The sequence below is a fragment of the Pseudomonas sp. B707 genome, assembly GCF_022496685.1.
GTDB classification, from domain to species: Bacteria; Pseudomonadota; Gammaproteobacteria; order Pseudomonadales; family Pseudomonadaceae; genus Aquipseudomonas; species Aquipseudomonas paraglycinae.
Genome location: NZ_WTVE01000033.1, coordinates 460,686 through 516,320 on the forward strand (window position 1 = coordinate 460,686; position 55,635 = coordinate 516,320).

Consider the following 55,635-nt stretch of genomic DNA (forward strand, 5'->3'; position numbering starts at 1 on the left):
AAAACCCGAGGACTGTTCGAAGTCTTCGGCAAAGTGGGCGCCGTACACCAACAGTTTTTTCGGTACGCAACCGACGTTGACGCAAGTACCACCCAGATAACGGCTCTCGGCCACCGCCACTTTCGCACCAAACCCGGCAGCAAAACGCGCAGCCCGCACACCGCCGGAACCGGCACCAATCACATAAAGGTCAAAATCGTAGGCCATTTCTATCTCCTCGGCAGGCGATCAGCATACCCGCCGTCGTCCGTTGGGCAAGCACTCCTGCCGATATAGGGGCGGAAAATGAAAAAGCCACCCGAAGGTGGCTTTTTCGTACAGGCAGATCAGGCTTTATCAGTAAGCCTTGCCAGTCTTGTAGAAGTTCTCGAAGCAGAAGTTGGTTGCTTCGATGTAGCCTTCAGCACCACCGCAGTCGAAACGCTTGCCCTTGAACTTGTAGGCCATTACGCAGCCGTTCTGGGCTTGTTTCATCAGGGCGTCGGTGATCTGGATTTCACCGCCCTTGCCTGGCTCGGTCTGTTCGATCAGGTCGAAGATGTCCGGGGTCAGGATGTAGCGGCCGATGATCGCCAGGTTCGACGGCGCGTCTTCCGGCTTTGGCTTCTCGACCATGCTGTGTACGCGATAGATGTCGTCACGGATCATTTCGCCAGCGATCACGCCGTACTTGCTGGTTTCCTGCGGATCGACTTCCTGGATGGCAATGATCGAGCAGCGGAACTGCTTGTACAGCTTGACCATCTGGGTCAATACGCCGTCGCCTTCGAGGTTGACGCAAAGGTCGTCCGCCAGCACCACAGCGAACGGTTCGTCACCGATCAATGGGCGACCGGTCAGGATCGCGTGACCCAGGCCTTTCATTTCGGTCTGACGAGTGTAGGAAAACGAGCACTCGTCCAACAACTTGCGGATACCGACCAGGTATTTTTCCTTGTCGGTGCCCTTGATCTGGTTTTCCAGCTCGTAGCTGATGTCGAAGTGGTCTTCCAGGGCGCGCTTGCCACGGCCGGTCACGATGGAGATTTCAGTCAGACCAGCGTCCAGAGCTTCTTCGACGCCGTACTGGATCAGTGGCTTGTTTACCACCGGCAGCATTTCTTTGGGCATGGCCTTCGTCGCTGGGAGGAAGCGAGTACCGTAACCGGCTGCTGGGAACAAGCATTTCTTGATCATATAAGTCCTTGAAAGGGCTGTGTGTACGAGTTTCGGCGCAGTCTAATCAGGCGGCGTGCACCTTACAATGCCCCGCACTGGCTAACCGATGTCAACATAGAGAAATAATCTGGCAGATAGTTCAATCCGCACACGGAGGCTGCGCATTCAGCGTAGCCCAAAGATGCCGGAACACCGCATCGACCTGCGCCCGTTCGCCGATTTACCGTTATCATGACGCCTTTGAACCAGCCAACGAGGCCGCTAGATGTCCGCAGCAAAAATCATCAATGGGTACACCGTCGCCAAGGCGAAAGATGGCCAGTGGCATATCACCGCCGCCAACGGCGAAGATGTGTCCGGTCCGTTGCCCACTGAAGCGATGGCGATTGAAGTGGCCGCGGTGCTTGATTACACGCCTCCTTCACCGAAGCGTCGCGGCAAGGATCAAGACTGATCGACGACTGCAAATCACGGCCCTGCCTTCGCGCAGGGCTTTTTTTTTGGGCTTCGCACAAAGAACTGGCCAATCGCTATAACCTTTTCATGTCGGCGCTGTCATAGCGTCTAGCCCTCTCCCTCTCGAAGACGACATCGCCATGATCAACCGCCCCTGCATCAACTTCCTGCCCTTGATTGCGCTCGTGGCTCTGGCCGGTTGCGCTACCTCGCAGACCACCTACCTGAACAACGGCGAACAAGGGTTGAGCATCGACTGTTCCGGTGAAGCCAATTCCTGGGCCACCTGCTATGAAAAGGCTGACGCGTCCTGCGCCGGAACCGGCTACCGCATCGTCGGGACCGACGGCACACCGGCGCCCAAGGAAGACGACAAGACACTGGGCGTCGACGTCGGCAACTACAAAAACCGCAGCGTGGTGGTCGTGTGTAAATAGCCTTACATATGAATTTCGGCGAACTTGATCCCCAGCCCGCGCACGACCTCGATCAGGTCGTCGAGCCGGTTGAAGGACTCGACTTCGTCGTTATCGTCGACCAGGAAGTAACTGCGGCCGGCGCTCTTCTTGAAAAACACAATCCACTCCCCCGGATTCGCCGGGTTCTGGATCACATGGGTCGCCGCAATGAGCCCTTCCTTGTGTCGCTCCCGCACCTGCTCTCTCTTCATTCACCTCTCCAGAAATGACAATGCCGCCACAGCAACGCTGTGACGGCATCAATGCTGACTGCTGACAGTCTATCAGCCGGAAATACAGGCCGTGGCGGCTTTGCGCACATCCCAGGGGCGCAGCGGCACATTGGACATTCGCTCATGCAGCTTGATGCTGCTGCCGCCGGAGCGATCCTCGATGTCAAACACCGCGGCCGGACCCGATCCCAGCTTGCCTGGAACGATGACCCGAACCTCATCCTTGTGTCGCTCGACCTGCAAGGCACCCCGGCTGTCGGACAGCTTTTCGGCCAGGCACTCAGCATATTCATGGGGTTTCTTGCCGGAAATGACGTTCATGGTTGGCAGCGTTTCATTGATTTCCGAAACGCTTGCGCAACCACCCATTGCCAATGCCAACGGCAGAATCACCACACCCCATTTCATACAAAACCTCCAATAAAGACCCTCCGACAGCACGAATGCCGTTTTTCTCCGAGGCTCACTGCATTTAACCCACATCAAATCGTGAATATCTGTTTTTAATTGTCAAAGCGGCGCCCGACGGCCGGATAATAACCCGTCCGGGCTGATAAACTGCGCCAATCGACAATGCTATCGTTTTGATTTTGTAGAAAAAGCCCTTCTGGAGGCGCCCATGAAATTCATTCACCAGCGCGAGCACCTCAACGAAGACGACATCGTCGTCATCCAATGCTCGCAAACCTGCAACATCCGCTTGATGAACGACGCCAACTTCCGCAGCTTCAAAAATGGCGGCCGTCACACCTATCACGGCGGCGCTTTCGACACGTTCCCGGCCCGTATCACCGCGCCGAGCACCGGTTTCTGGAACATCACCATCGACACCGTCAACCGCCGCGCGATCAGCGTGACTCGCAAACCGACCTTGACGCACTCGATCAAGATCATTCGCCGCTCGAGCTCCAAACTCAGCTGAGCGGTTCCGCCAACGCAGACAGGTAAGCATCAACGTGGCCCAAACGACCAAATACGTGATCAAGTACAAACTCAACGGTGAGCGCCGTTTCGAGTTCGCCCAGCTGGAAAATGGCACGCCGGAAGAAGCCAAAGCTGCACTGGATGCTCTGCACGGCCAGAGCGACGATGTGATCAGCGAGATCCGCGTCAGCAAGGCCCTGTAAGACCCGGACGAAATTCGACCGCAAGCGGCGGAGTGTTGCGGCCGGGTGGACGACCCAGACTGATACCTGAATGTACGCCAAGGAATCAGCATGTCACCCTCACCCGCCTCCCCGCTCGATGCGCTCGACTGGATCGCCCTGGAGCAGCAACTGGATCAGGACGGTTGTGCTGTCATCCGCACGCTGCTGCGCCCGGACACCTGTGATCGGTTGAGTGCGCTTTACCCGCACAGCGAACCGTTTCGGTCCCAGGTCATCATGGCTCGCCACGGTTTCGGGCGCGGGGAATACAAATACCTGCGCTATCCGCTTCCGCCCGCTGTGGAACGCCTACGCAGCGCGCTTTACCCGCGACTCGTGCCACTGGCCAACCGCTGGCATGAACGAATGGGCCTGCCAGCGCGCTTTCCAGAGCAACACCGCGAGTTTCTCGAGCGCTGCCACGCCGCCGGTCAACTGCGACCCACCCCGCTCTTGCTGCAATACGGCCCGCAGGACTACAACTGTCTGCATCAGGACCTGTACGGCGAACATGTCTTTCCGCTGCAAGTGGCGATTCTTCTGTCAGAACCTGGCGAAGACTTCACCGGCGGTGAGTTCGTCATGACCGAACAGCGTCCGAGAATGCAGTCCCGGCCGCTGGTAATGGACCTGAGAAAAGGCGATGCGCTGATCTTTGCCGTCAACCAGCGCCCGGTCAAAGGCGTGCGCGGCGACTATCGGGTGACCATGCGCCACGGTGTCAGCCGACTGCACAGCGGAACACGGCATACTCTGGGCATCATCTTCCACGACGCGACCTGACGATCATGCAAACCACCTTCGATCTGTTCGCCGACACAGAATCCGAGCAACCCCGGCGCGCCGAACAGATCGGCGAGCAGTCCTGGGTGCTGCGCGGGTTTGCCCTGCCGCAAATCGAGCAATTGTTGCCGGCCCTGGAATCGATCATCGCCTGCGCCCCGTTGCGCCACATGATGACGCCCGGGGGCTTCAGCATGTCGGTGGCCACCAGCAGTTGCGGCTTACTGGGCTGGATCACCGATCGGAGCGGCTACCGCTATTCATCCGAAGATCCCGTGAGCCACCAACCCTGGCCAGCCATGCCCGAAGTGTTTCGCGAGCTGGCCCAGGCCGCAGCGAAACGCGCCGGATTTGCCGACTTCATGCCGGATTCCTGCCTGATCAATCGTTATGTCCCAGGCGCGAAGATGTCGTTGCATCAGGACAAAGACGAAAACGCCTACGAAGCGCCGATCGTTTCTCTGTCATTGGGCTTGCCCGCGACATTCCTGTTCGGCGGTTTCGCACGCGGCGACAGGAGCCAGAAAATCTCGCTGCTGCACGGCGACATGCTGATCTGGGGCGGCGTAGACCGGCTGCGCTATCACGGCATCCTGCCGATCAAACCCGGCCGGCACCCGCGCCTGGGCGAACAGCGTTTCAACCTGACGTTTCGCACCGCCGGATAATCCTGCAAAGTTTGACCGCAAGGGTCGGAGTGTTCCGGCCGGTGCCACTGGTTAACCTGAAATTCAACAGGTCAACGGACTCTCCATCATGAAAACGCTTTCCACCTCGCTGAACACTGAAGACGATCCACGCTGGGCCGCTGTCGTCGCACGCGACCCTCGGGCGGACGGCCAGTTTGTCTATGCCGTGAAAACCACCGGCATCTATTGCCGCCCCAGCAGCCTGGCGCGCTTGCCGAAACCGCAGAACGTCGAGTTCTTCGATACCGCCGAGGACGCCGAAGCCGCGGGCTATCGCCCCAGCAAACGGGCGAGCAAGGATCAGACCGAAGTCGCCGCGCAGCATACCGCCACTGTCGCGGCAGCCTGTCGCCAGATCGAGGCTTCGGACAGCCTGCCGGCGCTCAACGATCTTGCCGAAACCGCCGGTCTGAGCGCCTTTCACTTTCATCGTGTCTTCAAGGCCGCAACCGGCCTGACGCCAAAGGGCTATGCCGCCGCGCATCGCTCGCGCCGGGTTCGTCAGCGTCTGGCCGACGGCGGCTCGGTGACCGAAGCGCTGTATGACGCCGGCTTCAATTCCAACAGCCGTTTCTACGAGGCGGCCGATCAGGTGCTGGGCATGAAACCCGGCGACTTCCGGGCTGCCGGCCAGAACAACGACATCCGCTTCGCTGTCGGCCAGTGCTCGCTCGGCGCCATTCTGGTGGCACAGAGCGAGCGCGGGATCTGCGCGATTCTGCTGGGCGACGATCCGCACCAATTGGTGTGCGACCTGCAGGACCAGTTTCGCCGGGCAAATCTGATCGGCGCCGATGCCGAGTTCGAGCAACTGATCGCGCGCGTCGTCGGCTTCATCGAGGCGCCTGCCATCGGACTGGATTTGCCGCTGGATGTGCGCGGCACAGCATTTCAGGAACGGGTGTGGCAGGCGCTGTGCGAAATACCGGTCGGCAGCACCGCCAGCTACGCGGACATCGCCCTGCGAATCGGTTCACCAAAAGCCGTGCGCGCAGTGGCCCAAGCTTGCGGCGCCAACAGCCTCGCGGTGGCCATTCCGTGCCACCGCGTGGTGCGCAGCGACGGCAATCTGTCGGGCTACCGCTGGGGCGTGGAGCGCAAGCGCGAATTGCTCGAGCGTGAAGGCAAACCCCGACAGTAATCAGCGATTCACATCAACGACAACCCGCCCCCGGAGTTGCCCTGCCAGCAACTTCGGTGCCGCGTCGATAGCTTCGCCAAGGCCGATTTCATGGCTGATCAGCGGCAACAGGGTAAAATCCAGATCCTTCGCCAAGCGATCCCAAGCCTCGATGCGGCGCGCCTTGGGTTGGGTCACGCTGTTGATCCCGGCCAGCGTCACGCCACGCAAAATGAACGGCGCCACGGATGCGGGGAAATCCATGCCCTGAGCCAGACCGCACGCAGCCACGGTGCCTTCGGCCCGGGTACTGGCACAGGCATTGGCGAGCGTGTGGCTGCCGACCGAATCGATAACGCCCGCCCAGCGCTCCTTGGCCAGCGGCTTGCCGGGTTCGGACAGGGTGGCGCGATCAATGATTTCGCCCGCGCCCAGTTGTTTCAGGTATTCGTGTTCCGACACCCGACCGGTCGAAGCGACCACGCGGTAGCCCAGCTTGCTCAACAATGCGATGGCAAAACTACCGACGCCACCGTTGGCGCCGGTCACCAGCACTTCGCCCTGTTGTGGTGTCACGCCGTTGCGTTCCAGCGCCATGATGCACAGCATCGCCGTATAACCCGCCGTGCCGATGGCCATGGCTTGCGCAGCGGTGAATGCCTTGGGCAGCGGAATCAGCCAGTCACCGTTCAGTCGCGCCTTCTGCGCCAGGCCACCCCAGTGGCTTTCGCCGACGCCCCAGCCATTGAGCAGCACCGCGTCGCCAACCTTGTAGTCCGGGTGTGAGCTGACTTCGACGGTGCCCGCCAGATCGATCCCCGGCACCATCGGAAACTTGCGCACCACCGGGCTGCTGCCGGTGATCGCCAGGCCGTCCTTGAAGTTCAGCGTGCTGTAAGCGACATCCACTGTCACATCGCCCTCCGGCAACTGCTCGTCGCTGATTTCCTGCAGGTTGGCGCGATAACCGCTGTCGTCTTTATCGATCAGAATGCCTTTGAACATGACTGCCTCTTATCGGTGAAGTTAAGGATGTCGAGGCATTGGAATAGCACACTGAAACATTTTACCCTACTCGACCTTTAGCCAATCGGGCCCGAACGCCGAGCCAGCGCCGGCTGTTCAAGCTACAAATCTGTGCTGGTCATGGGGGGTGGCTTTGCGTTAAAAAACCGGCTGCTACCGTCCCTGCCCTGTTTCGTCGTCGGAGAAGCTATTCCATGAGCCAATGGCCTGATACCCGCATTCTTGACCTGTTCGGCATCGAACTGCCGATCATCCAGGGCCCCATGGCCGGTGCCACCAACTCATCCATGGTCATCGCAGCGTGCAACGCCGGTGGCCTGGGTTCGATGCCGGCCGCGATGCTGACCATCGAGCAACTGCGCGAAGAGCTGAAGACCATTCGCCAGGGCACGAACAAGCCGTTCAACGTCAACTTCTTCTGCCATCAACCGCCGGCCGCCGATGAGCAAAAGGCCCGTGACTGGAAAAACCTGCTGGAACCTTACTATCGCGAACTGGGGGTCGATTTCGATGCACCGACGCCGGTGTCCAACCGTGCGCCCTTCGATGCGGCCGCCTGCGAAGTGCTGGAAGAGTTTCGCCCTGAAGTGGTGAGCTTCCACTTCGGCCTGCCGGAAAAATCCCTGCTGGATCGGGTCAAGGCCACCGGTGCGAAAATCATCTCGTCGGCAACCACCGTCGACGAAGCGATCTGGCTGGAGCAGAACGGTTGCGACGCGATCATCGCCATGGGTTACGAGGCCGGTGGCCATCGCGGGATGTTCCTCAGCGCTGACCTGAGCAGTCAGGTCGGTACGTTTGCGCTGGTGCCGCAAGTGGTCGACGCGGTGAGTGTGCCGGTAATCGCTGCCGGTGCGATTGCCGATGCGCGCGGCGTGGCGGCAGCGTTCCTGCTCGGAGCTTCGGCGGTTCAGGTCGGCACGGCGTATCTGTTTACCCCGGAAGCGAAAGTCAGTGCCTCTCACCACAAAGCTTTGCGCACCGCCAAGGAAAGCGAAACAGCGGTGACCAATCTGTTTACCGGGCGCCCGGCGCGGGGGATTCTCAATCGGGTGATGCGCGAGCTGGGCCCGATGTCGGACAAGGCCCCCGCCTTTCCGCTGGCCGGCGGTGCCTTGATGCCGTTGCGCACGAAGGGTGAAGCCGAATTCAGTAACCTTTGGGCCGGCCAGGCCTTCACACTTGGTAAGGACCTCGGCACCGCCGAACTGACCCGGCAACTGGCGGAAGGCGCACTGGCGAAACTGACGCGATGATGAACCCAAACGGGTGAGGAGCGTGGCGCTCTCACCCGGTTTAAAAGCAGTGCTTCCTGTTTGGCGGCATTTCGCTATATATTTCTCTATATAGCGTTTCACCCCCTCGCATCGGCGCAGTCTACCTTCCAATAACAACTGCCCACTGCACTTGCCATCCACGGAGCCGTTACATGATCAATCGTGCCTCACGTTTTGCCCCTGCCCTGCTCGCGGTATTCGCCATCGGCGCCGCGCAGGCCGACGAAGTGCAAGTCGCTGTCGCGGCCAACTTCACCGCGCCGATCCAGGCGATTGCCGCCGATTTCGAAAAAGACACCGGGCACAAACTGGTCGCTGCGTACGGCGCCACCGGCCAGTTCTACACCCAGATCAAAAACGGTGCGCCGTTCGAAGTGTTCCTCTCGGCGGACGACACCACCCCTGAAAAACTCGAAAAAGAAGGCGATACCGTCAAGGGTTCGCGCTTCACCTACGCCATCGGCACCCTGGCGCTGTGGTCGGCCAAGGAAGGTTACGTCGATGCCAAAGGCGACGTCCTGAAGAAAAACGAGTACCAACACCTGTCCATCGCCAACCCGAAAGCCGCCCCTTACGGTCTGGCTGCCACTCAGGTGCTGGAAAAACTGAAACTGACTGAAGCTACCAAAGCCAAAATCGTCGAAGGCCAGAACATCACTCAGGCCTACCAGTTCGTGTCCACCGGCAACGCTGAACTGGGCTTCGTCGCCCTGTCGCAGATCTACAAGGACGGCAAGGTCAGCAGCGGTTCGGCGTGGATCGTTCCGGCGAGCATGCACGACCCGATCAAGCAAGACGCAGTGATCCTCAACAAAGGCAAAGACAACGCCGCTGCCAAGGCGCTGGTTGATTACCTCAAAAGCCCGAAAGCCGCTGCGGTCATCAAGTCCTACGGTTACCACCTGTAAATGTCGCTCACGAGTGCCGATTTCGCGGCGATCTGGCTGACCCTGAAACTGGCGTCCCTGACCACCGCGATCCTGCTGGTCGTCGGCACGCCGATCGCCCTGTGGTTGTCGCGCAGCCGTTCCTGGCTGCGCGGCCCCATCGGCGCGATCGTCGCGCTGCCGTTGGTGCTGCCACCGACGGTCATCGGTTTCTATCTGCTGCTGGCCCTCGGCCCCAATGGCTTCATTGGCCATTTCACCCAGTGGCTGGGGCTTGGTACCTTGACGTTCAGCTTCACCGGCCTTGTGATCGGCTCGGTGCTCTATTCCATGCCGTTCGTGGTGCAGCCGTTGCAAAACGCTTTCTCCGCGATCGGCACTCGCCCACTGGAAGTGGCCGCGACCTTGCGCGCCAATCCTTGGGACACCTTTTTCAGCGTGATTCTGCCCCTGGCGCGTCCCGGTTTCATCACTGCAGCGATCCTCGGCTTCGCCCATACCGTCGGCGAATTCGGCGTGGTGCTGATGATCGGCGGGAATATTCCTGACAAGACCCGGGTGGTTTCCGTACAAATCTACGACCACGTCGAAGCCATGGAGTACGCGCAGGCGCACTGGCTGGCCGGGGCGATGCTGGTATTTTCGTTTCTGGTGTTGCTGGCGCTGTATTCCAGCCGCAAGACCCGCGCGGGCTGGAGCTGATCGATGATTGATGCACGTCTGAAACTGGCTTGGTCGGGCTTCAGCCTCGATGTCGATCTGCAGATGCCCGGTCGCGGTGTGACGGCGCTGTTCGGTCAGTCCGGCTCGGGCAAGACCACATGCCTGCGCTGCATCGCCGGGCTCGAACGCGCGCCACAGGCCTTTATCCGCATCAATGACGAGGTCTGGCAGGACAGCGAGAAAGGCATTTTCGTGCCGCCGCACAAACGCGCGCTCGGCTATGTCTTTCAGGAAGCCAGCCTGTTTCCGCATCTGTCGGTACTGGCCAATCTGCAATTCGGCCTCAAGCGCATTGCCAAGGCACAGCGCCGGGTCGACATGACCCAAGCCACAGAACTGCTAGGGATCGGCCACTTGCTCGATCGTCATCCGCAGCACTTGTCCGGCGGTGAGCGCCAGCGTGTCGGCATCGCCCGCGCGCTGTTGACGAGCCCCAGACTGCTGCTGATGGACGAGCCTTTGGCGGCCCTCGACAGTCAGCGCAAAAGCGAAATCCTGCCCTACCTGCAACGCCTGCACGACGAACTGGAAATCCCGGTGCTGTATGTCAGTCATGCTCAGGACGAAGTGGCCAGGCTCGCCGATCACTTGGTGTTGCTCAGCGACGGCAAAGCGCTGGCCAGCGGTCCGATTGGCGAAACCCTGGCGCGACTCGACCTGCCCCTGGCCATGGACAATGACGCCGGGGTGATCATCGAAGGCCAGGTCAGCGGCTACGATACCGACTATCAATTGCTTACCCTGCGATTGCCGGACTCGTCACTGAACATTCGCGTGACCCACGCGCCGATGACGACGGGCCAGAGACTGCGATGTAAGGTTCACGCGCGAGACATCAGCCTGACCCTGCAAAACAGTGAGTTCAGCAGCATCCTCAATCGCCTGCCGGTCACGGTCGTCAGCGAACAACCGGCCGACAACGCCGCGCACGTGCTCATTCGCCTCGATGCCGGCGGGACACCGTTGCTGGCGCGCATCACTCGCTACTCGCGGGATCAGCTTGGCGTGCATCCGGGCCAGTCATTGTGGGCCCAGATCAAGGCCGTCGCGGTGTTGGCGTAAATCCGCGGGCACGACCGTCATGGCGTGCGGTCAATGGCTTTAACAGCCTGATTTGACGCGAAGGAAGTCCGCCATGCCCGATACTGCGCTCACCGAAGTGTTGCCTTCGGATCTGCATTACGTCGATGACACACAGCCCGGTATCACCCGAAAAAAACTGCGCGGAAAATTCGCCTATTTCGACCCCGCAGGCCAGCGCATCACAGATCCTGACGAGATCAAACGCATCAACGCACTGGCTGTTCCGCCGGCCTACGTCGACGTGTGGATCTGCGCCGACCCGCGCGGCCATCTGCAAGCCACCGGCCGGGACGCACGTGGGCGCAAGCAATATCGCTATCACGCTCGCTGGCGCGAAGTGCGCGACGCGGACAAGTATTCGCGTCTGCGTGAGTTCGGTCTGGCGCTGCCCAAACTGCGCAAACAGCTGGAGGCGCTGCTGGCCTCGCCGGGCTTCAGCCGCGACAAAGTCATGGCGACGGTCATCACGCTGCTCGACGCCACGCTGATCCGCGTCGGCAACACGCAATACGCGCGGGACAATCGCTCCTACGGCCTGACAACCCTGCGCAGCCGGCATGTCGAGGTCAACGGCAGCGCGATCCTGTTCCAGTTTCGCGGCAAGAGCGGCATCGAACATCAGATCACGGTGAAGGACCGGCGACTGGCGCGGATCATCAAGCGCTGCCTGGAAATTCCGGGGCAGAACCTGTTTCAGTATCTGGATGAAAATGGCGAGCGGCATACCGTCAGCTCTTCTGACGTCAACACCTACCTGCAAACCCTGACCGGCGCGGATTTCACCGCCAAGGACTACCGAACCTGGGCCGGCAGCGCCCTCGCTTTGGCGGTTCTGCGGGAGCTGCAATGGGAATCCGAGACCGAGGCCAAGCGGCATGTGGTCGAGATGGTGAAGGGCGTCGCCCGCCAACTGGGCAACACGCCGGCGGTCTGTAGAAAGTGCTACATCCACCCGGCGGTGGTCGAGCATTTCATGCTCGGCGCCTTGGCCGAGCTGCCGAAGCCGCGCATCCGCAAAGGCCTGCGCAAGGAAGAAGTCGCATTGGCGCTATTCCTTGAGCGGATGGTCGAGCAGGCAGGCACGCCTTGAAGCCTTCGGCCGTCTCGACTAGGCTACGCCCTCCTACCTCCCCGGGACGACCGCAGAAGTGAACAACTAAGCCTTCAAAAATGTAATCGCGACACGCCATTCATGGCGCGTGTCAGTGTTCACGACATTTTCTGGAGGTGCCGATGACTCACGTCTCGCGTACGCCTGCTCTCGTCTCCCTGAATCAACTGGGTTTTCAGTTCGCCAATGGCGAGACGATTTTCACTGCACTCAATCTGAAATTCGATCACACCCCGACCGCCATCGTCGGGCGCAATGGCGTTGGCAAAAGCGTACTGGCGCGCCTGATCGCCGGAGAATGGCAACCCACCAGCGGCAGCGTGACGCGCACCGTGGCGACAACCTACGTGGCGCAGAGCTTTGTCGCTGCACCCGGCGAGACGGTCGCCGAGTCCACCGGCAGCGCCGCGATTCTTCAGGCTCTGGACCGAATGAACCGGGGCTGCGGATCAGTCGAGGATTTCGATCTCATTGGCGAACAATGGGATCTGGCGGACCGTCTGCGCCGCCTGCTCGATGACGCCGGCCTGGCCGAAGTCGCCTTCACCGACGAGACCGGAAACCTCAGTGGTGGCCAGCAAGCGCGCATCGCACTGATTGGCGCGTTTTTGAGTCAGGCTCCGCTGCTGGTTCTCGATGAGCCGACCAACCATCTGGATGCACCAGGACGACAATGGCTGATGAACTTACTGGAACGCTGGCACACTGGTTTGATCGTCGTCAGCCATGATCGGCAGCTGCTCGACCGGATGCTGCGGATTGTCGAGTTGAGCGCGTCGGGGGCTATCGAATTCGGTGGCAATTACTCGGCATTCCGCGAGCATCAGCGGATCCATCAAGCCGCGGCGCAGGCACGCCTCGACCACGCCAGAAGCGAACGCCAGCGAGAGCGGATTCGGCTACGGCGCGAACACGACACGATACAGCGCCACGCCGCCAACTCGCGGCGCAACGCCGAAACCGCCAACATTGCCAGTTTCGAATACGTGGCGATCAAGGGCGCCGCGCGAGAGATCATGGGGCATGTACGTCAGGGTCATCAGGCCCGCAAGTCAGAGCTCGATGCCCAGGTGCGCGAGGCTTACGCCAAGGTGCAACCCGAGGACAGCGTGCTGATCAACCTGCCCGGGAGCGCGGTGCCGAACAACCGCCAGATCTGCTCGCTGGTTGACGCTCGGCTGCCCTGGCTGTCAAACGGCGCACTGAGCCTTACGATCCACGGCCCGATGCGCATCGCTGTCAGCGGTCCCAACGGCTGTGGCAAATCAACCCTGTTGAAAGCGCTCGCCGGGGAACTGACACCCGTCGATGGAACCGCCACGACTCACGTGCCATTCGCATTCCTGGATCAGCAACTGGCGCAACTGGACGATCAGCGTTCCATCACCGAACAGCTGATGATGCAAGGAACTGCACTGACCGAGGGCACCCTGCGCAGCTATCTCGCACACTTGCAGCTGGATGCAAGCCGCGCCACGGCTCCCTGCGTTTCGTTGAGCGGTGGCGAGCGCCTGAAAGCCGCACTGGCGCTGGCCTTGTGGCGAACGGATCCTGCGCAGCTGTTGCTGCTGGATGAGCCGACCAACCATCTGGATCTGCCGTCGGTGGAAGCGTTCGAACGGGCGTTGCAGTCATTTCCGGGTGCCATTGTCGCCGTTTCCCACGATCAGGACTTCCTCGAGGCGTTGAATCCGACTCACCATCTGCGCTGGCACCCATTAGGCTGGCAACTGCACCCGACGAACTGACTTGGCTATTTTTTGCACGATTGCTCAGGGCTTCTATAGTTGATCTGGTACGAATCAGCCGCGGTGACGCCATGGAAGACATATTCGTCGTGAAGCGCTGCAACAAGATCGTCATCCACGGCCGGCGCGCCGGAGAGACTCTCCATGAGCCCGCAGAAGCCCTGGGCTGGTATCGCATCTGCGACACGCGAACCGGCGGTTTCATCGGCGATGGCTACGATCGGGAAGAAGACGCCCGCAAGGAATGTCATCGGCTCAACGCCGCCAGCTCGCGAGTGACCGCCCCCGAGTCGTCGGGCTGATAGCTGTCATTTACGGGTCTATACTCAAACCAGCTGAAGGAGCAGCGCCCCAACGGCAGAAAGCTCGCCCTTCGCGGGCTTTTTGCTGCCACCGAGCGGATTAATGAACGGAGGTGTTCCATGTCCGAAAGAGAGTCCATCACCACTCTCCTCACCTTGCTCGATGCCCGCGAAGCACGCCTGGCCGCGGCCTGCAAAGAGATCGCCGACTGGGTCGACCATCAAGGCGGGCACCCCACCGCCCTGCGCATCCGCGACCGGCTGAACGATATCGAAAAGGATACCCCGCTGATTCGCAGCACCCTGTCATCGCTCAAACCGATCGACCGGCCGTTGCCACGCTTCAGGTAAGCCATCGATTCACGGTGCGCGAATAAAGAACGTCCTTGGTCGTTAGAGGTCAATACCTTTACACGTCACCAAGGAGACGTCTTATGGTCATTCATTTCAAAGTCGACGGGCACCTGGCCTGCGGGCACAAGGGCAACAACCTCTCCTCCAGCAGCGAACTCAATCGTGTGAAGTGCCGCAGCTGCCGCAATACCGACGCATACAAGGATGCGCGCAAAGACCAGCGCAATGCGGCGCGGCGCGCGGCTCGCCATTCCAGGGCTGCACACTCCGCGTCCGACTGGCGTTCGGAGTGGATCGAGCGGTTGACCGCGATGGCCGGACTTCAGCGCTTGCCTAGAGGGTTTACTGGGCAAACTTTTGTCTGAGCAAAAAAAATGGGCCGATTAAATCGGCCCATTTTTTTGTTTGCTCAACGCCCCGCTGATCATTGCTTATTAATGGAACAACCCGAATTACTTTGTTTCCTTCACCTGACAAACCCCATTGGCTTTGTTCTTGCCCGTGTAAGAAACATCAGGTGAGCCGTCGGGCATGATTGTCAGCGAGATGGTCACGCCACTGCCTTTGGCTTCGAAGGCGTTATCGTTGAATTTCTTCAGTTTCCCTTCTTTACCGTTGATATAGATCGGGCCGCCCTTGTCAGCATGGACCTCGATATTGCCCGGGCATGTTGCGTTCAACAGCGGGATGCCGGCTTGAGCAAAGCCTGAAGACATCAGCAAAACGCTCAATAGCAGTCGCTTCATCATCATTGTCCTGTGTTCGGTTGAGCCAGAAAGAAACACTAGCTCACTTCGCTCGCAATGACCGAAAAGTACACCTGGGATAGGAAAGGGAAAAAGGTGGTGGCTTTTCAAAACAGCGTTCAGACAAGAATCATGCGCATAAAAAGCCCGGCTCGGTGGCCGGGTTTTGGATGTTTTCAAACTCAGTATCGTTCTAACTGCCTTGTCTCGGTCTTGTTACACCGGATGCACGAAAGCGTTTTATGCGTATCGTTACGGGAGACCTCAGTCATGTAGTGGTCCTCCTTCTTCACCTGAGTGAAGCCGCATCTGATGCATTTTTCCTTCACCTTGCAAAAATCATCTGTGCCCATCTCGACGAAATCTTCATGCTTCACCTTTGAATCTTCGTGTTCGCAATGTACGCAGTTGCGAATCATCGTACAGGTATGATGGTTCTTGTAGGTAAACTCACCAAACTCATGCTTGTGTTTGGTCAAATGCTCAAAACAGTCAGGGCATGTTTTTTCCAGCAAACACGCCGGGCCACTAACAGCCTTGACATAGTCTCCGGCGTGAATGCCGACTCCGCATTTAGCTTTGAGAGCCAGCTCCTTGACCTTGTCGAAAAATCCCATTTTTTCCTCCGGCGTATTGTTCTTAACACCACTATGTCGTCTGCAAAGCTGAAATCTTTAATACAAACCCCGACGCTAGGCCGAGTTAAAGAAAGCCGTGCGCGTTTCGCGATACTTGTGCGCTATGGAAAACAAGGAGCAGCTCGGGCACACCACAGAAGTGTCGACGGAGAATGACACCCGGAAAGGATCGGCAAGAAAGTCACCCCGACCAAGTGAGTTGCGGAGCAGGCTCCGAAATTGCGGAGCGCAAATGATAAGGGCCTGCATGAGTAAACTCACGCAAGCCCTTGATATTCATGGTGCCCGAAGCCGGAATCGAACCGGCACGCCCTTACGAGCGGGGGATTTTAAGTCCCATGCGTCTACCAGTTTCGCCATTCGGGCGGTAGCGCGGTGTTGCTTGGTTCTGATGACGATTCACAGTCCTGACAGGAACTGCATGTCGGCGGCAGAGGGGGAAATATATACATCACTTCCCGGTGAAGCAAGTTTGCAGTTGCGGTTTCAAAGACTAAATCTTTCAGTGCAACGCAAATAAAAAAGCTCCGTAAATCATGGATCTACGGAGCTTGTTTATAGTGGAGGCCGAGGTCGGAATCGAACCGGCGTAGGCGGATTTGCAATCCGCTGCATAACCATTTTGCTACTCGGCCTCAAAACATTTGCTGTCAGTAGCGCAACAACAAACGTTGTACAAACTTGGAGCGGGAAACGAGACTCGAACTCGCGACCCCGACCTTGGCAAGGTCGTGCTCTACCAACTGAGCTATTCCCGCTTGGTGTGGCGCATTCTATAGATTCCAGATGCCCCGTCAACCCTTTGATTCAAAAAAGTTTTATTTCTTTTCAACATCGGTCTTCAGATGTGGCCAGGCAGCGCGGAGGTATTGAACCATCGACCACAGGGTCAGGCCTGCAGAGACCATCAGCAACGCATAACCGACCAGAACCCAAAAGCTGAAATCTTTTGGATTGGCCAGCAGGATCACCAGCGCGAGCATCTGTGCAGCAGTTTTCCACTTGCCCAGATTCGACACGGCCACATGGGCCCGCGCACCAAGCTCGGCCATCCACTCACGCAATGCCGAAACTACGATCTCGCGACCGATGATGACAGCCGCCGGAAGTGTGAGCCAAAGATTGCCGTGTTCTTGCACCAGTAGCACCAGGGCAACGGCAACCATCAGTTTGTCTGCGACAGGATCCAGAAACGCACCAAACGGCGTGCTCTGCTCCAGGCGTCGCGCGAGATAGCCGTCCAGCCAGTCCGTTGCCGCCGCAAAGGCGAAAACCGAACTTGAGGCCAGATAGCTCCATTGGTAAGGCAGATAGAACAACAGAATGAAGATCGGGATGAGCAGGACGCGGAGAACGGTAATCAGATTAGGGATATTCATCGGCACAACTGGCTACGAGGTGAATGGGCATTCTACTCACTATGCAGGTTTGCATAAATCGACTCTGCTAGCTTTTTGCTGATCCCCGGTGCTTTGGCGATCTCTTCGATGCTTGCACGAGACAGCTCCTGCAATCCACCAAAATGTTTCAACAAGTCCCGACGCCGGGTTGGCCCGACGCCTGCTACGCCTTCGAGCGTTGACGTGCGGCGGGTCTTGCCGCGGCGTGCGCGGTGGCCAGTGATTGCAAAGCGATGGGCTTCGTCACGAATCTGCTGGATCAGATGCAGCGCCGGCGAATCACCCCGCAAGGTGAACTCGTGCGCCGCATCATTCAGATACAAAGTCTCGAATCCCGCCTTGCGCGTGGCACCCTTGGCGACCCCCAGCAAGATCAGATCCGGGACAGCCAGCTCGTTGAGCACATCACGCGCCATCGACAGCTGCCCCTTGCCGCCGTCCACCAACAGGATGTCCGGCAATTTGCCCTCGCCTTCCTTCAACTTGCTGAAGCGTCGGGTCAGGGCCTGATGCATGGCGGCGTAATCGTCGCCGGCGGTCACGCCTTCGATGTTGTACCGACGGTAATCCGACTTGATCGCCCCTTCCGGGCCGAACACTACGCAGGAAGCCACCGTGGCTTCACCGCTGGAGTGGCTGATGTCATAGCACTCCAGCCGTTGCGGCGGCTCATCGAGGTTCAACACTTCTGCCAATGCCTCGAAACGCGCGGCAACGTGCTGACGGTTGGCCAGCCGGGCGCCCAGCGCCTGTTCGGCATTGGTCACAGCCAGTTGCTGCCAGCGCGCCCGTGTGCCGCGTACCCGATGGCTGATAGTCAGCTCACGTCCGCGCAGCGCCTGAATGGCCTCGATCAGCGCAGGGAAGTCTTCGTGCACGACGTTGACGATCAGTTCGCTCGGCAAATCGCGTTCAGGGCTGCTGATGAAGTATTGCCCGAGGAAAGCGGCCATGACCTCGGCCACTTCTTCTTCAATCCCGACTTGTGGGAAGAAGTTCTTGCTGCCAAGCACCCGCCCTCCCCGCACGCTGATCAGGTGGACACAGGCACCGCCCGGATTGACGAACGCAGCGATCACATCGATGTCGCCGGTACCGCCCTCCATGCTCTGTTGATCCTGCACCCGACGCAGCAAGGCAATCTGGTCGCGCAGTTCGGCGGCGCGTTCGAATTCGAGGTTGATTGCTGCCTCTTCCATCGCCGTCGACAGCTCATTGGTCAACGCATGACTGCGCCCTTCGAGGAACATCACCGAGTGACGCACGTCCTCGGCGTAAACCTCAGGCTCGACCAATCCGACGCAGGGCGCCTTGCAACGCTTGATCTGATATTGCAGGCACGGCCGGGTCCGGTTCTTGTAGTAGCTGTCCTCGCACTGACGCACGAAGAACGTTTTCTGCAGAAGACTGAGACTTTCGCGAATCGCCCCGGCACTCGGATAGGGACCGAAATACTTGCCCTTGGCCTTTTTAGCCCCGCGATGAATGCTCAGGCGCGGGAATTGCCCGTCAGACAAAAAGACATAGGGATAGGATTTATCGTCGCGCAGCAGGATGTTGTACGGCGGCCGCCACTCCTTGATCAGGGTTTGCTCGAGCAGCAACGCCTCTGTCTCGTTGGACGTGATGGTGGTTTCGACCTGGGCGATACGCCCGACCAGTGCCGCGGTTTTCGGCGCCAGGCCTGTCTTGCGAAAGTAACTGGCCAGACGTTTCTTGAGGTTCTTCGCCTTGCCGACGTACAGCAGACGCGCATCGCTGTCGAACATGCGGTACACGCCGGGGCGCCCACTGACGGTCGAAAGAAAGGCGCCCGAATCGAATGCTTCAGTCATGGTCAGAGGCTGGCATCAACCATGCCGTGTCGAACCGCCAACAGCGTCAGTTCGACATCGCTGCTGATCGAGAGCTTCTCGAAAATGCGGTAGCGGTAGGTGTTAACGGTTTTCGGCGAAAGGCACAATTTGTCGGAAATGATCTGAACCTTCTGACAGCCGACAATCATCAGCGCAATCTGGATTTCCCGTTCAGACAACGCATCGAACGGTGAATCGTTGGTCGGCTGAAAGGATTTGATTGCCAGTTGCTGGGCAATTTGCGGGCTGATGTAGCGCTGGCCGGCAAATACCAGGCGAATGGCCTGAACCATTTCCGGCAATCCGGCGCCCTTGGTCAGATACCCCGCCGCACCGGCCTGCAACAACCGTGTGGGAAACGGATCTTCCTCGCACACAGTGACCGCGACCACTTTGATGTCGGGATGACTTCGCAACAGTTTGCGCGTGGCTTCGAGACCGCCGATGCCTGGCATCTTGACGTCCATCAGCACCACGTCGGGCTTCAACTCACGAGCCTTGATGAGGGATTCTTCCCCGGACTCGGCCTGGCCTACCACCTGCAGGCCATCGATATCGGCCAGCATCCGTGTAATGCCTGTACGAACGAGATCATGGTCGTCGACCACTAGCACCCTAATCAAGCAGACACCTCGCGATATGGTCTTATTGGGATGCCGGACACCTTAGCAAAAAGTGCCGGGCAGACCTAGCGGCAAGCAACATATAAAAAGTTTCAACTTTTCATCGAGAGCTTGCCAGCCGTGGGTTTCAGAGCACAGGTGTACTGAAATCGAGCTGCATTCGCAGGAAACACTCGTCCTCGCCCTGCACAATCATTCCTTTTCTTCGATACAGGTTTTGCGCCGGATTATTTTTGAAAACTGTCAGGCGCAAGGCCGGGCGGCTCTCACGCCGAGCCATCGCAACAACCTGATCGATCGCCCAGGATCCCGCGCCCTGGCCTTGAGCGCTTTCGACGATCTGCAATTCTCGGATGTACACAGCCCGCGCATCTCGACTCAGACTGAAATACCCCGTCAATTCGCCATCACGAAGGATCAACCAGCTTTCGCGGCCAGCCCAAGCGACATCAAACGCCTCGTCCTGCCACAGCAAGTCATAGTGAATGTAGTAGCGGAGCATGTTTCGGCAAGTCAGCTCTCGTACAAACGACAGGTCGGCGGACGTTGCCTGGCGCAACTCAAAACTCATTCCTGCCTCGATCTTAGTCAAGTTCATGCACCTTCCTTGAGCGCAAGTTCAGAAAGCAGAGTGTGTCACACCTTTGCAGGCGCTCAACCCATAGAGGCCCTCTTACGCGTTCAATAGCATTTTCTGATTGCTGACGCGCAGCAGCCTCTAGTAAGCTCGGCGCATTCTTTGGAGACAGTTCATGTTCAACGCCCTTTCACAGCTTCGTACTGCCAGCGCCTCGCGTTCGGTTGCGGCTGCCCGGGCGAATGGCGTCTGCGCTGCTCCTGCAAGCTTTTATTTTGGGTATTGGTTTAGCCACTGGCGCGCCTGATACCCAACCGGCGCCCATTTGAACGGGTCGCCTACCAGAGATTTCTCAACCCCCGGTCGGCCTCCCGACCGGGGGTTTTGTTTTTTCAGGCCCTAATTTTTTCAGCAACACACCAGACACTTTGAGGATTCAACCAATGAACTACGCCACTTATTACCGTTACGACAGTTTTACCGCCTGGCGATTTACCAGCCTCCGCTCGGGACAGCCTGCCGCCTCCGATCGGTCACCCATAGGTGGCAAGCCAACACACGTAGCCAATCCGGCCAATTGTCGAACACCCCAGTAGGGCCGAGTGAGCGGGAAGCACCCGCCGTCCGCCCAGGAAGACCGAATATGAACTCGTCCGTTTCTGCTCTGCCACTGTCCACCCTTAACCCTGCCAACGAAGCATTGACCCTGCGTCTGCCGAGTTCGCTGCAACTCAAACAGCAATTGCCCCTGAGCAATGCGCTGAACCAGCAAGTCGTCGCCCACCGCCAGGCGGTCCGCGCAATTCTCGATGGCCATGACCCGCGTTTGCTGGTAGTCGTCGGCCCCTGCTCGATTCACGACCCCGAGTCCGCGCTTGAATACGCCAGCAAACTTTCGCGCCTGGCCGAAGAAGTCCGTGATGACATGCTGCTCGTGATGCGTGCCTACGTCGAAAAACCTCGCACCACCGTCGGCTGGAAAGGCCTTGCCTACGACCCTCATCTGAATGGCAGCGACGACATGGCTGCCGGCCTCACGCTGTCGCGCGAACTGATGCTGGAAATGATCCGCCTCGGGCTCCCGATTGCCACCGAACTGCTGCAGCCCATGGCTGCCGGGTACTTCGATGACTTGCTGAGCTGGGTCGCCATTGGTGCCCGCACAACCGAGTCACAGATCCACCGGGAAATGGCAAGCGGACTGAGCATGCCGGTCGGCTTCAAGAACGGCACCGATGGCGGTGTGACCGTCGCCGTTGACGCAATGCGTTCGGCAGCCCATGCCCATCGCCATTTCGGCGTAGACAGCCAGGGCCACCCGGCAATCATCCAGACCCCGGGCAACCCGGACACCCACCTGGTGCTGCGTGGAGGTCACCAAGGGCCGAACTACGACCGCGAAAGCGTTGCCGTCATCAATACCGAGTTGAACCGCCTGAAAATTCCGAGCCGGATCATGGTCGATTGCAGCCATGCCAACAGTGGCAAGGACCCGCTCCGCCAGCCGGGCGTGTTCAACGATGTGCTGGAGCAGCGACTGCAAGGTAACCGCTCGTTGATCGGCATGATGCTCGAGTCGCACCTGTTCGAGGGATGCCAGCCCCTGAGCGAGTCGCTTCGTTATGGCGTTTCGGTGACCGATGGCTGTCTCGGGTTCGATGCAACAGAACGCTTGTTGCTGGATGCCGCGCAACGCCTTCGACAACAGGCCTGACAGCCAAGCCGCCCTCCGGTGTGTCATTCACCCGGAGGGCCAGCCGCTGCTCAATGTCGACACATCAACCCTTTACTCGCAGCAGTTTCACACCGGACATTTGACTCACATCATCAAGCCTCTCGACCGAATAGGACACTTGCACAAGGGTGTCCACATGTTCGCGCCAGAATCGATACGGCACGATAAAAACCAACGGCTGCATCGCCATTCCGTTGATTATTTCGCGATCATCGCGGTGGAAAAATGACTCACCGTCGCATTTGAGATAAACCAGCTCACCCTCTTCCACCCGCGCATCGCTGATCAGCACACTCACGCCGTCGATTGCATCCTCCACGTTGAGCACTCCGTCATCGGCTTCGAGTACCTGGGGCGCCGCCAATACACCTCTTTCAAGAGGAGCGATGCTGATTCGAGTCTCACCTGATTCTCGAATCGCGCCGCTCTGCTGTTCGACACAGTATCGGACCACCACCTCCCCGCCGAGATGCGGCGTGATGAATTCGGGCGCGATCCCCAGCACCAGAGGCCGACCGACAGCAAAGGACTCGACGATCAGCGTGTCTCGAAGTGATGCTCCCTGCACGGGCCCCTCCCAGATCAACCGCACCCGGTCGCCAGCACTCATACCCGCATAAGGCTGAAGCGTGACCGATGTCCCATCGATCACACGTGCGGGGTCGAGGCTGCCCCCAACGGCATCCTCGAGAGTGGCCGGCAGCAGGCTGCACCGAACGTCTCCGACATCCAGTTGCCTGCGCAAGGAAATCACTGGTTCCGGCCGCGCGGCACTGGTCAATGTCCAGAACATCTCCAGCGAACCTCCGTCCAGCGCTGCCACGTGTGCGCCCCGGACGACCAGAACGATCGCCCTTCCCAGTTGGGCTTCGCTGATAAATCGCGGTATTTCATGGTGATAAGGCAGACCTTCGATATCGTGGCCACGCCAGCTCAACACGATCCGGTCCCCGCATGCCATACCCGGATAGGGAGCAATCCGCACGACAACCCGACTCAGTGAGGGATCAAGGACAGCACCTTCCAACGAATCGATTGAGGGTACGGGCAGTGATAAAGACTGCTCGCGTGCATGACAATGCTCGAACGCCCCGACTCTTTCAGCATCCATCCCATTGGCTCGCTCCCGCGAAGCTGTTGCCTGTGCATCCGTCATGTTCATTAGCTGCTCCATTCCCTGGAAGTGACACGCCGCCGAAGAGCAGCGTGAAAGAGCCTCTATTTAACGCGCTTCATCGATCACCCGATGTCAGCCCCACACCCGGCGGGACAGGGTTAACTGCACTGAAGCGAGTAGGCAAAAAAAAGGAAAAACACGCTGGATAAGGCGAGAACCCTCCAAATATTCAGAACGGGACCTCATTCAAAAGTGAAATTTCATACACACACTGATCCAGATTCCAACGCATTAGGAGGATTCTTCAGGCATCGCAAGCGCAGCGACTGTTTTAGAGTGGCACGCAGACAACTTCGATGAATCTCTGCGATCAAGGACGAAAAATGCAACGAAATGCAACGACTCTTTATCCCGTTCTGCTGGTGCATGGTCTGTTCGGATTCGAGCGCATCGGCCCTTTCGAACTGTTCCATGACGTCAAACAGGCACTCAAGGCTGCCGGAGTACAGGTATTCGTGCCGCACTTGTCGGCCGTCCATGACAACGAAATGCGAGGCGAGCAACTGTTATCGCAAATCGAATGTGTGCTAAGAGGCACAGGTGCCACCAAAGTCAACCTGGTCGGGCACAGCCAGGGTGCACTGTCTGCTCGATATGCTGCAGCGCTTGCCCCACACAAGGTCGCGTCCGTGACTTCGGTCAGCGGCCCCAACCACGGCTCGGAGCTGGCAGACTTCCTGCGCAAGGCGTTGATCCCCGGACGACTGCCGGAGGCCGTTGCCCAGAACGTTGCCACGCTGTTTGCCGACTTTCTGTCATTGGTCAGCGGGCAAGAAAAACTGCCTCGCAATGCGCTGGCTGCACTCAACGCGCTGACGACAGAGGGCGTTGGCAAATTCAATGACAAATACCCGCAGGGCCTTCCCGAAACCTGGGGTGGCCAGGGTGCCGAGCGGGTCGATGGCGTTCGCTATTATTCGTGGAGTGGCGTTGTGCCGGAATTGACCGTGCAGTCCCTCGACCCGGTGCAAGGCATCTGCCTGGCCCTGTCGGAATATTTCATTACAGAACCCGCACAGAACGACGGTTTTGTCGGCCGTTTCAGCTCTCACCTCGGCACCGTGATCCGCTCCGATTATCCGCTCGACCATTTGCGCAGCCTGCGTCGGGGCATCGGCCAGCGCACCACAGAAAACGATCCCGTCGAGCTCTACATCGAACACGCCCTGCGCCTGCAAGCAGCTAATCTCTAGGGGCCGGTATCAGACGAGCGAATGGAACTTTGGCGAGAAATCGGCCACTGAATCCGGTAGGCTCCCCCCTTTACTGATTTGATTGGAGAGTTTCCCCATGGCTAAAGCCACTGCCCGCCACATCCTGGTTTCCAGCGAAGCCAAGTGCAACGAACTCAAGGCCCAGATCGAAGGTGGCGCTGATTTCGCCGAAGTGGCCAAGGCCAACTCCACTTGCCCGTCCAGCCGTCAGGGCGGCGACCTGGGTTCGTTCGGTCCTGGCCAGATGGTCAAGGAATTCGACACCGTGGTATTCAGCGCACCGATCAACGTCGTGCAAGGCCCGGTGAAGACCCAGTTCGGCTACCACCTGCTGGAAGTCACCAGCCGCCAGGACTGATTTCAGCCCGACCTGCTGTGCAACGGCCCGCCTGATGGCGGGCCGTTTTGTTTTGGTTACACCACACCGCTGGCGAACGGCGCGCCGCTCGCGTACAAATTGCGCTTATCGATTACCCGGCTTTAAGGCTGACAATGCGACTGGCTTTCCCGACTTTGATGTTCACTGCCGTGACCCTGCTGCTCGGGATCACCGGTGTGGACGCCGCACCGCAGCATGCGATGACCGTCTATGGCGAACCGGCAAAATACCCGCCCGGTTTCAGTCACTTCGATTACACCAACGTCCGGGCGCCCAAGGGCGGGACGATGCGCCGCTCGGCCATCGAGATCGGCCACTTCGACCATGTCCTGCCGTACATCGACAAAGGCATCGGCGTCAGCCAGATCGACGGCCTGCTGTATTCCCCGTTGGCCCAGCGCTCGCTCGACGAGCCCTACACCGTATACGGCCTCGTGGCGCAGAAAATGGAACGCTCGGATGACGGCCTGTCGTTGCGCTTCTTTATCAATCCCAAGGCCCGCTTCGCCGATGGCAAGCCGATTACCGCCGAAGACGTGCGCTACACCTATGATTTGCTGATGACCCAGGGCAGCCTGCGTTATCGCACCCAGTTCGCCGACGTCAAAGGCGTCGAAGTCGAAGCCCCGCTCACCGTACGTTTCGATTTCAAGAGCAACGAAAACCGCACCCTGCCCCTGGACATCGCGACCCTGCCGGTATTTCCCGAGCATTGGTGGAAGACCCGTGATTTCGCCGGCGGTGGCGGCTATGAACCGCCGCTGGGCAGCGGCCCGTATCGGGTAGGCAAGGTCGACTCCGGGCGCAGCATCACCTTTGAACGCAATCCCGACTGGTGGGGCAAGGACCTGCCGGTCAGCCGTGGCCTGTACAACTTCGATCACTTCAGCATCGAGTACTTCGGCGACACCGACGTCGCCCGCCAGGTCCTGCGCGGCGGCGCCTACGACTACAACCGTGAGTTCTCCGCCACCGGCTACTCCATCGGCTACGAGAGCCCGGCCCTGAGCGACGGTCGTCTGCAAAAGGCTCATCTTGCCACCGAAGCACCGCAGTCGGCACAGGGCTTCGTGTTCAACCTGCAAAAGCCGATATTCCAGGATCGTCGCGTTCGTCAGGCACTGGCCATGCTCTGGGATTTCGAATGGAGCAACCGGCAGATGATGCGCAACATGTACATCCGCCAGCAGAGTTACTTTTCCAATACTGATCTGGCCGCCCGCCAGTTGCCGGATGCCGCCGAACTGAAGATTCTCGAACCCTTGCGCGGACAGATTCCCGACGAAGTGTTCACTCAGGTCTTCGAAGCACCGAAGACCGATGGCAGCGGCATTATTCGCGACAAACAACTGCAAGCGCTGGAGCTACTGGAACAGGCCGGCTGGAAACCCGATGGCGACCAGTTGGTCAACGACCGCGGCGAGCCGTTGAGCTTTACTTTTCTGGTCAGCCAGAACGGGATGGACCGTCTGCTGCTGCCTTACAAGCGCACGCTGAAACAGATCGGCATCAACCTCGACATCCGTCGCATCGACTCCTCGCAGTACGTCAATCGCCTGATGAGCCGCGACTACGACATGATCGTCACCGGTTACCCGGTCACCACCTCCCCCGGCGGCGAACTGTTGAACTACTTCGGTTCGGCATCGGCCAACGATCCCGGCGCCAACAATTACATGGTGCTGAAGAACCCGGCGGTCGACACCTTGATCAACGGCCTGATCCGCGCCTCGACCCAGGCCGACATGCTGCGTTATGCCCATGCGCTGGACCGGGTGCTGCAATGGAACTACTACTGGATTCCCAACTATTACCCGCCGGGCACGTCGACCGTGTGGTGGAACCGCTTCGGCATTCCCACCGTGCAGGCGAGCAATGACGAAGCGATCGAGAGCTGGTGGGAAATCAGCAGCACGCCGCTGACCAACCAGCAGATGACGGCCGAGAAAATCAGCCGTGGCAGACCCGGAGGGCCGCACTGATGTGGGCTTACATACTGCGACGCCTGCTGCTGATCATTCCAACGCTGGTGATCATTCTGCTGGTGAATTTTGTGATCATCCAGGCCGCGCCGGGTGGTCCGGTCGAACAGGCCATCGCCCACCTGCAAGGCATCGGCGGCGCCAGTGTCGGCGGCGGTGCGAGCGAGACCATGAGCGGCACGTCCCGCGCCAGTCGCGGCCTCGATCCGCAGCTGATCAAGGACATCGAAAAACAGTACGGCTTCGACAAACCCGCCCATGAACGCCTGTGGCTGATGCTCAAGAACTACGCGCAGCTGGATTTCGGCAAGAGCTTCTTCCGCGGCGCCACGGTCACCGACCTGATCCTGCAGAAAATGCCGGTGACCATTTCCCTCGGCCTGTGGGCGACGCTGATCACTTATCTGGTGTCGATCCCGCTGGGTATCCGCAAAGCCGTGCACCACGGCAGTCATTTCGATATCTGGAGCAGCACGGCAATCATCATCGGCTACGCCATGCCGGCATTCCTGTTCGCGATGTTCCTGATCGTGGTGTTCGCCGGTGGCACCTCGCTGAACTGGTTTCCGGTGCGCGGTCTGGTGTCCGATAACTTCGAATCCCTGTCGACGCTGGGCAAGATCACCGACTACTTCTGGCATCTGGTATTGCCGGTCACGGCGCTGGTGATCGGCGGCTTCGCCACCCTGACCATCCTCACCAAGAACTCCTTCCTCAATGAGATCACCCGCCAATACGTGGTCACCGCTCGCGCCAAAGGCCTGAGCGAAAACCGGGTGCTGTACGGGCATGTGTTCCGCAACGCGATGCTGCTGGTGGTGTCGGGCATTCCCCAGGCGTTCATCAGCGTGTTCTTTGCCGGTTCGTTGCTGATCGAAGTGATCTTCTCGCTCGACGGCCTCGGGCGCATGAGTTACGAAGCAGCCGTGTCCCGTGACTATCCGGTGGTGTTTGGCTCGCTGTTCATCTTCACCCTGTTCGGCCTGCTGATAAAACTGATCGGCGACCTGTGCTACACGCTGGTCGACCCGCGCATCGACTTCGCCGCGAGGAACGCCTGATGTTCAAGCTCTCGCCTCTGGGCCGTCGCCGCTTCGAACGCTTCAAGAAAAACCGCCGGGGCTGGTGGTCGCTGTGGCTGTTTATCGGCCTGTTTCTGCTTAGCCTCGGCGGCGAACTGATAGCCAACGACAAGCCATTGGTCGTCAGTTATCAGGGCCAATGGTACTTCCCGGTATTCAAGCGACACACCGAACAGGAGTTCGGCGGACAACTGCCGTTCCAGGCCGACTACCGCAGCGACTACGTGCAGAAGCTGATCCGCAAGGACGGTGGCTGGCTATTGTTTCCGCCGATTCCATTCAGTGACGACACCCCGAACTACGACCTCAACAAACCGGCACCGAGCCCGCCGACTTCGGTCAACTGGCTGGGCACCGACGATCAGGCGCGTGACGTACTGGCTCGGGTGATCTTCGGCGCGCGGGTGTCGATCCTGTTCGCCCTGATGCTGACCTTCGTCAGCGCCCTGATCGGCATCGCGGCCGGCGCCCTGCAGGGCTATTACGGCGGCTGGGTCGATCTGCTCGGCCAGCGATTGCTGGAGGTCTGGTCAGGACTGCCGGTGCTTTACCTGCTGATCATTCTTTCGGGATTCGTCGAGCCGAACTTCTGGTGGCTGCTGGGGATCATGGCGCTGTTCTCCTGGCTGGCGCTGGTGGACGTGGTACGCGCCGAGTTTCTGCGCGGTCGTAATCTCGAGTACGTCAAGGCTGCCCGAGCCTTGGGCTTGAGCGATCGCAAGGTGATTGTCCGGCACATCCTGCCCAACGCGATGAACGCAACCCTGAGCTATCTGCCCTTTATTCTGACCGGGGCGATTTCGACCCTGACCGCGCTGGATTTCCTCGGCTTCGGCATGCCCGCCGGCAGCGCTTCACTGGGCGAGCTGATCAGTCAGGGCAAGCAGAACCTGCAAGCGCCGTGGCTCGGGTTGACCGCATTTTTCACCCTGGCGCTGATTCTTTCCCTGTTGGTATTCATCGGCGAAGCGCTGCGCGATGCCTTTGACCCGCGCTCATGAACGGATATTTGATATGACTGACAACCTGATCGAAATCCGTGACCTCAGCGTCGCCTTCCATGGCCAGACCGTGGTGCGCAACCTGTGCCTGGACATCCGCCCCGGCGAGTGCCTGGCACTGGTCGGCGAATCGGGCTCGGGCAAATCGGTGACGGCCCACTCGATCCTGCAACTGCTCCCCGAATGCGATGCCCGGACCACCGGCAGCATCCGTTATCGTGGGCAGGAACTGGTCGGCGCCGATCCCAAGACCCTGCGCGACCTGCGGGGCAACCGCATCGCCATGATTTTCCAGGAGCCGATGATCTCGCTCAATCCGTTGCACACGATTGAAAAGCAGATCGGCGAAACCCTGTTGCTGCACCGTGGCCTCGGTGGCAAGGAAGCTCAGGCGCGAATCCTCGAACTGCTCGAACTGGTGGGCATCCAGAAACCGAAAGAACGGCTGAAGGCTTATCCGCATCAACTGTCCGGCGGCCAGCGCCAACGGGTGATGATCGCGATGGCCCTGGCCTGCGAACCTGAATTACTGATCGCCGACGAGCCGACCACCGCCCTCGACGTGACCGTACAGCGCAAGATCCTGTTGCTGCTAAAGTCCCTGCAACGGCGCCTGGGCATGTCGCTGCTGCTGATCAGCCATGACCTCAATCTGGTGCGCAGCATCGCCCAACGGGTGTGCGTGATGAAGGCCGGGGAAATCGTCGAGCAGGCGCCGTGCGAAACCCTGTTCACCGAACCGAAACACCCTTACAGCTGCGTGTTGCTCAACGCTGAACCGGAAGGCGAAGCACTGCCCCGGGACGAACGCGAAAACGTTCTGGAAGTCGATGACCTTCGGGTTGATTTCACGGTCGGCGGCGGGTTGTTCCAGCGCAAGCAATACCTGCGCGCGGTGGACGGTATCAGTCTGAACATCCAGCGTGGCAAGACGCTGGGCATCGTCGGCGAGTCCGGTTCGGGCAAGTCGACCCTCGGCCAGGCGATTCTACGGCTGCTCGACTCCAAGGGCAGCATCCGCTTCCAGGGCACGGCCCTCGACGGCCTCGACCAGAAACAGATGCGGCCGTGGCGCCGGCAGATGCAGGTGGTGTTCCAGGATCCGTTCGGGAGCCTCAGCCCGCGCATGTCGGTGGCGCAGATCATCAGCGAAGGGCTGGAAGTGCATTGCCAGTCCACTGCCGACGAGTGCGACGACCAGGTGATCCGCGTGCTCAAGGAAGTAGGGCTCGATCCCGAAAGCCGTCATCGCTATCCCCATGAGTTCTCCGGTGGCCAGCGTCAGCGCATTGCCATCGCCCGGGCATTGGTACTCAAACCCGCGCTGATCCTGCTCGACGAACCGACCTCGGCACTGGATCGCACCGTGCAGAAACAGGTGGTCGCCCTGCTCCGCCAGCTTCAGGAAAAACATGGCCTGACGTATCTGTTCATCAGCCACGATCTGGCCGTGGTGCGGGCGTTGGCCCACGACATGATCGTGATCAAGGACGGCAAGGTGGTCGAAAGCGGCGCCAGCCATGACGTGTTCGACTCACCGCAGCATCCCTATACCAAAGAGCTGTTGGCGGCGGCGCATCCGGGATAGGCATAATCGCGCCACCTGACTTCCGCCAATGGACGCCGCCATGAACACCACCGAAAGCCTTAAGGATTACCAACGGGTTCGCACGCTGGCGATCCGTTCGTTGTTCGAGATCATCGAGCAATCCAGTGAAGGCACGGTGATTGTCGACCGCGACGCGAACATCGTCTGGATGAACGAGCGCTATGCGCGGCGCTTCGGGCTCGACTCCGCCGCCGGGGCCATCGGCAAGCCTTGCGAAAGCGTGATCCCCGGCAGCCTGCTGCGCGAAGTGGTGCGCACCGGGCGGCCAATTCTGTTGGACATGCAGGACACCCCGAAAGAACCGCTGGTGGTGATGCGCCTGCCGATTCATGACGACGCCGGCGCGGTGATCGGCGCCATCGGTTTTGCCCTGTTCGACGAACTGCGCACGCTGTCGCCGATGCTCAAGCGCTACCTGAGCATGCAGGAAGAGCTGGCCTCGACCCGCTCGCTGCTGCGTGCCCGCCAGACCAAATACAACTTCGCCCACTTCATCGGCACCAGCGCTGCCAGCCTCGAGGTCAAGCGCCGTGCCCGTCGCAGCGCGAGCGCCGAGTCGCCGGTTCTGTTGCTGGGCGAAACCGGCAGCGGCAAGGAATTGCTGGCCCAGGCGATCCATGGCGCTTCACCTCGGGCGCACAAGGCGTTTGTCAGTATCAATAGCGCGGCGATTCCCGAGGCGTTGCTTGAAGCCGAGTTCTTCGGCACCGCGCCGGGCGCTTTCACCGGCGCCGACCGCAAGGGTCGCACCGGCAAGTTGCAGATCGCTCAGGGCGGGACGCTGTTTCTCGACGAGATCGGCGACATGCCACTGCCGCTGCAAAGCAAATTGCTGCGGGTGTTGCAGGAAAAGGAATTCGAACCTGTCGGTTCCAATGAAGTAATCCAGAGCGATGTGCGGGTGATTGCCGCGACCTCGACGGATCTGGAAGCGGCGATCAAGCGCGGCGAGTTCCGCGCGGATTTGTACTACCGCCTCAACGTGTTGCCGATTCAGGTGCCGCCGCTGCGGGAGCGGCTGGATGATCTGCCGGCACTCAGTGAAGCGATTCTTGAGGAGTTGCGCAGTCAGCACGAGTTGAACCGCGAAGCGCTGGAGCTGTTGGGACAGCACGCGTGGCCGGGGAATATCCGCGAGTTGCGCAACGTGCTGGAGCGAGCAGCACTGCTCAGTGATGACTTGATGCTGACGGCGGATGACATTCGTGCCGCGATTGGCACGTTTACACCGGTTGAGCGAGCGCTGGCGCCTCTGTCAGAGCCCGCAATCCACGAGACTTTCAGTCAGGCCCGCGAGCGGTTTGACCGACAGTTGATTCAATCCACCCTCGCGCAATGCGGGGGCAAGGTGATCGAGGCGGCTGAGCGGCTGGGACTGGGGCGGTCGACGCTTTACAAAAAAATGATTGCGCTGGGGATCGCAGAGTCTCAATAAAGAGACACCCTTCCCAATAAAGAGACAATATCGCGGGCGAACCCGCTTCCACAGGAGAATGCGCCCAACTGTGGGAGCGGGCTTGCCCGCGAAAGCGGCCTCACAGTCATAGCAGTCTCTAAATAGAGACAAAACCACGGAAACAACCGCCAAACATCAAATTAATTCCTTTCATTTCAATAACTTAACCATCTGGCACAGATCTCGCTATAGCCCTCCTCACACCCGTTCCACCCACAAAAATAACAATCGAAGGAGCACACCATGAGTGTGATCATCGCCTTGGCAGCCCTCGCGCTGCTGATGCTCGCGGCCTACCGTGGCTACAGCGTTATCCTTTTTGCCCCGATCGCCGCCCTCGGCGCCGTGCTGCTCACCGACCCGTCTGCCGTCGCCCCTGCTTTCACCGGGGTGTTCATGGAGAAGATGGTCGGCTTCATCAAACTCTACTTTCCCGTGTTCCTGCTCGGCGCCGTGTTCGGCAAGCTGATCGAACTGTCGGGTTTCTCCCGCTCGATCGTCGCGGCAGCGATTCGTCTGCTCGGCACCCGCCAGGCGATGCTGGTGATCGTGCTGGTCTGCGCCCTGCTCACCTACGGCGGCGTTTCGCTGTTCGTCGTGGTGTTCGCGGTCTACCCGTTCGCAGCGGAAATGTTCCGCCAGAGCAACATTCCCAAGCGCCTGATCCCGGCGACCATTGCCCTCGGCGCGTTTTCGTTCACCATGGACGCCCTGCCCGGCACGCCGCAAATCCAGAACATCATTCCCAGCACCTTCTTCAACACCACCGCGTGGGCGGCGCCGTGGCTGGGTGTGATCGGCACGATTTTCGTGTTCTGCGCCGGCATGCTGTTTCTTCAGCGCCAGCGCAACAAGGCTCAGCGTGCCGGCGAAGGCTACGGCACCGAACTGCGCAACGAGCCGGAAACCGCCGAAGACCTTAAGCTGCCGAACCCGTGGATTGCCCTGTCGCCGCTGCTGGCGGTGGGCATCATGAACCTGCTGTTCACCCAATGGATTCCGCAGTGGTACGGCAAGACCCACAGCCTCGCGCTGCCGGGAATGACCGCGCCGGTCACTACCGAGATCGCCAAACTCACGGCGATCTGGGCGGTGCAGGCAGCCCTGTTGGTCGGCATTCTGATGGTGCTGGCATTCGGTTTTAAAGCGATCAAAAGCAAGCTCGCCGAAGGCAGCAAAAGCGCAGTCAGCGGTGCACTGCTGGCGGCGATGAACACTGCGTCGGAATACGGTTTCGGCGCAGTCATCGCCTCACTGCCAGGTTTTCTGGTGCTGGCCGACTGGCTCAAAAGCATCCCCAATCCGCTGGTCAATGAAGCGATCACCGTGACCCTGCTGGCCGGTATCACCGGTTCTGCTTCGGGCGGCATGAGCATCGCGCTGGCAGCGATGTCGGAGCAATTCATCAGCGCCGCCCACGCCGCCAACATTCCGCTGGAAGTGCTGCACCGGGTGGCCGCGATGGCCAGCGGCGGCATGGACACCCTGCCACACAACGGCGCGGTGATTACCCTGCTCGCCGTCACCGGCCTGACGCACCGTGAGGCCTACAAGGACATTTTCTGTATTACGCTGATCAAGACCCTGGCGGTTTTCGTGGTGATCGGCACTTTCTACGCCACTGGCATTGTGTGAGGTATTGATGACGACTCTTTCTGGCAAGACCGCACTGGTTACCGGCTCCACCAGCGGCATCGGGCTGGGCATCGCCCTGACGCTGGCCAAGGCTGGCGCCAACCTGATCCTCAACGGCTTTGGCGACGCCTCCAAGGTGATCGCCGAAGTCGAGCAGTTCGGCGGCAAGGTCGGCCATCACACGGCAGACGTCAGCGACCCGGCGCAGATCGCCGACATGATCGCCTACGCCGAGCGCGAGTTCGGCGGCGTGGACATTCTGGTCAACAACGCGGGCATCCAGCACGTCGCGGCGGTGGAAGAATTTCCGGTGGAGCGCTGGGATTCGATCATCGCGATCAACCTGTCATCGGTGTTTCACAGCACTCGCCTGAGTTTGCCGGGCATGCGCGCCAAGGGTTGGGGGCGGATCGTCAACATCGCTTCGGTGCACGGTCTGGTCGGCTCCACCGGCAAGGCTGCGTATGTGGCGGCCAAGCATGGGGTGATCGGCCTGACCAAGGTGGTCGGCCTGGAAACTGCCGCCAGCAACGTGACCTGCAACGCGATCTGCCCGGGCTGGGTGCTGACGCCGCTGGTGCAGAAACAGATCGACGATCGCGCAGCCAAGGGTGTCGACCCGCAGCAGGCGCAGCACGATCTGCTGGCCGAGAAACAGCCGTCGCTGGAGTTCGTCACCCCGGCACATCTGGGTGAGCTGGTGTTGTTTCTCTGCAGCGAGGCCGGCAGCCAAGTGCGTGGTGCCGCGTGGAATATCGATGGCGGGTGGCTCGCGCAATAAGCTTGCAATTGATCGCTCCCACGCTGTCGTGGGAGCCTTCTGACAAACAATAAGAGGCAAACCATGTCCGACATTCTCTGGCAGCCCGATGCCAAACGCATTGCCCGGTCCCGCATGGACGGCTTTCGGCACTTCATCAATCAACGCCATCACCTGCACCTCGACGATTACCCCGCCCTGCATCAATGGTCCATCGACCAGCGCGAAGCGTTCTGGCAGGCGATCGTGGATTTCTTCGGCATCAGATTTCACACCCAACCGGACACCGTTCTGCGTGGAGGCCTGAAAATGCCGGGTGCCGAATGGTTTCCCGGCGCCACGTTGAATTTCGCCGAACACCTGCTGAGTCGCCGCGACGATGCCATCGCCGTGATCGCTATCGGGGAAAACGGCCAGCGTGAACTGCTGACCTGGGCCGAACTGGCCCAGCAAGTCGCCGGCTTCCAGGCCAGTCTGCAAGCAGCCGGTGTCGTGGTCGGCGACCGGGTTGCCGCCTGCATGCCCAACACCTGGCAAACCCTGGTGGCGATGCTCGCGACCACCAGTCTCGGCGCAATCTGGTCGTGCTCATCGCCGGACTTCGGCACCCACGGCGTGATCGACCGCTTTGGCCAGATCGAACCGAAAGTGCTGATCACCTGCGCCGGTTACCGCTATGCCGGCAAAGAGATCGACCAGACCGTCAAGATCAATGAAATCCTCGAACAACTGCCGACCTTGCAGCAGTTGATCATCGTGCCCTACGCGCGACCTCAGGCCCATGCCACGGATTACCGGACACCCGCCAACGTCACGCTGTGGGACGACTTCTATGAACCGGGCGATGAGCCGCAGTTCGTCCCGGTGCCGTTCGATCATCCGCTGTACGTGCTGTATTCCAGCGGCACCACCGGCGTGCCGAAATGCATTGTTCACAGCACCGGTGGCGTGTTGCTGCAACACGCCAAGGAACACGGGCTGCATGTCGATCTCGGCCCCGGCGACCGCTTGTTCTACTACACCACCTGCGGCTGGATGATGTGGAACTGGCTGGTGTCGGCGCTGGCGGTCGGCAGCGCGGTGGTGCTGTATGACGGCTCACCGTTTTATCCGGACAACGAGCGATTGCTGGAGCTGCTCGACGACGAGCAGGTCAGCGTGTTCGGCACCAGCCCGAAATTCCTCGCGACCCTGGAAAGCAGCGGCATCAAGCCGCGCGAAAGCTACGACCTGAGCCACCTGAAAACCCTGCTTTGCACCGGCTCCGCGCTGTCGCCGCAGAGTTATGACTTCGTTTATCGCGACTTCAAACCGGACGTGTGCCTGTCCTCGATGTCCGGCGGTACGGACATCGTGTCCTGCTTCGTCAACGGTAACCCGATGTCGGCGGTTCGCCGGGGTGAAATCATGGGCAAGAGCCTGGCCATGGCGGTGGAAGTGTGGAATGACGCCGGGCAACCGGTGATCGGCGAAAAAGGTGAGTTGGTATGCACTCGACCATTCCCGGCGATGCCTATCGGACTCTGGAACGATCCCGACGGCGAAAAGCTGCGCAAATCCTATTTCAGCCAGTTCCCCGGCGTCTGGGCCCAGGGTGACTATGCCGAACAACTGCCCCACGGCGGGATGCTGATTCACGGCCGCTCCGACGCTGTGCTCAACCCCGGCGGCGTGCGCATCGGCACGGCGGAGATCTACCGGCAGGTGGAAAAAGTCCCGCAAGTGCTGGACAGCGTCGCCATCGGCCAACAGTGGCAGGACGACGTGCGCGTGGTGCTGTTCGTACGCCTCAAGGACGGCCTAACGCTGGATGAGGCACTGCAACAGCAGATCCGCCAGGTGATCCGCGCCAACACCACACCGCGCCATGTGCCGGCGAAGATCGTCGCGGTCACTGACATTCCGCGCACCATCAGCGGCAAGGTGGTGGAGCTGGCCGTGCGCAATGTGGTGCACGGTGATCCGGTGAAAAACACCGATGCCCTCGCCAATCCGCAAGCGCTTGAGCAGTTTCGCGACCGGGTCGAACTTCGCGACTGAAGCCTGTCAGTCCATCAGTCCCCATTCGCCGGTCGAGGGCGGTGGGGACGGCATGGTGTCGGCGTGCAGCTTCAGACGCAGGCGCAGGTTATTCACCGAATCAGCATTTTTCAGGGCCTCGTCTTCATCGATCACCCCTTCTGCTACCAGCGCGAACAGTGCACCGTCAAAGGTCTGCATGCCCAGTTCTGCCGATTTTTCCATGATGGTTTTCAGCTCACCAAAATCATTGCGCCGGATCAGGTCGGCAATCGTCGGCGTGCCCAGCATCACCTCGGCGGCGGCCCGTCGCTGACCGTCCCGGGTTCGCACCAGACGCTGGGAGACGAACGCCTTGAGGTGATTGCCCAAGGCATGCAGCAATTGCGGGCGGCGCTCTTCGGGAAAGAAATTGATGATCCGGTCCAGCGCCTGATTGGCGTTGTTGGCGTGCAATGTCGACAGCACCAGATGCCCGGTTTCGGCGAAGGCCAGCGCATGTTCCATGGTCTCGCGATCACGGATTTCGCCGATCAGCACCACGTCCGGGGCCTGGCGCAGAGTATTTTTCAGCGCAGCGTGAAAGCTGCGGGTATCGACCCCGACTTCGCGCTGGTTGATGATTGATTTTTTGTGGCGATGGATGTATTCCACCGGGTCTTCAATGGTGATGATGTGCCCGCTGCTGTGGCGATTGCGATGGTCGATCAGCGCCGCCAGCGACGTGGATTTGCCCGAGTCGGTGGCGCCGACGAACAGGATCAGGCCTTGCTTGAGCATCACCGATTCGAGCAATACCGGCGGCAGTTTCAAATCTTCGAATCGCGGAATGTCGAGTTTGACGTTACGAATAACGATCGACACGTCATTGCGTTGTTTGAAGATGTTGACCCGGAAGCGGCCGATCCCGGTGCGGGAAATCGCCAGGTTCATTTCCAGATCCCGGTCGAACTCCCGTCGTTGTTCGGCGTCCATCAGGGAGACCGCGATACTGGCCACCTCACCGGGTTTGAAGGGCTGCTCGCTCAAGGGAGTGAGCACCCCGTCGAACCGCGCACTGGGTGGTGCGCCCGTGGACAGGAACAGATCCGAACCGTGACGGCTCGCCAGTTGTTTGAGCAGTGCGTCGATTTCCATGGCCAAAAGCACCTGCGAAGCTTTCAATGAACACAAGACCGCGCCGTGACGCGACGTGCCTTACAGCGTCTACCGCACTAGGATAGTAGACGCCGCCTCACCGACCGACGCCCAGGATTGATGTGATGAACGCTGTACCGAACACCAACGACGCCCAGGCATTGATTGCCCGCACCGACTGGAGCCGCAGCCCGCTGGGCGCCGCTGGCACCTGGCCACAGAGCCTGCGCACCGCGGTGGACATCGTGATTCACTCGCCGATGCCGATGCTGCTGTTGTGGGGCCCGCAACTCACCCAGATCTATAACAACGGCTTTGCACTGCTCGCCGGGAGCAAGCATCCGCACGCTTTCGGACAACCGGCGCACCAGATATGGCCGGAACTTAGAGACTTTACCGACCCGATTTACAGCGCCGTCCTACAAGGCCAGGTGCGAACCTACAGCGAACGGCGCTTTACCCTGCAACGTGACGGCCAGGACTCCGACTTCTGGCTGGATTTGACCTACAGCCCGATCCGCGACGAAAGCGCGCAAGTGGCCGGGATTCTGGTCACCGCCATCGAAACCAACGAACGCCGGCGCATCGCCCTGGAACTGCAGCAACGCTCCGAAGACAGTCTCAAGGCCCAGCGCGAAAGCGAAGAGCGCCTGCAACTGGCGCTGGCGGCCACCGATGCGGTCGGCACCTGGGATTGGGACATTGGCGAAGACCGCTTCATCGCCGATGCGCATTTCGCCCAGTTGCACGGTGTCGATCCGGCCCTGGCCGGTCAGTTGCCGATCAGCGAGTACCTGCACGGCGTGCACCCCGAAGACCGCGCTATGATCGCCCGCAGTATCAAGCATTGCATTACCCACGGCACCGAATACGCCGAGGAATACCGCCTGCTGCAAGCCAATGGCGAGCTGCGCTGGGTGTTCGCCCGCGGGCGCTGCTACAAGGATCATCACGGCCGGCCGATACGTTTTCTCGGCGCGGCGCTGGACCTGACCGAACGCAAGCACACCGAACAGGCACTGCGGCAAAGCCAGACCGAGCTGCAACTGATCATCAACGCCATGCCGATCCTGATCAGCTATGTCGACCACGAAGAACGCTTTCGCCTGAACAACGCCGCGTACCTCGACTGGTACGGGCTCACGCCGCAAGAGCTGTACGGTCGCACGATCCGTGAGGTGATCGGCGAAGAGGCCTATTTCCTGCGGGCGCCGTACATCGCCGAAGCACTCGCCGGTCGGCCCTGCTCGTTCAGCCTGTACACGCCGCACCGTGATGGCAGTCAGCGGCACGCCTTGATGAACTACCTGCCGCGCCACGGTGCGGATGGAGCAGTGAACGGTTTCTACATCTTCGTGATCGACGAAACCGAACGAAAAAAGACCGAAGAAGCCCTGCGCAACCTCAATGAAACTCTTGAGGAACGCGTCAGTGCGCGCACCGAACAACTGGCCCAGGCCAACCAGCGCTTGCAGAACGAAATGTTCGAACGCGAGCGCGCCGAAGATGCCTTGCGCCACGCGCAGAAAATGGAAGCGGTCGGCCAGCTCACCGGCGGCATCGCCCATGACTTCAACAACATGCTGACCGGCATCATCGGCAGCCTCGACCTGATGCAGCGCTACATCGCCAATGGCCGCGCCGATGAGATCGGCCGTTTCACTGACGCGGCGGTGTCCTCGGCCAACCGCGCGGCGGCACTGACCCACCGTCTGCTGGCGTTCTCCCGGCGTCAGTCGCTGGATCGCAAGACCCTCGACGTCAACGAGCTGATCCACTCGCTGGAAGACCTGATCCGCCGTACCAAGGGTGATCCGATCGAACTCAAGTTGCGCCTGGCCGACAATGTATGGCCGGTCAGCACCGATGTCAGCCAACTGGAAAACGCCCTGCTCAACCTGGTGATCAACGCCCGCGACGCCATGCCCGACGGCGGCGAGCTGTTGATCGAAACGGCCAACGTCTACCTCGACGGCAACGACATCACTACCCTCGAACCGGTCAAGGCCGGTGATTACCTGATGCTGGCGGTGAGCGACAACGGCACCGGCATGACGCCTTCAGTACGTTCCAAAGCGTTCGATCCGTTCTTTACGACCAAACCCATCGGGCAAGGCACCGGGCTCGGCTTGTCGATGATTTATGGCTTTGCCCAGCAATCGGGTGGGCACGTCAGCCTCGACAGCCTGCCGGGTCAGGGCACCTGCGTGCGCCTGTACTTGCCGCGCTTGTATGCACTGGAAGCGGAGCTGCCGGCAATCGAAGCGGTTGCCGAGGCCCCCGCTGTGGCGACCGGCGAGACCGTGGTGGTGGTCGAGGACGATCCGGCGGTGCGCATGCTGGTCATGGACCTGCTCAAGGAGCTGGGTTATCGCGCCCATGAAGCCGAAGACGCCAAGGGCGCCCTGCCGTTGCTCGAATCGGATCTGCGGGTTGACCTGCTGGTGACCGACGTCGGCCTGCCGGGCATGAACGGCCGGCAAATGGCGGAGATCGCCCGCCAGCATCGTCCGGGGCTCAAGGTGTTGTTCATGACCGGTTACGCGCAGAAAGCCGCCGAGCGCCAGGGCTTCCTCGAAGACGGCATGGACATGGTCGCCAAACCGTTTTCCATCGAACAGCTGGCCGGCAAGATCCGCACGATGATCAGCCAAAACCCGTGACTTGAGGCATAATCCGCGCCCCGCCGTCACCCCGCTACAGGTATTGCACGATGAAAGCCCAAGCCCGCCACATTCTGGTGAAGACCGCCGAAGAGGCTGAAAAACTCAAACAACGCATCGCCAACGGTGAGGCGTTCGATGTGCTGGCGAAGAAATTTTCGACTTGTCCATCCGGCAAGCGCGGCGGCGATCTGGGTGAAGTGCGGCCGGGGCAGATGGTCGGTGCGATCGATGCGGTGATTTTCAAAAAACCGCTGCGCACCGTGCACGGGCCGATCAAGAGCAAGTTCGGGTATCACCTGGTGCAGGTGTTTTACCGCGACTGATCCAGTGCCCTGAAGGCGCGGCTTTCGCCAACGCCTTCAGGGATCGGCATCAATCCCTGGGGATCAACGCCCCAGGCACTTGAATGACCTGACTGGCCAAGCGATGCCCCGCCTCCGCCGCCTGCACAGGGCTTGCGCCCGACAAGCGACTCGCCAGATACGCCGCACTGAACGAATCCCCCGCTGCCGTGGTGTCCACCACCTTCTCGACCTTCTGCGCCGGGACTTCGAACGCTTCCCCGTCGCAACGGATCAGACAGGCTTCGGCGCCGCGCTTGAGCACCACTTCCGGCGTGCCGATCTGCGCGTACGCTTCAAACACCGCGTCACAGTCTTCGAAATGGAACAGCGCCTGTTCGTCGTCCACCGTCAGCAACGCCAGATCGACATGGGGCAACACGCTGCGATACGCCGCCCGCGCCTCTTCCACCGAAGCCCACAGGCGTGGGCGGTAGTTGTTGTCGAAGACGATTCGCGCGTCACCCTGACGGGCTTCGATCAAGGTCTCGATCAGTTTTTCCCGACCTTGCGCGCCGAGCACCGCCAGCGTGATACCGCTGAAATACAGCACGTCGTAATCGGGCAGCGCTGCCAGAATCGGCGCGGCCGCCGGCGTGGTGAAGCAGTCGCGAACGGCGGCTTCGTTGCGCCAGTACAGAAAACGACGTTCGCCGGCGGCGTCGGTCTGGATGCAATACAGACCCGGCAGACGACCGGGCAAGCGCTGGACCAGATCCAGACCAATGCCTTCGTCGGCCCAACTGCGGCACATCGCGTCACTGAAGCTGTCGTCACCCAGCGCCGTGACGTAATCGACCTGCGCGTTGTCGCCCATGGCGCGGGACAGATAGACCGCCGTGTTCAGCGTGTCACCGCCGAAGCTCTGTTGCAGGCTGCCATCGGCACGTTGCTGGAGTTCGATCATGCATTCGCCGATCAGGGCGATGCGCGGGGTGTTCGGACCCAATGCACTGAGCGTGTTCATCAGAAGCAGGTTTCCATGGTTTCGATCACGGACAGCTGCTCGTCCACCAGCAGCCCTACGCGCCATTTGTCGAAGGTCAGGCACGGGTGCGAAGTGCCAAAGGAAATGATGTCGCCGACGCGCAATTCCACGCCCGGCGCCACGGTCATGAACGCGTGCTGGTCCATCACCGCCGTCACCTTGCAGGCGCCGACATCGTCGCCCACTGCCGGCAGCACGCCGGCCTTGTAACGCAGCAACGGCACCGGCATCCCGGCATCGAACGCCACGTCACGCTTGCCCAGGGCAATCACCGCGAAGCCCGGCTCCGGCAGCGACTGCACGTGCGCCCAGACTTCCAGCGCCGGGCGCAGGCCTTCGTGCAGATCGCTGCGACGGTCGAGTACGCAGCACTGCGCCTCTTTATAGATGCCATGGTCGTGAGCGACATAACTGCCGGGACGCAGCACGCTGAGGAAACGCCCGCCAGCGTTCTGCGCTTCGAATGATTCGGCGATCAGGTCGTACCACGCCGAACCCGACGCGGTGATGATCGGCTTGGCGATGGCGAACGCGCCGCTGTCCTGCAACTGCACCGCCAGGCGCACCAGCGAGGCCGCGAATTCACGGATGCCGCTGACGGCGTGATCGCCATGGATCACGCCTTCGTAACCTTCGATGCCGGTCAGGGCCAGCGCCGGTTGCGCGCCGATGGCCTTGGCCAGTTCGATGACTTCCTGCTCGCTGCGGCAACCGCAACGGCCGCCGACCACGCCGTATTCGATCATCACGTTAAGCCGCACGCCGCGCGATGCGAAATAAGCGCCCAGATCGGCGACGTTGTCCGGGTGATCGACCATGCAATAGAAATCGAAGCCGGAATCGGCCGCTAGCAGATCGGCGATCAGCGCCATGTTCGGCGTGCCGACCAGTTGGTTGGCCATCAGCACCCGACGTACGCCGTGGGCGTATGCAGCGCGGGTCTGGGTGGCGCTGGCCAGGGTGATGCCCCAAGCGCCGGCGTCGAGCTGACGACGAAACAGCGCCGGGGTCATGCTGGTCTTGCCGTGGGGCGCGAGTTCGGCGCCGCTGTCGCTGACGAATTTCTGCATCCAGCGGATGTTGTGTTCCAGCGCTTCGCGATGCAGCACCAGCGCCGGCAGGCTGATGTCACGCACCAGTTGCGCGCCGACGGCGGCATCGCCCTTTTCCACGGCAGCAGTGTTGTTGGCAGTCGTCATGGTCGAACTCCTCACAGTCGCGCCCGCAGGCAGGCGCGGTTATTCGTTGATTCGCCGGGCGAGGCTGTTGGCGCTCTCGATCAAGACCCGGCGATAGTCGTTGTAATTGTTCTTGGCATCGGCGCGCGGGGCGACGATGCACAGGGTGCAGATGGCCACGCCTTGAGGGTCTTTGACCGGGGCGGCGAAGCAATGGGTGAAGGTGTCGGCGACACTGTCGAAGGAGAAGAAACCGTCGATGCCGGCCTGACGGATTTCCGCCAGAAACGTCTCCATCGGCAGGCGTTCGCCACCCGGCAGAATGAAATCGTCTGGGTCGATCAGGTCACTGATCTGCTGATCGCTCAAGTGCGCCAGCAGCAGGCGCCCGGACGCGGTCCACGGGATCGGCGCGTTTTCACCGATATCGGAAGAAATGCGGAAATGCCGCTCGCCCTCCTTCATCAGCGCCACCGTGTATTTGCGCCCGTTGAGCAGGCACATCTGCGCGGTTTCCCGGGTCTGGCTGACGATCTCCTGCAAGGCGTGATCGGCTTCGCGACTGAGGTCGAAATGGCGCAAGTGCGCCTGGCCAAGGAAGTACAGCTGACGACCGAGATAGACGTGACCGTCCTTGCCCACCGGCTCCAGAATCCGCCGCTCGAGCAATGACGCCACTAGCTCGTAGACCGTGGATTTCGGGCTGCCGATGCCGTTGGCGATGTCGTTCGGACGCAGTGGCTGGCCGATCTCCTTGAGGAAATCGAGGATATCGAACGCCCGGTCCAGACCGCGTGCCCGGCGCTTGATGGTGTCTTCGGTCATTTCTGTTGTTCCCATAAAAGATGCCGGGGATGGTAACTGGCCCTTGGCGTTGTGTCAGTTGGATCGCAGCCCTCACCCCCCGCCCTCTCCCGGAGGGAGAGGGAGCCTGACCGTATCGATGCAAATGCCATCGTCTGGCACAACAATCTGCATCGATAGAGATCAGTCCCCTCTCCTGGGGGAGAGGGCCAGGGTGAGGGGGCTATGGCCTCAGCGACGCCACATCACTCAAGCCTTCTTCTTGTACGCAATGCAGTCGATCTCGACCTTGCAGTCGACCATCATGCTCGCCTGCACACAGGCCCGGGCCGGTGCGTGTTCGGGCTTGAAGTACTCGCCGAAGACCTTGTTGAAACTGCTGAAATCCCGCGGATCGTCCAGCCACACGCCGGCGCGTACCACGTCTTCCAGGCCATAACCGGCCTCTTCGAGAATCGCGATCAGGTTCTTCATGGTCTGGTGCGTCTGCTCGACGATGCCGCCCACAATGATCTCGCCATCCACCGCCGGCACCTGCCCGGAAACGTGCAGCCAGCCATCGGCCTCAACAGCGCGGGCGAATGGACGTGGCTGGCCGCCAGCGGCGGTGCTGCCGGTGCCGTAACGAGTAATGCTCATGGGTGTTTCTCCTGATTGAAAAAGTGAAAAGTCAGAACCGCGTGCTTTTGAGAAATTCCGCCAGCCGCGGCGATTGAGGACGCTCGAACAGTTCCTTGGGAGGCCCCTGCTCTTCGATGCGCCCCTGATTCATGAAAACGATCTTGTCCGAGACCTCGAACGCAAAACGCATTTCGTGGGTCACCAGCAACATGGTCATGCCGTCCTCGGCCAGGCCCTTGATCACGTTCAGCACTTCGCCGACCAGTTCCGGGTCGAGGGCCGAGGTGACTTCGTCGAACAGCATCAGGCTCGGGTTCATCGCAATCGCCCGGGCAATCGCCACGCGCTGCTGCTGACCGCCGGACAACTGGCCGGGAAAGTGATTGCGCCGCTCCAGCAGGCCGACCCGCTCCAGCCATTTCTCGGCCAGGACCACGGCTTCGTCCTTGTGCATCTTTTTGACTTTCAGCAGGCCGAGCGTGACGTTCTGCAACGCGGTGAGGTGCGGGAACAGGTTGAATTGCTGGAACGCCATGCCGGTCATCGCTCGATGACGGGCAATGATTTTTTCCGGGTGGCGCACGCGCTTGCCGTTGAGTTCGTCATAGCCGATGGATTCGCCGTCGAGCAGGATCTGCCCGCCCTGGAATTCCTCCAGCATGTTCACGCAGCGCAGCAGCGTGGTCTTGCCCGAGCCGCTGGAGCCGATCAGCGTCACCACGTTGCCGCGCTGCATGCTCAGGTCGACACCCTTGAGCACTTCGACCGCGCCGTATTGTTTGTGCAGGCCACGGATGTCCAGCAGCGGCTGACCGTTCTGGACGTTGGAAACTTGAGCTTGAGTCATGGCAGGGCCACCCGCTTTTCAATGTGCCGGCCGAGTAATTCGATGCCGTAGTTGATGACGAAGAACAGAAAACCGGCGAACAGGTAAAACTCCAGGGTCATGAACGTCCGGGCGATGATCTGCTGGGTGCTGAGCAACAGCTCGGCCACGCCGATCACCGACAGCAAGGTCGACGCCTTGACGATTTCCGTGGACGAATTGACCCAGGTCGGCAGGATCTGCCGCAGCGCCTGCGGCAACAGCACGTAACCGAGAGACTGATAGAACGTCAGGCCGATGGCCTTGCCGGCTTCCATCTGCCCGCGTGGCAATGCCTGCAACGCACCGCGCACGATCTCGGCGACGTGGGAGCCGCAAAACAGCGTCAGCCCAAGTGCTCCGGCCTGAAACGCGCTGATCTGCCAACCGAGCGCCGGTGCCATGTAGAAGCACGCCAGCACCAGCACGAACACCGGGGTGCCGCGAATCAGGTCGACATAAAAACGGAACGGCGCGCGCATCCAGAACTTGCCGTAGGTCAGCACCAGCCCGGCGAATACGCCGATAAACGTGCCGAACAGAATCGCCAGCGCCGACACCTGCACGCTGGTCAGAAAGCCTTGCCACAAGGCTTCGCGGGCAATCCACAACTCATGCAACCAACTGGGGGATTCGTACATCGCAGCCTCCTATCGGCGGATCGCCAGACGCTGCTCGAGGTAACGCAGCAGCATGGCAATGAGGTAACAGGCCGCGACATACAACGCCGTGGTCACCAGCCAGGTTTCGATCACCCGGTAGCTTTCGACGTTGATCTTGCGCGCGTAATAGGTCAGCTCCGGCACCGCGATCGCGGCGGCCAGCGAGGTGTCCTTGAACAGCGAAATGAAGTTGTTCGACAGCGCCGGCAGCACGTTGCGCAACATCACCGGCACGGTGACGTAGGCTTTCACCTGCCACTCGCCCAGACCGATAGCCAGCCCCGCTTCGCGCTGGCCCTTGGGAATGCTCAGCAAACCGCCGCGGAACACTTCGGTCAGGTACGCCCCGGCATACAGCGAAAGCGTGATGATGAACGACGGGATCTTGTCCAGCCGGATTCCCAGGCTTGGCAACGCAAAGTAGATCAACAGAATCAACACCAGAATCGGCGTGTTACGGATCACCGTCACATACACCGATGCCAGCACCCGCAAGGCGCGATGCCTGGACAGCAAGGCAAACGCCATCAGCAGGCCGATCACGCAGCCGATGGCGATCGACACCAGCGCCAGTTCGAGGCCCAGACCGAGCCCCGCCAGCAAGGTGTCGAAATCGCGCCACACGGCGGCAAAGTTCAACTGATAGTTCATGGTCGGCAGTACCTTGAGCGGGGCGCATCAGGGCGCCCCACTCTCACGGGATCATTTGAATTCGACAGGGAAACCGATGGCCGGCGATGGCAGATCCACGCCGAACCATTGCTTGAACGACGCGGCATAAGTCGGGAACTCGACGCCGGTCATGGCCTCATGAAGGGCGGTGTTGACGAAGTTCAGCCAGTCCTGATCGCCACGTTTGACGGCGCACGCGTAGGTCTGCGGGCTCCAGGCGTACGTCGGGCTGCGGTAGCGGCCAGGGTTCTGCACCATCAGGTATTTGACCGAAGACTGGTCGGTGGCGGCGGCATCGGCGCGACCGGAGTTCACCGCCTGGTACATAAGATCAACGCTGTCGTACTGATCGACCTTGGCCTTGGGCAGCGCCTGATGCACCAGCTCCTCGGCGTACACGTTCTGCAGCACGGCCACGGTCACGCCGTCACCACCGGCCTGCAGGTCTTCGATTTCCTTGTATTTGCTGTTGTTCGGCAGCAGCAGGCCGACGCCTTCGCGGTAGTACGGCAGGGTGAACGCCACTTGCTGCGCACGGCTGGCGGTGACGGTGATGAACTGGCAGCTCATGTCGACCTTGTCGGTCAGCAGGTTGGGAATCCGCGCATCGGAAGACTGCACAACAAACTCGACCTTGCTCGGGTCGTTGAACAGACCTTTGGCGACGATCCGGGCGATGTCGATATCAAAGCCCTGCAACTTGCCGTCCGCGCCCTGGAAGTGCCACGGCGCATTGGTGCTGCCGGTGCCCACAATCAGTTTTCCACGGGCCAGGACGCTGTCGAGCTTGCTGTCAGCCGCCTGGGCCATACCCACGACAGCGGACGAAGCCGCGAGAACAAAAACACACGCTTTGAACAAGGAAGGTCGGCGATGCATGGCAAGCACTCCAGGAAGTTGTTTATTCCGCTATACCGGAACACGGTTTGTTACTACGGAATAGACAGCAGAAAGTGTGCCACAGGATTCGCGGGGAATCTGCAATGGATTGAAAATTCTGAGGAATCAAAGAGATATGTAAAAAGAAAAAATAGAGGAACAGTGAGAGAGCGGAGCGTGCGCTACCGTTGGCTACAACAATGCGGGTAGCAGGTTCCCAGTCGGTGCACGGGTGATCGATTCAGGGGCAGTGTTTATTTCCGAGAACCAACCTCAAAGGTCGTCTATCGAAACTTTTATGGTCGGATCATTTTCCCACTCCTTGCAGAGAGCTATCAGCTCCAGATCCTCAAGGCGATTCATAAGCTCCTCATCAGTTTGTACTACGGAAACTGCTTTAAAACCTGCGTCGCTGCCCATCAGGAGCTCCTTTGATAAATGTCTGAAAACGATACCAGCTGCTTGGCCTTTGCGGACCTGAGTCTTCTGAGGGAATGCTCTTGCATCAAAGTAGGACGAAATCATCCTTTGTAGGACCTACCTGTAATTTCTGACAGTAGACCGCCGTTTTGCCCTGCTTTAACGTCAAAGGCCTTCCAGACTCATTGATCAGGAGGCTCCAATGAGAACCCGTCCCCCCCACACAACGTTGCACCCCGCCTACCGCAAAGTGTTGAAGGGATGGCGTCCAGTGATTCTGTATTTCTACAGCGAGCACTGCGGTGCCTGTACCTATGCCAGCCCGGTTTTTCGTGAAATCGCGGAGCCTTATCGACTTCGGGCGAACATCTACATGCTCGAAGCGGAAAAGTCGCCCAATATTTCTCATGTCGACGGATTCCCTACGGTGCTTTTCTTTCAGGACGGGAAACTGCGGAAAAAACTCAAAGGCATTGGAGATGAAAGATCCCTTCATGAGCATTTCGCCGAACACATCGGCAAGGTGAAAGCACCCGCCACTTGCCGCAAACCCCGACACACCCTCTCCTGGCTGCACCACACCCTCAGCACCCTCTGCACCATCCCCCGCGCAAAACGATGGAACTTTTCCTGAAAGTGCCACCTAAGAGCCATCATGAAATGGCACCGTCGTTCCAATTGATCTGTAACAACTAGCCTCGAAGCCGGATTGGACAAGCTCCCATCCGGCTGCTTTTCTTTATTTCTCAGAAAGAGATAAGTGCTGCCGGCCCTTTGGCCGCGGCCTTGCTTCGTCCCAGGAGGGGTCAATGTCCTTTAATGTCATGATGGTTTTCGGTACTCGCCCGGAGGCCATCAAAATGGCCCCGCTGGCCCGGGTTCTGCGTCAGTGGCCCGACATCACACTCAACATCTGTTCCAACCGCCTCTACGCCTGGCTGAGCGCACGCTCGGCGGCGGGTAAAGGGGTATGAGTCTGGGGTGGGTCGATTTTTTCGCGTATGTGCTGTTCGGTCTCAAATATGTGGCGATTGCCCTCGCCCTGTTGATGTTCATCCTCGGCCTCGATGACCTGTTCATCGACCTCGTTTACTGGAGCCGCAAATTCATCCGGCGCTGGCGGATCTACGAGAAATTCAAGCGTGCCGACGAGGAACGCCTGTATTCGATTCCCGAGAAACCGCTGGCAATCATGGTGCCGGCGTGGAACGAAGTCGGCGTGGTCGGTGAAATGGCGCGTCTGGCCGCCTCGACCATCGACTACGAGAACTATCAGATTTTCGTCGGCACCTACCCCAACGACGCCGAAACCCAGGCCGATGTCGACGCGGTCTGCCAGCACTACCCCAACGTGCACAAAGTGGTGTGCGCCCGCCCCGGCCCGACCAGCAAGGCCGACTGCCTGAACAACATCATCGACGCGATCCTGCGCTTCGAGAGCGAGGCGAAAATCCAGTTCGCCGGGTTCATCCTGCACGACGCCGAAGACGTGATTTCGCCGATGGAATTGCGCCTCTACAACTACCTGTTGCCGAACAAGGACCTGATCCAGATACCGGTCTACCCCTACGCGCCGGAGTGGAAAGGCTTCACCGCCGGGCACTACGTCGATGAGTTCGCCGAGAACCACGGCAAAGACGTCATCGTCCGCGAAGCCCTCACCGGCCAGGTGCCCAGCGCCGGCGTTGGCACTTGCTTCAGCCGTAAAGCCATCAGCGCCCTGCTGGAAGACGGCGACGGCATTGCCTTCGATGTGCAGAGTCTCACCGAGGACTACGACATCGGTTTCCGCCTCAAACAGAAAGGCATGAAATGCATCTTCGCCCGTTATTCGGTCAGCGATCCGAAACTGGCGTTGGAGCAACCCTGGGTGTTCGGCATGAACCGCGAATTCTCCCAGGTGATCTGTGTCCGGGAACACTTCCCACGTGACTTGCAACACGCAATCCGGCAGAAATCGCGGTGGATTGTCGGCATCGTGTTCCAGGGCACCAAGAACCTCGGCTGGAGCCGCAAGGGTCTTCTCAACTACTTCCTGTGGCGCGACCGTCGCGGGCTGATCGCCTACCTGCTGAGTTTTTTGGTGAACCTGCTGTTCCTGGTACTGCTGGCGATGTGGGCGGTGACGATCATTTCCCCGGACTCGTGGCGCTATCCCTCGATCCTCGCTGACAGTTCGCTGCTGTCGGTGCTGCTGTGGCTCAACGGCCTGATGCTGCTCAATCGCCTGTTCCAGCGCGGCTGGTTTGTCACCCGCTATTACGGTCTGGTCGAAGGTCTGCTGTCGGCGCCGCGCATGATGTGGAGCAACTTCGTCAATTTCTTCGCCAACCTGCGTGCCCTGCGTCAGGTCATGGAAATGGGTGACTCACGACGTGTGGCCTGGGACAAGACCACCCATGAATTCCCGGCGCTGACCAAGGCACAGCGCACGCCGCTCGGCCATCGACTGGTGGAAAAGGGTCTGCTTACCGAAGAGCAACTGGAAGCGGCAATCACCAGCCCCGTACGCCGTCGACTCGGCCGCGAACTGTTGCTGCGTGAGTACATCGACAGCACTCAGCTGGTTCAAACCCTCGCCGAGCAGCTTGATCTGGAATGGGCGCCGCTCAATCCGTTCAAGCTCGACAAACGCCTGATCGATGCCGTACCGCGCCGGGTCGCCTCCCACTACGGCATTTTGCCGGTGGCCGAAGAAGGCGACACCCTGATTCTGGCCTCCGAAGGCCCGGTCAGTCAGGTCTCGCTCGGCGCCATCAGCCGTCAATTGAAACGCCCGGTGCGCAGCCGTCTCGCACCTCAGGGCCGCGTCACATTGGGGATTCGTTACTGGTACGCCAGCCCCCGCCAGAATGAGGAAGTGCGTCATATGCTCGAAGTGCTTGAGCGCCATCAGGACGATGAAGCCCTGCTGGAACGGGTCAGCCGCCATCAGGTGCTGCTGGGCAATCTGTTGCAGGTGCGCGGCATGGTGCCGCCGACCCTGTTCAATCAGGCGCTGATCGACTTCGATGCCGAGAAGATGTCACTCGGTGAACACCTGATTTCCCGGGGCATGATTACCCAGGAAGTACTGGAACAGGCCCTGGCCGATCAGGCCAGCGAACAGCAAGCCGCCTACCGCATTGTCCGGGAGGTCGCATGAAGCCTGTGCATCGTCAAACCTTGCTGATGGGCAGCCTGCTGCTGGGCCTGAGCACCGCGTATCCGCTGCAGGCTGCACCGCTGAGCGACTTTGAACAGTTCCGCAGCTACCCCTACATGGACCGCAGTTATCGCGAGGCGAAAAAGGGCAACTGGAAAGAAGTCGAACGACTGATGCGCCACTTGCTGGAAAAGGTCCCTAAAAACGACGAAGCCCGGGCGCTGCTGGTAGAGTCCCTGGCCAAGCAACGTCGTTACAAGGAAGCGCTGCAAGCATTGCCGGACAACAGCGATGCCCTGCTCGACCTGCGCCTGACCTGGATCGAACAGGATCCGCCCACCAGCTCTCAAGTTGAAGACTGGATGGCCACCAGCAGCCTGAATGACCGTGTGCGTCTGTGGCAGGCCTACAGCCTGAGCCTGGCCAAGTTCGGCGGCGCGGCCAAGGCCCATGACTGGTTGGCACAACTGGCGCCCAAGGGTGACGACAACATCTTGCGCCTGGCCCGCGCCAACTGGTCGGAGCAACTGCGCGACTGGAGCGGCACCATCGACCAACTGGCGCCGCTGGCCGCACGCAAACAACTCGACGCCGAAGGCTGGCAACGGCTGGCCAACGCTTACGTGCAGCGTCTCGATGAAAAGCCGCTGCAGCAACTGCTGCAACAGGCGCCGAGTCCCGAGGCCGCACGCAACATTCGCCTGGCGATGGTCGACCGCGCCATCGCCATGGGCCACGAGCAACAGGCCCAACGCTGGATGCAGTCGCTGCCGGCCAGCGATCTCGCCGATCCGGCGCAGCGTCAGCGTCTGTGGGAACTGGCGCGCAAGACCGAAGACGTGCCCACCGTGCAGCGCCTGAGCAACGATCTGCAACGGCCTTGCCTGGAAACCGCGGAATGGCTGTCGCGCCAGGATCCGGAAGCGGCACTCAAGCAACTGCGCAGCTGTACGCCGACGGACGACCCACAGACCTGGCTGATACTCGCCCAGCGCCTGCAAGCCTCGGATCTATTGCAAAGCACCCGTCTACCGGAGCCTTGGGACAGTCGACGACAAACACAGGTGCTCGACATCTGGCAGGAGCAAGGTCGCAGTGCCGAAGTCAACGCCTGGCTGGCCGGTCAGAAACAGACGCCCGATATCGTCAAGCGCCGTGCGGAACTGACGCAGCGCATGGGACGGATGATCGAAGCGGAGACCCTGTGGGAACTGCATTACCGACAGACCGACAATCTTTCCTCGCTCAATCAGGCCACCTATCTTGCGGTAAATGCCGGTGATCGGGCGCACGCTCAACAGTTGCTGGAATCTGCGTTCGATCGTCATGACGGGCGTTTGCCGGCGACGGCGTTGCAGCGTCTGGTCGGCTTGTATGCCGCAGCGCCCTCCACGACGCCGGAGCAACAGCGACGCATGGCGCTCCTGCTCAACCGGGTGGACGGTGCCACGCGCGGCCAACTGCTCGCGCAACTTGCGGAGACCGGCCAGTGCGACGCCGTGCAGCAAGCCATCGGCAGCCACCCGCAAGCGGCTGGCGATTACCGCGCGCTCGGTCGCTGCGCCATGCCTGATCGCCCGGGTGAAGCCGTCGTCTATTACCAGCAGGCTGAAAAGCTCGGCGATCGCGGCAGTCGTCTGCCGCTGGCCTATGCCCTGGAAGCGGCCGGTGATTCTGCCGGTGCACTGACGATCTGGCGCAGCATCCCGACCGCCGAACTCAGCGACAACGCGCGTCTGACGGCCAGTCGCAGCGCGCTGAATGTCGGCGACAGCCAGACCGCAGAAACCTACTGGCAACAAAGCACCACTCGCGGCGCCAATGAGTGGGCCCTCGGCGCAGCCATCGCCGACGCACGGGGTGATCACGCCCAGGCACTGCAACGTCAGCGTCAGGCCCTGCAACAGACACCGGATGCCGGGCACTTCTACGCCGCGTCGGTCACCGCGCAAAAGGCCGGAGACTTGCCACAAAGCACCGCGTGGCTGGCCGAAGCGGTACGCCGCGAGCCGAACAACCCGCGTTATCGCGCCGACTACGGCATGCGTCTGGCCGGTGCCGAAACCCGCGAAGAGCGCGCCACGGCGATTCCGTATCTGCAACAGGCGACCCGGGATTTCCCCGAGGATTACCGTCTCGGCGAAACCCTGGCCTGGCGCTACGACGAAGTCGAAGACAGCGCCTCCGCGCGCAAGGAACTGCGCCGCGTGATCGATCTGGAGCAGAACCCGGTGGCAGCCGATGACGAAGACGGCAGCATGGAGGCCCGCCGTTATCGCCAGCGCCGTGCCCATGAAACCTTGTCACGGCGTGACAGCCGGACGATTGCCAGCACCTGGTCGCCGGCCGGGATCTCGACCAACGACTTCGTGCGCCCGGACGACAGCAAAGGTTCACGCCGTCGCTCGGATTCGCAGAATGTGCAATTGGCAATGTGGGACCACGCCTTGGGCGAAGAACCAAGCCGCGCCGGCAGCACGCTGTCGGTGTACGGTCGCGTCCTGCTGGGCGGACAAGGTCGCTCAAGTTACGCCGAGTCCCTCGCCGCCGGTGTCGGCCTGCGCTACAAACCGTGGGGCACACAGAACATCAACTTCTACGGCGAGATCTACAAGCAGAGCCAGCTCGACGATGACGACAGTCACAGCCTGAGCCTCGGCCAGATGCTGGTGCCGGAAAAGCTGTTCGATCAGGTCAACGATCACCGCAAGGACGGTCACACCACCACTGATTACCTGCTGCGCGCCACCGCCTCATTCCTCGATCAGGGCAAGTACCGCAACGACTGGCGGGTCGATGAAAACGATTGGGACGAGCGTTTTCTCTACCTCGACGCCGCGTGGTGGACCAAGGCCGGCGATCACCAGTGGCTGTCGCGCTTCCAGCAAGGTCACGCCTGGAAACTTCCCGACAGTGGCGCCCAGACGATCATGCCTTACGGCTTCCTCGAGTTTGCCAGCCAGGACCCGAGCAACGACTGGCGCCAGGACCTGCGCACCGGTGTCGGTCTGCGCTGGCAATGGTGGTACGACGAGGATCGTTACAACGCCTACCGGTCGAAACTGACGGTTCGCACCGAATATCAACAGTCGCTGGGCGGCAATCTGTATGAAGGCGGCAACGGTGTGCTGCTGGGCGTGGAGTGGAATTTCTGATGGCTCGATGGATGTTGTGTTTGTGTCTGCTGATGAGTGCCACTGTCGCCAAGGCCGATGAGCGTGTCTTCTATCAGCCGCTGAATGTCGATGCCGGCCTGACCCAGGCGCAGTGGCAGAAAGTCTGGCAAGACACCGCGAAGCAAGGCACGCGAACCGTGATCGTCCAGTGGACGGCCTATGGCGACTCGGACTTCGGCGGCGCCAATGGCTGGCTCGCCAACAGCCTGAAACTCGCTCAGCGGGAAGGTCTGCAACTGGTGCTCGGCCTGGCGATGGACCCGGCCTACTACAAACGCATCGATGAACTGGACAGCGCCGGTCTCGGCGCCTACTGGCAGGCACAACTGGGCCAGTCACTGGCCCAGCAGCAGAAGCTCCGCCAGGACTGGAAGCTGCAGGTCAGCGGGTGGTATCTGCCGCTGGAACTGGACGACCTGCACTTTCTGGCGGCAGATCGACGGGCCACACTTCAGCGCCAATTGAAGGACTTTGCCGCGAAGCTGGATGCGCCGCTGCATGTCAGCGCCTTCAGTGCCGGCAAGCTGGCCCCGGCGGTCAACGGTCAATGGCTGGGCGAATTGACGGCGGCGGGTGCGCAGATCTGGTGGCAGGACGGCGCGGGCACCGGTCGTTTGTCACCGCTGGTGCGCAACGGTTACGCCAGTGCACTGCCCTGCTCCGTGGGTATCGTGCGCGAAGCCTTTCGGCAGGTCAGCCGCGAGGGCGAACCCTTCCGTGCCGAGCCGGCCAGCCCGGATGCGACCTCGACCGGCTGCCATCAGAACGCGGTGTTTTCCCTGCGCTACCGACCGTGGGGTTCGGTCATCCTCGATAATCAACGCAAGCATCCGGGCAGCAATGTACAAAACCATTGAAGACGAAGTCCTGAAGAAGACCGCGCCCGCCGAACTGTGGAGCGAGTTCATTCAGCATGAATTCGAGCGGCTGCACACATTCTGCCTGCTGATTTATCTGGCAAGCATCAGTGTCTGGATTGTCTTCGATCTGATCGTCAGTTTCCTTGGAGGCCAGGGTTTTACCTGGCGATCGATGGTGTTTCTGACGGTGTTTTCGATTCAGGCGGTCATTCTGCTGTTCACGCGAAAGGCCGCCCATTTCGACATCCTGAACATCCTGTTCGTCGTTGCCATGACCGTTGGTGTGCGACTGCTGATCGACGGCCTGCCCGCCAGTTTTCAACCTGCGTGGCTGGTGCTGGGCGCCTCGAGCATGCTTTACAGCATTTCGGTTCTGCCCATCAGTCGCTGGTCGTTCTACACCTCGCAAGGGGTGATATGGCTGGTGCTCAATCCGTTTTTTGGTACCGAAGTCGGGCTGTTCGAACTCAAAGGCGTGATGACCATCGCTTACGCCGTGTTTCTCTGCGGGTTGACGATCTATACGTTTTTGAAGCTGCGCGAGGCCAAGCTCTACAACTACATCATGTCCAAGCTGTTGCTGGACCAGGCCTATATCGACACCCTCACCGAAATTCCCAACCGTCGCTCATTCATGACCCGCGCCGGAAAAACCCTGCAAGCCGTGCCGCGCGAACACGACCATTACCTGGCGATGATCGACATCGACAACTTCAAGAAAGTGAATGATGTGTACGGCCACGACATCGGCGATGAGGTGCTCAAGCGCATCGCGG

The 55,635-nt window shown here is 60.2% G+C and carries 57 protein-coding genes and 3 tRNA genes (2 of these 60 running past the window's edge); 35 read left to right on the forward strand and 25 right to left on the reverse strand.

Annotated elements, in window-relative coordinates; translation table 11 throughout:
• Nucleotides 1–207 carry the beginning of a glutathione-disulfide reductase gene (gorA, locus tag GQX66_RS24310; protein ID WP_134020240.1) on the reverse strand. The gene continues 1,152 nt to the left of window position 1, outside the view, so 207 of the gene's 1,359 nt are visible here — the first part of the coding sequence; its start codon is at nt 205–207; the stop codon falls past the left edge of the window.
• Between the two features lie 129 nt (nt 208–336).
• A complete protein-coding gene (galU, locus tag GQX66_RS24315) occupies nt 337–1,176 on the reverse strand; it encodes a UTP--glucose-1-phosphate uridylyltransferase GalU (RefSeq protein ID WP_007912230.1) in 840 nt (279 codons plus the stop codon).
• A gap of 247 nt (nt 1,177–1,423) precedes the next feature.
• Here galU and GQX66_RS24320 point away from each other — a divergent pair, with 247 nt between their 5' ends.
• The gene (locus GQX66_RS24320; RefSeq protein WP_085745537.1) at nt 1,424–1,612 is read left to right on the forward strand and encodes a hypothetical protein; all 189 of its coding nucleotides are present in this window, start codon (nt 1,424–1,426) and stop codon (nt 1,610–1,612) included.
• A 142-nt stretch (nt 1,613–1,754) separates the two neighbouring features.
• Nucleotides 1,755–2,051 carry a hypothetical protein gene (locus GQX66_RS24325; RefSeq protein WP_085745536.1) on the forward strand — a complete coding sequence of 99 codons (297 nt, stop codon included), beginning with the start codon at nt 1,755–1,757 and terminating at the stop codon, nt 2,049–2,051.
• Nucleotides 2,052–2,053: 2 nt separating this feature from the next.
• Here GQX66_RS24325 and GQX66_RS24330 read toward each other — a convergent pair whose 3' ends face one another.
• On the reverse strand, nt 2,054–2,284 hold the full coding sequence (locus GQX66_RS24330) for a hypothetical protein (RefSeq protein WP_011334337.1): 231 nt from the start codon (nt 2,282–2,284) through the stop codon (nt 2,054–2,056).
• A 72-nt stretch (nt 2,285–2,356) separates the two neighbouring features.
• Nucleotides 2,357–2,713 carry a hypothetical protein gene (locus tag GQX66_RS24335; protein WP_085745535.1) on the reverse strand — a complete coding sequence of 119 codons (357 nt, stop codon included), beginning with the start codon at nt 2,711–2,713 and terminating at the stop codon, nt 2,357–2,359.
• Between the two features lie 211 nt (nt 2,714–2,924).
• Between GQX66_RS24335 and GQX66_RS24340 the strand changes: the two genes are divergently transcribed.
• The 5 genes from GQX66_RS24340 (at nt 2,925) to ada (ending at nt 6,066) form a co-directional block, all read left to right on the forward strand.
• Nucleotides 2,925–3,227 (forward strand): DUF1883 domain-containing protein, encoded by a 303-nt coding sequence (locus GQX66_RS24340; protein WP_007958929.1) that lies wholly within the window; start codon nt 2,925–2,927, stop codon nt 3,225–3,227.
• Nucleotides 3,228–3,261: 34 nt separating this feature from the next.
• A complete protein-coding gene (locus GQX66_RS24345; protein WP_240871887.1) occupies nt 3,262–3,432 on the forward strand; it encodes a hypothetical protein in 171 nt (56 codons plus the stop codon).
• A 90-nt stretch (nt 3,433–3,522) separates the two neighbouring features.
• Nucleotides 3,523–4,236, forward strand: coding sequence for a 2OG-Fe(II) oxygenase (locus GQX66_RS24350; RefSeq protein ID WP_102688030.1), 714 nt, complete (start codon nt 3,523–3,525; stop codon nt 4,234–4,236).
• Nucleotides 4,237–4,238: 2 nt separating this feature from the next.
• Nucleotides 4,239–4,904 (forward strand): DNA oxidative demethylase AlkB, encoded by a 666-nt coding sequence (gene alkB, locus GQX66_RS24355; protein ID WP_240871913.1) that lies wholly within the window; start codon nt 4,239–4,241, stop codon nt 4,902–4,904.
• Nucleotides 4,905–4,992: 88 nt separating this feature from the next.
• Nucleotides 4,993–6,066, forward strand: coding sequence for a bifunctional DNA-binding transcriptional regulator/O6-methylguanine-DNA methyltransferase Ada (gene ada, locus GQX66_RS24360; RefSeq protein ID WP_134020249.1), 1,074 nt, complete (start codon nt 4,993–4,995; stop codon nt 6,064–6,066).
• On the opposite strand, the gene GQX66_RS24365 is transcribed toward ada, so the two are convergent.
• Entirely contained in the window at nt 6,067–7,050 is a 984-nt protein-coding gene (locus GQX66_RS24365) for an MDR family oxidoreductase (protein ID WP_240871888.1), read from the reverse strand.
• Nucleotides 7,051–7,265: 215 nt separating this feature from the next.
• On the opposite strand from GQX66_RS24365, the gene GQX66_RS24370 reads away from it, so the two are divergent.
• The 9 genes from GQX66_RS24370 (at nt 7,266) to GQX66_RS24410 (ending at nt 14,921) form a co-directional block, all read left to right on the forward strand.
• Nucleotides 7,266–8,327, forward strand: a complete 1,062-nt coding sequence (locus tag GQX66_RS24370) for a nitronate monooxygenase (RefSeq protein ID WP_134020255.1) — start codon at nt 7,266–7,268, stop codon at nt 8,325–8,327.
• A 173-nt stretch (nt 8,328–8,500) separates the two neighbouring features.
• Nucleotides 8,501–9,256, forward strand: coding sequence for a molybdate ABC transporter substrate-binding protein (modA, locus tag GQX66_RS24375; RefSeq protein WP_129973264.1), 756 nt, complete (start codon nt 8,501–8,503; stop codon nt 9,254–9,256).
• Nucleotides 9,257–9,937, forward strand: a complete 681-nt coding sequence (gene modB / locus GQX66_RS24380) for a molybdate ABC transporter permease subunit (RefSeq protein ID WP_007958914.1) — start codon at nt 9,257–9,259, stop codon at nt 9,935–9,937.
• 3 nt (nt 9,938–9,940) lie between these two features.
• Nucleotides 9,941–11,020 carry a molybdenum ABC transporter ATP-binding protein gene (gene modC, locus GQX66_RS24385; RefSeq protein WP_240871889.1) on the forward strand — a complete coding sequence of 360 codons (1,080 nt, stop codon included), beginning with the start codon at nt 9,941–9,943 and terminating at the stop codon, nt 11,018–11,020.
• 73 nt (nt 11,021–11,093) lie between these two features.
• On the forward strand, nt 11,094–12,131 hold the full coding sequence (locus tag GQX66_RS24390; protein ID WP_085745527.1) for a DNA topoisomerase IB: 1,038 nt from the start codon (nt 11,094–11,096) through the stop codon (nt 12,129–12,131).
• Nucleotides 12,132–12,274: 143 nt separating this feature from the next.
• Nucleotides 12,275–13,900 carry an ATP-binding cassette domain-containing protein gene (locus GQX66_RS24395; RefSeq protein ID WP_240871890.1) on the forward strand — a complete coding sequence of 542 codons (1,626 nt, stop codon included), beginning with the start codon at nt 12,275–12,277 and terminating at the stop codon, nt 13,898–13,900.
• 71 nt (nt 13,901–13,971) lie between these two features.
• A complete protein-coding gene (locus tag GQX66_RS24400) occupies nt 13,972–14,202 on the forward strand; it encodes a hypothetical protein (protein WP_007958903.1) in 231 nt (76 codons plus the stop codon).
• Nucleotides 14,203–14,322: 120 nt separating this feature from the next.
• Nucleotides 14,323–14,553 carry a hypothetical protein gene (locus GQX66_RS24405; protein ID WP_007958902.1) on the forward strand — a complete coding sequence of 77 codons (231 nt, stop codon included), beginning with the start codon at nt 14,323–14,325 and terminating at the stop codon, nt 14,551–14,553.
• Between the two features lie 83 nt (nt 14,554–14,636).
• Nucleotides 14,637–14,921, forward strand: a complete 285-nt coding sequence (locus GQX66_RS24410; protein WP_085745525.1) for a hypothetical protein — start codon at nt 14,637–14,639, stop codon at nt 14,919–14,921.
• 87 nt (nt 14,922–15,008) lie between these two features.
• On the opposite strand, the gene GQX66_RS24415 is transcribed toward GQX66_RS24410, so the two are convergent.
• From GQX66_RS24415 to GQX66_RS24455, 9 genes are all read right to left on the reverse strand, one after another.
• A complete protein-coding gene (locus GQX66_RS24415; protein WP_085745524.1) occupies nt 15,009–15,302 on the reverse strand; it encodes a hypothetical protein in 294 nt (97 codons plus the stop codon).
• 182 nt (nt 15,303–15,484) lie between these two features.
• Nucleotides 15,485–15,919: a hypothetical protein gene (locus GQX66_RS24420; protein ID WP_085745523.1), complete on the reverse strand. Its 435-nt coding sequence runs from the start codon at nt 15,917–15,919 to the stop codon at nt 15,485–15,487.
• 300 nt (nt 15,920–16,219) lie between these two features.
• Nucleotides 16,220–16,306 (reverse strand) — tRNA-Leu (locus GQX66_RS24425).
• A gap of 195 nt (nt 16,307–16,501) precedes the next feature.
• A tRNA-Cys gene (locus tag GQX66_RS24430) sits at nt 16,502–16,575 on the reverse strand.
• 47 nt (nt 16,576–16,622) lie between these two features.
• Nucleotides 16,623–16,698: transfer RNA gene (locus GQX66_RS24435), tRNA-Gly, on the reverse strand.
• Between the two features lie 60 nt (nt 16,699–16,758).
• The gene (gene pgsA, locus GQX66_RS24440; RefSeq protein WP_085745522.1) at nt 16,759–17,319 is read right to left on the reverse strand and encodes a CDP-diacylglycerol--glycerol-3-phosphate 3-phosphatidyltransferase; all 561 of its coding nucleotides are present in this window, start codon (nt 17,317–17,319) and stop codon (nt 16,759–16,761) included.
• Between the two features lie 32 nt (nt 17,320–17,351).
• Nucleotides 17,352–19,175: an excinuclease ABC subunit UvrC gene (gene uvrC / locus GQX66_RS24445; RefSeq protein WP_085745521.1), complete on the reverse strand. Its 1,824-nt coding sequence runs from the start codon at nt 19,173–19,175 to the stop codon at nt 17,352–17,354.
• Nucleotides 19,176–19,177: 2 nt separating this feature from the next.
• On the reverse strand, nt 19,178–19,819 hold the full coding sequence (gene uvrY, locus GQX66_RS24450) for a UvrY/SirA/GacA family response regulator transcription factor (RefSeq protein WP_032829778.1): 642 nt from the start codon (nt 19,817–19,819) through the stop codon (nt 19,178–19,180).
• A 127-nt stretch (nt 19,820–19,946) separates the two neighbouring features.
• On the reverse strand, nt 19,947–20,390 hold the full coding sequence (locus GQX66_RS24455; RefSeq protein WP_102686091.1) for a GNAT family N-acetyltransferase: 444 nt from the start codon (nt 20,388–20,390) through the stop codon (nt 19,947–19,949).
• Nucleotides 20,391–21,039: 649 nt separating this feature from the next.
• On the opposite strand from GQX66_RS24455, the gene GQX66_RS24460 reads away from it, so the two are divergent.
• Nucleotides 21,040–22,110, forward strand: a complete 1,071-nt coding sequence (locus GQX66_RS24460; RefSeq protein WP_240871891.1) for a 3-deoxy-7-phosphoheptulonate synthase — start codon at nt 21,040–21,042, stop codon at nt 22,108–22,110.
• Between the two features lie 64 nt (nt 22,111–22,174).
• Here GQX66_RS24460 and GQX66_RS24465 read toward each other — a convergent pair whose 3' ends face one another.
• The gene (locus tag GQX66_RS24465) at nt 22,175–23,293 is read right to left on the reverse strand and encodes a hypothetical protein (RefSeq protein ID WP_240871892.1); all 1,119 of its coding nucleotides are present in this window, start codon (nt 23,291–23,293) and stop codon (nt 22,175–22,177) included.
• 338 nt (nt 23,294–23,631) lie between these two features.
• Here GQX66_RS24465 and GQX66_RS24470 point away from each other — a divergent pair, with 338 nt between their 5' ends.
• From GQX66_RS24470 to GQX66_RS24515, 10 genes are all read left to right on the forward strand, one after another.
• The gene (locus tag GQX66_RS24470) at nt 23,632–24,501 is read left to right on the forward strand and encodes a triacylglycerol lipase (RefSeq protein WP_085745518.1); all 870 of its coding nucleotides are present in this window, start codon (nt 23,632–23,634) and stop codon (nt 24,499–24,501) included.
• A 97-nt stretch (nt 24,502–24,598) separates the two neighbouring features.
• Complete coding sequence (locus GQX66_RS24475; RefSeq protein WP_007952068.1) at nt 24,599–24,880, forward strand: peptidylprolyl isomerase; 282 nt, start codon at nt 24,599–24,601, stop codon at nt 24,878–24,880.
• Between the two features lie 134 nt (nt 24,881–25,014).
• Nucleotides 25,015–26,883, forward strand: coding sequence for an extracellular solute-binding protein (locus tag GQX66_RS24480; protein WP_085745517.1), 1,869 nt, complete (start codon nt 25,015–25,017; stop codon nt 26,881–26,883).
• Nucleotides 26,883–27,944 carry a microcin C ABC transporter permease YejB gene (locus GQX66_RS24485; protein WP_007952064.1) on the forward strand — a complete coding sequence of 354 codons (1,062 nt, stop codon included), beginning with the start codon at nt 26,883–26,885 and terminating at the stop codon, nt 27,942–27,944. The genes GQX66_RS24480 and GQX66_RS24485 overlap by 1 nt, the downstream gene beginning before the upstream one ends.
• Nucleotides 27,944–28,966: an ABC transporter permease gene (locus tag GQX66_RS24490; protein WP_085745516.1), complete on the forward strand. Its 1,023-nt coding sequence runs from the start codon at nt 27,944–27,946 to the stop codon at nt 28,964–28,966. The genes GQX66_RS24485 and GQX66_RS24490 overlap by 1 nt, the downstream gene beginning before the upstream one ends.
• A 13-nt stretch (nt 28,967–28,979) precedes the next feature.
• Complete coding sequence (locus GQX66_RS24495; protein WP_240871893.1) at nt 28,980–30,554, forward strand: ABC transporter ATP-binding protein; 1,575 nt, start codon at nt 28,980–28,982, stop codon at nt 30,552–30,554.
• A gap of 40 nt (nt 30,555–30,594) precedes the next feature.
• A complete protein-coding gene (locus GQX66_RS24500; RefSeq protein WP_085745515.1) occupies nt 30,595–32,010 on the forward strand; it encodes a sigma 54-interacting transcriptional regulator in 1,416 nt (471 codons plus the stop codon).
• A 264-nt stretch (nt 32,011–32,274) separates the two neighbouring features.
• Nucleotides 32,275–33,666, forward strand: coding sequence for a GntP family permease (locus GQX66_RS24505; RefSeq protein WP_240871894.1), 1,392 nt, complete (start codon nt 32,275–32,277; stop codon nt 33,664–33,666).
• A gap of 7 nt (nt 33,667–33,673) precedes the next feature.
• Nucleotides 33,674–34,447 carry a 3-hydroxybutyrate dehydrogenase gene (gene hbdH / locus GQX66_RS24510; protein WP_240871895.1) on the forward strand — a complete coding sequence of 258 codons (774 nt, stop codon included), beginning with the start codon at nt 33,674–33,676 and terminating at the stop codon, nt 34,445–34,447.
• Between the two features lie 63 nt (nt 34,448–34,510).
• A complete protein-coding gene (locus GQX66_RS24515; RefSeq protein ID WP_085745513.1) occupies nt 34,511–36,466 on the forward strand; it encodes an acetoacetate--CoA ligase in 1,956 nt (651 codons plus the stop codon).
• Nucleotides 36,467–36,472: 6 nt separating this feature from the next.
• Here GQX66_RS24515 and GQX66_RS24520 read toward each other — a convergent pair whose 3' ends face one another.
• Nucleotides 36,473–37,582 (reverse strand): PilT/PilU family type 4a pilus ATPase, encoded by a 1,110-nt coding sequence (locus GQX66_RS24520; RefSeq protein WP_240871896.1) that lies wholly within the window; start codon nt 37,580–37,582, stop codon nt 36,473–36,475.
• Between the two features lie 125 nt (nt 37,583–37,707).
• On the opposite strand from GQX66_RS24520, the gene GQX66_RS24525 reads away from it, so the two are divergent.
• Entirely contained in the window at nt 37,708–40,245 is a 2,538-nt protein-coding gene (locus tag GQX66_RS24525) for a PAS domain-containing sensor histidine kinase (RefSeq protein ID WP_102686078.1), read from the forward strand.
• 50 nt (nt 40,246–40,295) lie between these two features.
• The gene (locus GQX66_RS24530) at nt 40,296–40,571 is read left to right on the forward strand and encodes a peptidylprolyl isomerase (protein ID WP_007952044.1); all 276 of its coding nucleotides are present in this window, start codon (nt 40,296–40,298) and stop codon (nt 40,569–40,571) included.
• Nucleotides 40,572–40,620: 49 nt separating this feature from the next.
• On the opposite strand, the gene GQX66_RS24535 is transcribed toward GQX66_RS24530, so the two are convergent.
• The 9 genes from GQX66_RS24535 to GQX66_RS24575 all read right to left on the reverse strand — a co-directional run bounded on the left by GQX66_RS24535 (nt 40,621) and on the right by GQX66_RS24575 (nt 47,678).
• Nucleotides 40,621–41,556: a sugar kinase gene (locus tag GQX66_RS24535; protein ID WP_240871897.1), complete on the reverse strand. Its 936-nt coding sequence runs from the start codon at nt 41,554–41,556 to the stop codon at nt 40,621–40,623.
• Entirely contained in the window at nt 41,556–42,776 is a 1,221-nt protein-coding gene (locus GQX66_RS24540) for an amino acid deaminase (RefSeq protein ID WP_102718114.1), read from the reverse strand. Before GQX66_RS24540 ends, GQX66_RS24535 begins: the two co-directional genes overlap by 1 nt.
• 39 nt (nt 42,777–42,815) lie before the next feature.
• A complete protein-coding gene (locus GQX66_RS24545; RefSeq protein WP_085603279.1) occupies nt 42,816–43,580 on the reverse strand; it encodes an IclR family transcriptional regulator in 765 nt (254 codons plus the stop codon).
• 228 nt (nt 43,581–43,808) lie between these two features.
• A complete protein-coding gene (locus tag GQX66_RS24550; RefSeq protein ID WP_007912330.1) occupies nt 43,809–44,198 on the reverse strand; it encodes a RidA family protein in 390 nt (129 codons plus the stop codon).
• Between the two features lie 31 nt (nt 44,199–44,229).
• Nucleotides 44,230–45,027 carry an amino acid ABC transporter ATP-binding protein gene (locus GQX66_RS24555; RefSeq protein ID WP_240871898.1) on the reverse strand — a complete coding sequence of 266 codons (798 nt, stop codon included), beginning with the start codon at nt 45,025–45,027 and terminating at the stop codon, nt 44,230–44,232.
• The gene (locus tag GQX66_RS24560; RefSeq protein WP_102686074.1) at nt 45,024–45,686 is read right to left on the reverse strand and encodes an amino acid ABC transporter permease; all 663 of its coding nucleotides are present in this window, start codon (nt 45,684–45,686) and stop codon (nt 45,024–45,026) included. The genes GQX66_RS24555 and GQX66_RS24560 overlap by 4 nt, the downstream gene beginning before the upstream one ends.
• A 9-nt stretch (nt 45,687–45,695) precedes the next feature.
• Entirely contained in the window at nt 45,696–46,358 is a 663-nt protein-coding gene (locus tag GQX66_RS24565; RefSeq protein ID WP_007960243.1) for an amino acid ABC transporter permease, read from the reverse strand.
• 51 nt (nt 46,359–46,409) lie between these two features.
• Nucleotides 46,410–47,258 (reverse strand): transporter substrate-binding domain-containing protein, encoded by an 849-nt coding sequence (locus GQX66_RS24570; protein WP_102686073.1) that lies wholly within the window; start codon nt 47,256–47,258, stop codon nt 46,410–46,412.
• Nucleotides 47,259–47,531: 273 nt separating this feature from the next.
• On the reverse strand, nt 47,532–47,678 hold the full coding sequence (locus tag GQX66_RS24575) for a hypothetical protein (RefSeq protein ID WP_240871899.1): 147 nt from the start codon (nt 47,676–47,678) through the stop codon (nt 47,532–47,534).
• Between the two features lie 202 nt (nt 47,679–47,880).
• Here GQX66_RS24575 and GQX66_RS24580 point away from each other — a divergent pair, with 202 nt between their 5' ends.
• From GQX66_RS24580 to GQX66_RS24605, 6 genes are all read left to right on the forward strand, one after another.
• A complete protein-coding gene (locus tag GQX66_RS24580) occupies nt 47,881–48,312 on the forward strand; it encodes a thioredoxin family protein (RefSeq protein WP_102686072.1) in 432 nt (143 codons plus the stop codon).
• 175 nt (nt 48,313–48,487) lie between these two features.
• Nucleotides 48,488–48,652 (forward strand): hypothetical protein, encoded by a 165-nt coding sequence (locus GQX66_RS24585; RefSeq protein WP_158247720.1) that lies wholly within the window; start codon nt 48,488–48,490, stop codon nt 48,650–48,652.
• Entirely contained in the window at nt 48,649–50,823 is a 2,175-nt protein-coding gene (gene nrfB / locus GQX66_RS24590; protein ID WP_129973276.1) for a cyclic di-3',5'-guanylate-activated glycosyltransferase NrfB, read from the forward strand. The genes GQX66_RS24585 and nrfB overlap by 4 nt, the downstream gene beginning before the upstream one ends.
• A complete protein-coding gene (locus GQX66_RS24595; RefSeq protein WP_240871900.1) occupies nt 50,820–53,978 on the forward strand; it encodes a phage receptor in 3,159 nt (1,052 codons plus the stop codon). Before nrfB ends, GQX66_RS24595 begins: the two co-directional genes overlap by 4 nt.
• A complete protein-coding gene (locus GQX66_RS24600) occupies nt 53,978–54,856 on the forward strand; it encodes a DUF4434 family protein (protein WP_085745501.1) in 879 nt (292 codons plus the stop codon). Before GQX66_RS24595 ends, GQX66_RS24600 begins: the two co-directional genes overlap by 1 nt.
• Nucleotides 54,840–55,635: the 5' portion of a GGDEF domain-containing protein gene (locus GQX66_RS24605; RefSeq protein WP_240871901.1), read on the forward strand. It continues 281 nt past the right edge of the window; the window shows 796 of its 1,077 coding nt (coding positions 1–796); it begins with the start codon at nt 54,840–54,842; the stop codon falls past the right edge of the window. Before GQX66_RS24600 ends, GQX66_RS24605 begins: the two co-directional genes overlap by 17 nt.

Excerpts from the sequence above, each read along its gene's own strand:
- galU (WP_007912230.1), bottom strand. The coding sequence starts at position 1,176 with ATGATCAAGAAATGCTTGTTCCCAGCAGCCGGTTACGGTACTCGCTTC.
- GQX66_RS24320 (WP_085745537.1), top strand. The coding sequence starts at position 1,424 with ATGTCCGCAGCAAAAATCATCAATGGGTACACCGTCGCCAAGGCGAAA.
- GQX66_RS24325 (WP_085745536.1), top strand. The coding sequence starts at position 1,755 with ATGATCAACCGCCCCTGCATCAACTTCCTGCCCTTGATTGCGCTCGTG.
- GQX66_RS24330 (WP_011334337.1), bottom strand. The coding sequence starts at position 2,284 with ATGAAGAGAGAGCAGGTGCGGGAGCGACACAAGGAAGGGCTCATTGCG.
- GQX66_RS24335 (WP_085745535.1), bottom strand. The coding sequence starts at position 2,713 with ATGAAATGGGGTGTGGTGATTCTGCCGTTGGCATTGGCAATGGGTGGT.
- GQX66_RS24340 (WP_007958929.1), top strand. The coding sequence starts at position 2,925 with ATGAAATTCATTCACCAGCGCGAGCACCTCAACGAAGACGACATCGTC.
- GQX66_RS24350 (WP_102688030.1), top strand. The coding sequence starts at position 3,523 with ATGTCACCCTCACCCGCCTCCCCGCTCGATGCGCTCGACTGGATCGCC.
- ada (WP_134020249.1), top strand. The coding sequence starts at position 4,993 with ATGAAAACGCTTTCCACCTCGCTGAACACTGAAGACGATCCACGCTGG.
- GQX66_RS24365 (WP_240871888.1), bottom strand. The coding sequence starts at position 7,050 with ATGTTCAAAGGCATTCTGATCGATAAAGACGACAGCGGTTATCGCGCC.
- GQX66_RS24370 (WP_134020255.1), top strand. The coding sequence starts at position 7,266 with ATGAGCCAATGGCCTGATACCCGCATTCTTGACCTGTTCGGCATCGAA.
- modA (WP_129973264.1), top strand. The coding sequence starts at position 8,501 with ATGATCAATCGTGCCTCACGTTTTGCCCCTGCCCTGCTCGCGGTATTC.
- modB (WP_007958914.1), top strand. The coding sequence starts at position 9,257 with ATGTCGCTCACGAGTGCCGATTTCGCGGCGATCTGGCTGACCCTGAAA.
- modC (WP_240871889.1), top strand. The coding sequence starts at position 9,941 with ATGATTGATGCACGTCTGAAACTGGCTTGGTCGGGCTTCAGCCTCGAT.
- GQX66_RS24390 (WP_085745527.1), top strand. The coding sequence starts at position 11,094 with ATGCCCGATACTGCGCTCACCGAAGTGTTGCCTTCGGATCTGCATTAC.
- GQX66_RS24395 (WP_240871890.1), top strand. The coding sequence starts at position 12,275 with ATGACTCACGTCTCGCGTACGCCTGCTCTCGTCTCCCTGAATCAACTG.
- GQX66_RS24400 (WP_007958903.1), top strand. The coding sequence starts at position 13,972 with ATGGAAGACATATTCGTCGTGAAGCGCTGCAACAAGATCGTCATCCAC.
- GQX66_RS24405 (WP_007958902.1), top strand. The coding sequence starts at position 14,323 with ATGTCCGAAAGAGAGTCCATCACCACTCTCCTCACCTTGCTCGATGCC.
- GQX66_RS24410 (WP_085745525.1), top strand. The coding sequence starts at position 14,637 with ATGGTCATTCATTTCAAAGTCGACGGGCACCTGGCCTGCGGGCACAAG.
- GQX66_RS24415 (WP_085745524.1), bottom strand. The coding sequence starts at position 15,302 with ATGAAGCGACTGCTATTGAGCGTTTTGCTGATGTCTTCAGGCTTTGCT.
- GQX66_RS24420 (WP_085745523.1), bottom strand. The coding sequence starts at position 15,919 with ATGGGATTTTTCGACAAGGTCAAGGAGCTGGCTCTCAAAGCTAAATGC.
- pgsA (WP_085745522.1), bottom strand. The coding sequence starts at position 17,319 with ATGAATATCCCTAATCTGATTACCGTTCTCCGCGTCCTGCTCATCCCG.
- uvrC (WP_085745521.1), bottom strand. The coding sequence starts at position 19,175 with ATGACTGAAGCATTCGATTCGGGCGCCTTTCTTTCGACCGTCAGTGGG.
- GQX66_RS24455 (WP_102686091.1), bottom strand. The coding sequence starts at position 20,390 with ATGAGTTTTGAGTTGCGCCAGGCAACGTCCGCCGACCTGTCGTTTGTA.
- GQX66_RS24460 (WP_240871891.1), top strand. The coding sequence starts at position 21,040 with ATGAACTCGTCCGTTTCTGCTCTGCCACTGTCCACCCTTAACCCTGCC.
- GQX66_RS24465 (WP_240871892.1), bottom strand. The coding sequence starts at position 23,293 with ATGAACATGACGGATGCACAGGCAACAGCTTCGCGGGAGCGAGCCAAT.
- GQX66_RS24470 (WP_085745518.1), top strand. The coding sequence starts at position 23,632 with ATGCAACGAAATGCAACGACTCTTTATCCCGTTCTGCTGGTGCATGGT.
- GQX66_RS24475 (WP_007952068.1), top strand. The coding sequence starts at position 24,599 with ATGGCTAAAGCCACTGCCCGCCACATCCTGGTTTCCAGCGAAGCCAAG.
- GQX66_RS24480 (WP_085745517.1), top strand. The coding sequence starts at position 25,015 with ATGCGACTGGCTTTCCCGACTTTGATGTTCACTGCCGTGACCCTGCTG.
- GQX66_RS24485 (WP_007952064.1), top strand. The coding sequence starts at position 26,883 with ATGTGGGCTTACATACTGCGACGCCTGCTGCTGATCATTCCAACGCTG.
- GQX66_RS24490 (WP_085745516.1), top strand. The coding sequence starts at position 27,944 with ATGTTCAAGCTCTCGCCTCTGGGCCGTCGCCGCTTCGAACGCTTCAAG.
- GQX66_RS24495 (WP_240871893.1), top strand. The coding sequence starts at position 28,980 with ATGACTGACAACCTGATCGAAATCCGTGACCTCAGCGTCGCCTTCCAT.
- GQX66_RS24500 (WP_085745515.1), top strand. The coding sequence starts at position 30,595 with ATGAACACCACCGAAAGCCTTAAGGATTACCAACGGGTTCGCACGCTG.
- GQX66_RS24505 (WP_240871894.1), top strand. The coding sequence starts at position 32,275 with ATGAGTGTGATCATCGCCTTGGCAGCCCTCGCGCTGCTGATGCTCGCG.
- hbdH (WP_240871895.1), top strand. The coding sequence starts at position 33,674 with ATGACGACTCTTTCTGGCAAGACCGCACTGGTTACCGGCTCCACCAGC.
- GQX66_RS24515 (WP_085745513.1), top strand. The coding sequence starts at position 34,511 with ATGTCCGACATTCTCTGGCAGCCCGATGCCAAACGCATTGCCCGGTCC.
- GQX66_RS24520 (WP_240871896.1), bottom strand. The coding sequence starts at position 37,582 with ATGGAAATCGACGCACTGCTCAAACAACTGGCGAGCCGTCACGGTTCG.
- GQX66_RS24525 (WP_102686078.1), top strand. The coding sequence starts at position 37,708 with ATGAACGCTGTACCGAACACCAACGACGCCCAGGCATTGATTGCCCGC.
- GQX66_RS24530 (WP_007952044.1), top strand. The coding sequence starts at position 40,296 with ATGAAAGCCCAAGCCCGCCACATTCTGGTGAAGACCGCCGAAGAGGCT.
- GQX66_RS24535 (WP_240871897.1), bottom strand. The coding sequence starts at position 41,556 with ATGAACACGCTCAGTGCATTGGGTCCGAACACCCCGCGCATCGCCCTG.
- GQX66_RS24540 (WP_102718114.1), bottom strand. The coding sequence starts at position 42,776 with ATGACGACTGCCAACAACACTGCTGCCGTGGAAAAGGGCGATGCCGCC.
- GQX66_RS24545 (WP_085603279.1), bottom strand. The coding sequence starts at position 43,580 with ATGACCGAAGACACCATCAAGCGCCGGGCACGCGGTCTGGACCGGGCG.
- GQX66_RS24550 (WP_007912330.1), bottom strand. The coding sequence starts at position 44,198 with ATGAGCATTACTCGTTACGGCACCGGCAGCACCGCCGCTGGCGGCCAG.
- GQX66_RS24555 (WP_240871898.1), bottom strand. The coding sequence starts at position 45,027 with ATGACTCAAGCTCAAGTTTCCAACGTCCAGAACGGTCAGCCGCTGCTG.
- GQX66_RS24560 (WP_102686074.1), bottom strand. The coding sequence starts at position 45,686 with ATGTACGAATCCCCCAGTTGGTTGCATGAGTTGTGGATTGCCCGCGAA.
- GQX66_RS24565 (WP_007960243.1), bottom strand. The coding sequence starts at position 46,358 with ATGAACTATCAGTTGAACTTTGCCGCCGTGTGGCGCGATTTCGACACC.
- GQX66_RS24570 (WP_102686073.1), bottom strand. The coding sequence starts at position 47,258 with ATGCATCGCCGACCTTCCTTGTTCAAAGCGTGTGTTTTTGTTCTCGCG.
- GQX66_RS24575 (WP_240871899.1), bottom strand. The coding sequence starts at position 47,678 with ATGGGCAGCGACGCAGGTTTTAAAGCAGTTTCCGTAGTACAAACTGAT.
- GQX66_RS24580 (WP_102686072.1), top strand. The coding sequence starts at position 47,881 with ATGAGAACCCGTCCCCCCCACACAACGTTGCACCCCGCCTACCGCAAA.
- GQX66_RS24585 (WP_158247720.1), top strand. The coding sequence starts at position 48,488 with ATGTCCTTTAATGTCATGATGGTTTTCGGTACTCGCCCGGAGGCCATC.
- nrfB (WP_129973276.1), top strand. The coding sequence starts at position 48,649 with ATGAGTCTGGGGTGGGTCGATTTTTTCGCGTATGTGCTGTTCGGTCTC.
- GQX66_RS24595 (WP_240871900.1), top strand. The coding sequence starts at position 50,820 with ATGAAGCCTGTGCATCGTCAAACCTTGCTGATGGGCAGCCTGCTGCTG.
- GQX66_RS24600 (WP_085745501.1), top strand. The coding sequence starts at position 53,978 with ATGGCTCGATGGATGTTGTGTTTGTGTCTGCTGATGAGTGCCACTGTC.